The 57,671-nt window shown below is 44.2% G+C and carries 52 protein-coding genes (2 of these 52 only partly in view); 22 read left to right on the top strand and 30 right to left on the bottom strand.

The genetic code is table 11. The features are described 5' to 3' along the window. The 14 genes from glmU to mnmG form a co-directional block, all read right to left on the bottom strand. Nucleotides 1-1,028, bottom strand: partial view of a bifunctional UDP-N-acetylglucosamine diphosphorylase/glucosamine-1-phosphate N-acetyltransferase GlmU gene (gene glmU / locus GOC95_RS12610; protein ID WP_275357508.1) — the 5' portion only. Its footprint begins 343 nt before the window's first position; 1,028 of the gene's 1,371 nt are visible here — the first part of the coding sequence; its start codon is at nt 1,026-1,028; the stop codon falls past the left edge of the window. Nucleotides 1,029-1,124: 96 nt separating this feature from the next. Next, nucleotides 1,125-1,550 (bottom strand): F0F1 ATP synthase subunit epsilon, encoded by a 426-nt coding sequence (locus GOC95_RS12605; RefSeq protein ID WP_275357506.1) that lies wholly within the window; start codon nt 1,548-1,550, stop codon nt 1,125-1,127. Nucleotides 1,551-1,618: 68 nt separating this feature from the next. Beyond that, nucleotides 1,619-3,055 carry a F0F1 ATP synthase subunit beta gene (atpD, locus tag GOC95_RS12600; RefSeq protein ID WP_194749671.1) on the bottom strand — a complete coding sequence of 479 codons (1,437 nt, stop codon included), beginning with the start codon at nt 3,053-3,055 and terminating at the stop codon, nt 1,619-1,621. 67 nt (nt 3,056-3,122) lie between these two features. After that, a complete protein-coding gene (gene atpG / locus GOC95_RS12595) occupies nt 3,123-3,992 on the bottom strand; it encodes a F0F1 ATP synthase subunit gamma (protein ID WP_275357504.1) in 870 nt (289 codons plus the stop codon). A 29-nt stretch (nt 3,993-4,021) separates the two neighbouring features. Then, on the bottom strand, nt 4,022-5,563 hold the full coding sequence (gene atpA, locus GOC95_RS12590; RefSeq protein ID WP_194749669.1) for a F0F1 ATP synthase subunit alpha: 1,542 nt from the start codon (nt 5,561-5,563) through the stop codon (nt 4,022-4,024). A gap of 16 nt (nt 5,564-5,579) precedes the next feature. After that, entirely contained in the window at nt 5,580-6,116 is a 537-nt protein-coding gene (locus GOC95_RS12585; protein ID WP_194749668.1) for a F0F1 ATP synthase subunit delta, read from the bottom strand. A gap of 17 nt (nt 6,117-6,133) precedes the next feature. After that, a complete protein-coding gene (locus tag GOC95_RS12580) occupies nt 6,134-6,604 on the bottom strand; it encodes a F0F1 ATP synthase subunit B (protein WP_194749667.1) in 471 nt (156 codons plus the stop codon). Nucleotides 6,605-6,683: 79 nt separating this feature from the next. Then, nucleotides 6,684-6,950 (bottom strand): F0F1 ATP synthase subunit C, encoded by a 267-nt coding sequence (atpE, locus tag GOC95_RS12575; RefSeq protein ID WP_018987204.1) that lies wholly within the window; start codon nt 6,948-6,950, stop codon nt 6,684-6,686. A 47-nt stretch (nt 6,951-6,997) separates the two neighbouring features. Continuing rightward, nucleotides 6,998-7,834 (bottom strand): F0F1 ATP synthase subunit A, encoded by an 837-nt coding sequence (atpB, locus tag GOC95_RS12570; protein WP_124552423.1) that lies wholly within the window; start codon nt 7,832-7,834, stop codon nt 6,998-7,000. Nucleotides 7,835-7,863: 29 nt separating this feature from the next. Beyond that, nucleotides 7,864-8,256, bottom strand: a complete 393-nt coding sequence (locus GOC95_RS12565; RefSeq protein ID WP_194749665.1) for an ATP synthase subunit I — start codon at nt 8,254-8,256, stop codon at nt 7,864-7,866. 148 nt (nt 8,257-8,404) lie between these two features. After that, on the bottom strand, nt 8,405-9,265 hold the full coding sequence (locus GOC95_RS12560; protein WP_194749664.1) for a ParB/RepB/Spo0J family partition protein: 861 nt from the start codon (nt 9,263-9,265) through the stop codon (nt 8,405-8,407). A 48-nt stretch (nt 9,266-9,313) separates the two neighbouring features. After that, a complete protein-coding gene (locus GOC95_RS12555; RefSeq protein ID WP_228518953.1) occupies nt 9,314-10,075 on the bottom strand; it encodes an AAA family ATPase in 762 nt (253 codons plus the stop codon). Further along, nucleotides 10,075-10,698, bottom strand: coding sequence for a 16S rRNA (guanine(527)-N(7))-methyltransferase RsmG (rsmG, locus tag GOC95_RS12550; RefSeq protein ID WP_275357624.1), 624 nt, complete (start codon nt 10,696-10,698; stop codon nt 10,075-10,077). The genes GOC95_RS12555 and rsmG overlap by 1 nt, the downstream gene beginning before the upstream one ends. Continuing rightward, complete coding sequence (mnmG, locus tag GOC95_RS12545) at nt 10,698-12,635, bottom strand: tRNA uridine-5-carboxymethylaminomethyl(34) synthesis enzyme MnmG (RefSeq protein WP_275357622.1); 1,938 nt, start codon at nt 12,633-12,635, stop codon at nt 10,698-10,700. Before mnmG ends, rsmG begins: the two co-directional genes overlap by 1 nt. A 210-nt stretch (nt 12,636-12,845) precedes the next feature. On the opposite strand from mnmG, the gene cycA reads away from it, so the two are divergent. Continuing rightward, the gene (cycA, locus tag GOC95_RS12540) at nt 12,846-13,280 is read left to right on the top strand and encodes a cytochrome c'' (protein WP_194749662.1); all 435 of its coding nucleotides are present in this window, start codon (nt 12,846-12,848) and stop codon (nt 13,278-13,280) included. Nucleotides 13,281-13,284: 4 nt separating this feature from the next. Beyond that, nucleotides 13,285-13,869 carry a cytochrome b/b6 domain-containing protein gene (locus tag GOC95_RS12535; protein WP_275357498.1) on the top strand — a complete coding sequence of 195 codons (585 nt, stop codon included), beginning with the start codon at nt 13,285-13,287 and terminating at the stop codon, nt 13,867-13,869. A 9-nt stretch (nt 13,870-13,878) separates the two neighbouring features. On the opposite strand, the gene mnmE is transcribed toward GOC95_RS12535, so the two are convergent. The 5 genes from mnmE to rpmH are packed head-to-tail and all read right to left on the bottom strand — an operon-like array spanning nt 13,879 to nt 17,582. Beyond that, entirely contained in the window at nt 13,879-15,234 is a 1,356-nt protein-coding gene (gene mnmE, locus GOC95_RS12530) for a tRNA uridine-5-carboxymethylaminomethyl(34) synthesis GTPase MnmE (RefSeq protein ID WP_275357496.1), read from the bottom strand. Further along, nucleotides 15,224-16,825: a membrane protein insertase YidC gene (yidC, locus tag GOC95_RS12525; RefSeq protein WP_275357494.1), complete on the bottom strand. Its 1,602-nt coding sequence runs from the start codon at nt 16,823-16,825 to the stop codon at nt 15,224-15,226. Before yidC ends, mnmE begins: the two co-directional genes overlap by 11 nt. A gap of 17 nt (nt 16,826-16,842) precedes the next feature. Then, nucleotides 16,843-17,052 (bottom strand): membrane protein insertion efficiency factor YidD, encoded by a 210-nt coding sequence (gene yidD / locus GOC95_RS12520; protein ID WP_194749703.1) that lies wholly within the window; start codon nt 17,050-17,052, stop codon nt 16,843-16,845. A 13-nt stretch (nt 17,053-17,065) separates the two neighbouring features. Then, nucleotides 17,066-17,416, bottom strand: a complete 351-nt coding sequence (rnpA, locus tag GOC95_RS12515) for a ribonuclease P protein component (protein WP_275357492.1) — start codon at nt 17,414-17,416, stop codon at nt 17,066-17,068. Nucleotides 17,417-17,447: 31 nt separating this feature from the next. Next, complete coding sequence (gene rpmH, locus GOC95_RS12510) at nt 17,448-17,582, bottom strand: 50S ribosomal protein L34 (protein ID WP_018987191.1); 135 nt, start codon at nt 17,580-17,582, stop codon at nt 17,448-17,450. 327 nt (nt 17,583-17,909) lie between these two features. Here rpmH and dnaA point away from each other — a divergent pair, with 327 nt between their 5' ends. The 3 genes from dnaA to gyrB all read left to right on the top strand — a co-directional run bounded on the left by dnaA (nt 17,910) and on the right by gyrB (nt 23,164). Further along, nucleotides 17,910-19,325, top strand: a complete 1,416-nt coding sequence (gene dnaA / locus GOC95_RS12505) for a chromosomal replication initiator protein DnaA (RefSeq protein ID WP_275357486.1) — start codon at nt 17,910-17,912, stop codon at nt 19,323-19,325. 248 nt (nt 19,326-19,573) lie between these two features. Next, the gene (gene dnaN / locus GOC95_RS12500) at nt 19,574-20,677 is read left to right on the top strand and encodes a DNA polymerase III subunit beta (RefSeq protein ID WP_194749656.1); all 1,104 of its coding nucleotides are present in this window, start codon (nt 19,574-19,576) and stop codon (nt 20,675-20,677) included. An 81-nt stretch (nt 20,678-20,758) separates the two neighbouring features. Then, on the top strand, nt 20,759-23,164 hold the full coding sequence (gyrB, locus tag GOC95_RS12495; RefSeq protein ID WP_194749655.1) for a DNA topoisomerase (ATP-hydrolyzing) subunit B: 2,406 nt from the start codon (nt 20,759-20,761) through the stop codon (nt 23,162-23,164). A 145-nt stretch (nt 23,165-23,309) separates the two neighbouring features. Here the strand turns inward: gyrB and GOC95_RS12490 are convergent, their stop codons facing one another. Beyond that, nucleotides 23,310-24,260: a hypothetical protein gene (locus tag GOC95_RS12490; protein WP_275357484.1), complete on the bottom strand. Its 951-nt coding sequence runs from the start codon at nt 24,258-24,260 to the stop codon at nt 23,310-23,312. A 134-nt stretch (nt 24,261-24,394) separates the two neighbouring features. Here GOC95_RS12490 and GOC95_RS12485 point away from each other — a divergent pair, with 134 nt between their 5' ends. From GOC95_RS12485 to GOC95_RS12460, 6 genes are all read left to right on the top strand, one after another. Continuing rightward, nucleotides 24,395-24,748: a helix-turn-helix transcriptional regulator gene (locus GOC95_RS12485; RefSeq protein WP_275357482.1), complete on the top strand. Its 354-nt coding sequence runs from the start codon at nt 24,395-24,397 to the stop codon at nt 24,746-24,748. 278 nt (nt 24,749-25,026) lie between these two features. Further along, a complete protein-coding gene (locus tag GOC95_RS12480) occupies nt 25,027-25,488 on the top strand; it encodes a hypothetical protein (protein ID WP_275357481.1) in 462 nt (153 codons plus the stop codon). Continuing rightward, nucleotides 25,469-27,451, top strand: a complete 1,983-nt coding sequence (locus GOC95_RS12475) for a DDE-type integrase/transposase/recombinase (RefSeq protein WP_275357479.1) — start codon at nt 25,469-25,471, stop codon at nt 27,449-27,451. Before GOC95_RS12480 ends, GOC95_RS12475 begins: the two co-directional genes overlap by 20 nt. Further along, nucleotides 27,448-28,497: a TniB family NTP-binding protein gene (locus tag GOC95_RS12470; RefSeq protein WP_275357477.1), complete on the top strand. Its 1,050-nt coding sequence runs from the start codon at nt 27,448-27,450 to the stop codon at nt 28,495-28,497. Before GOC95_RS12475 ends, GOC95_RS12470 begins: the two co-directional genes overlap by 4 nt. Then, complete coding sequence (locus GOC95_RS12465; protein ID WP_275357476.1) at nt 28,497-29,399, top strand: TniQ family protein; 903 nt, start codon at nt 28,497-28,499, stop codon at nt 29,397-29,399. The genes GOC95_RS12470 and GOC95_RS12465 overlap by 1 nt, the downstream gene beginning before the upstream one ends. 176 nt (nt 29,400-29,575) lie before the next feature. Beyond that, on the top strand, nt 29,576-30,328 hold the full coding sequence (locus GOC95_RS12460) for an HNH endonuclease signature motif containing protein (RefSeq protein WP_275357475.1): 753 nt from the start codon (nt 29,576-29,578) through the stop codon (nt 30,326-30,328). Between the two features lie 29 nt (nt 30,329-30,357). Here GOC95_RS12460 and istB read toward each other — a convergent pair whose 3' ends face one another. The 3 genes from istB to GOC95_RS12445 all read right to left on the bottom strand — a co-directional run bounded on the left by istB (nt 30,358) and on the right by GOC95_RS12445 (nt 33,278). Then, a complete protein-coding gene (gene istB, locus GOC95_RS12455; RefSeq protein ID WP_275357474.1) occupies nt 30,358-31,104 on the bottom strand; it encodes an IS21-like element helper ATPase IstB in 747 nt (248 codons plus the stop codon). A 60-nt stretch (nt 31,105-31,164) separates the two neighbouring features. Further along, nucleotides 31,165-32,697, bottom strand: a complete 1,533-nt coding sequence (istA, locus tag GOC95_RS12450) for an IS21 family transposase (protein WP_275357473.1) — start codon at nt 32,695-32,697, stop codon at nt 31,165-31,167. Between the two features lie 311 nt (nt 32,698-33,008). Beyond that, nucleotides 33,009-33,278: a helix-turn-helix domain-containing protein gene (locus GOC95_RS12445; RefSeq protein ID WP_275357472.1), complete on the bottom strand. Its 270-nt coding sequence runs from the start codon at nt 33,276-33,278 to the stop codon at nt 33,009-33,011. A 126-nt stretch (nt 33,279-33,404) separates the two neighbouring features. Here GOC95_RS12445 and GOC95_RS12440 point away from each other — a divergent pair, with 126 nt between their 5' ends. The 3 genes from GOC95_RS12440 to GOC95_RS12430 all read left to right on the top strand — a co-directional run bounded on the left by GOC95_RS12440 (nt 33,405) and on the right by GOC95_RS12430 (nt 35,806). After that, nucleotides 33,405-34,061 (top strand): helix-turn-helix transcriptional regulator, encoded by a 657-nt coding sequence (locus GOC95_RS12440; protein ID WP_275357471.1) that lies wholly within the window; start codon nt 33,405-33,407, stop codon nt 34,059-34,061. A 47-nt stretch (nt 34,062-34,108) separates the two neighbouring features. Further along, complete coding sequence (locus GOC95_RS12435) at nt 34,109-34,666, top strand: hypothetical protein (RefSeq protein ID WP_275357470.1); 558 nt, start codon at nt 34,109-34,111, stop codon at nt 34,664-34,666. Between the two features lie 501 nt (nt 34,667-35,167). After that, nucleotides 35,168-35,806 carry a hypothetical protein gene (locus tag GOC95_RS12430; RefSeq protein WP_275357469.1) on the top strand — a complete coding sequence of 213 codons (639 nt, stop codon included), beginning with the start codon at nt 35,168-35,170 and terminating at the stop codon, nt 35,804-35,806. A gap of 322 nt (nt 35,807-36,128) precedes the next feature. Here the strand turns inward: GOC95_RS12430 and GOC95_RS12425 are convergent, their stop codons facing one another. After that, nucleotides 36,129-36,686: a TetR/AcrR family transcriptional regulator gene (locus GOC95_RS12425; protein ID WP_275357621.1), complete on the bottom strand. Its 558-nt coding sequence runs from the start codon at nt 36,684-36,686 to the stop codon at nt 36,129-36,131. A gap of 204 nt (nt 36,687-36,890) precedes the next feature. Between GOC95_RS12425 and GOC95_RS12420 the strand changes: the two genes are divergently transcribed. Next, on the top strand, nt 36,891-37,199 hold the full coding sequence (locus tag GOC95_RS12420) for a hypothetical protein (RefSeq protein WP_275357468.1): 309 nt from the start codon (nt 36,891-36,893) through the stop codon (nt 37,197-37,199). A gap of 172 nt (nt 37,200-37,371) precedes the next feature. Here GOC95_RS12420 and GOC95_RS12415 read toward each other — a convergent pair whose 3' ends face one another. Beyond that, nucleotides 37,372-38,268 (bottom strand): LysR family transcriptional regulator, encoded by an 897-nt coding sequence (locus GOC95_RS12415; protein WP_275357467.1) that lies wholly within the window; start codon nt 38,266-38,268, stop codon nt 37,372-37,374. A 264-nt stretch (nt 38,269-38,532) separates the two neighbouring features. Here GOC95_RS12415 and GOC95_RS12410 point away from each other — a divergent pair, with 264 nt between their 5' ends. The 3 genes from GOC95_RS12410 to GOC95_RS12400 all read left to right on the top strand — a co-directional run bounded on the left by GOC95_RS12410 (nt 38,533) and on the right by GOC95_RS12400 (nt 41,368). Then, nucleotides 38,533-39,024 (top strand): cyclophilin-like fold protein, encoded by a 492-nt coding sequence (locus GOC95_RS12410; RefSeq protein ID WP_275357466.1) that lies wholly within the window; start codon nt 38,533-38,535, stop codon nt 39,022-39,024. Between the two features lie 87 nt (nt 39,025-39,111). Beyond that, on the top strand, nt 39,112-40,137 hold the full coding sequence (locus GOC95_RS12405) for an alpha/beta hydrolase (RefSeq protein ID WP_275357465.1): 1,026 nt from the start codon (nt 39,112-39,114) through the stop codon (nt 40,135-40,137). 31 nt (nt 40,138-40,168) lie between these two features. Further along, a complete protein-coding gene (locus tag GOC95_RS12400) occupies nt 40,169-41,368 on the top strand; it encodes an MFS transporter (RefSeq protein WP_275357463.1) in 1,200 nt (399 codons plus the stop codon). A 125-nt stretch (nt 41,369-41,493) separates the two neighbouring features. Here GOC95_RS12400 and GOC95_RS12395 read toward each other — a convergent pair whose 3' ends face one another. Further along, a complete protein-coding gene (locus tag GOC95_RS12395) occupies nt 41,494-42,999 on the bottom strand; it encodes a TolC family protein (protein WP_275357461.1) in 1,506 nt (501 codons plus the stop codon). A 93-nt stretch (nt 43,000-43,092) separates the two neighbouring features. Here GOC95_RS12395 and GOC95_RS12390 point away from each other — a divergent pair, with 93 nt between their 5' ends. From GOC95_RS12390 to GOC95_RS12375, 4 genes are all read left to right on the top strand, one after another. Further along, the gene (locus GOC95_RS12390) at nt 43,093-43,704 is read left to right on the top strand and encodes a TetR/AcrR family transcriptional regulator (RefSeq protein WP_275357460.1); all 612 of its coding nucleotides are present in this window, start codon (nt 43,093-43,095) and stop codon (nt 43,702-43,704) included. An 83-nt stretch (nt 43,705-43,787) separates the two neighbouring features. After that, the gene (locus tag GOC95_RS12385; protein ID WP_275357458.1) at nt 43,788-44,954 is read left to right on the top strand and encodes an efflux RND transporter periplasmic adaptor subunit; all 1,167 of its coding nucleotides are present in this window, start codon (nt 43,788-43,790) and stop codon (nt 44,952-44,954) included. Further along, nucleotides 44,951-48,046 (top strand): efflux RND transporter permease subunit, encoded by a 3,096-nt coding sequence (locus GOC95_RS12380; RefSeq protein ID WP_275357457.1) that lies wholly within the window; start codon nt 44,951-44,953, stop codon nt 48,044-48,046. The genes GOC95_RS12385 and GOC95_RS12380 overlap by 4 nt, the downstream gene beginning before the upstream one ends. A gap of 329 nt (nt 48,047-48,375) precedes the next feature. After that, nucleotides 48,376-49,437 carry a helix-turn-helix domain-containing protein gene (locus GOC95_RS12375; protein ID WP_275357455.1) on the top strand — a complete coding sequence of 354 codons (1,062 nt, stop codon included), beginning with the start codon at nt 48,376-48,378 and terminating at the stop codon, nt 49,435-49,437. A 548-nt stretch (nt 49,438-49,985) separates the two neighbouring features. Here the strand turns inward: GOC95_RS12375 and GOC95_RS12370 are convergent. The 4 genes in view from GOC95_RS12370 to GOC95_RS12355 are tightly spaced (at most 52 nt apart) and all read right to left on the bottom strand, a layout consistent with a single transcriptional unit that may run on beyond the window. Beyond that, nucleotides 49,986-51,884: a hypothetical protein gene (locus GOC95_RS12370; protein WP_275357453.1), complete on the bottom strand. Its 1,899-nt coding sequence runs from the start codon at nt 51,882-51,884 to the stop codon at nt 49,986-49,988. Beyond that, nucleotides 51,881-54,283: a sensor histidine kinase gene (locus tag GOC95_RS12365; protein ID WP_275357452.1), complete on the bottom strand. Its 2,403-nt coding sequence runs from the start codon at nt 54,281-54,283 to the stop codon at nt 51,881-51,883. Before GOC95_RS12365 ends, GOC95_RS12370 begins: the two co-directional genes overlap by 4 nt. A gap of 52 nt (nt 54,284-54,335) precedes the next feature. Then, on the bottom strand, nt 54,336-55,172 hold the full coding sequence (locus tag GOC95_RS12360) for a phosphoadenosine phosphosulfate reductase family protein (protein ID WP_275357450.1): 837 nt from the start codon (nt 55,170-55,172) through the stop codon (nt 54,336-54,338). Then, nucleotides 55,169-57,671, bottom strand: the 3' portion of a protein-coding gene (locus tag GOC95_RS12355) for an ATP-binding protein (RefSeq protein ID WP_275357449.1). 803 nt of this gene lie beyond the right edge of the window; the window shows 2,503 of its 3,306 coding nt (coding positions 804-3,306); the start codon falls outside the window, past its right edge; the stop codon is at nt 55,169-55,171. Before GOC95_RS12355 ends, GOC95_RS12360 begins: the two co-directional genes overlap by 4 nt.

Raw genomic sequence — 57,671 nt, 5'->3', positions numbered from 1 at the left:
CCCACATGCGTCTCGGCAGCCAGGTGTGTGCCCGGACGCAAGCGCGCGAAGGGGCCGACTTTACTATCCTGACCGACCCTGGCCTCTTCTATATGAGTAAATGCAGCTAATGTGGTATTGCGTGCAATCACGGCATTTTTGATCACACAATTTGGACCGACATCAACACCATCTTCCAAGGTGACTTCCCCTTCAAAGACACAGTTCACATCAATACGCACATCACGGCCGCAGTTCAGGTGACCTCGAATATCAATTCGCTGTGCATCCATGAGGGTGACGCCTTGCGTCATCAAGTTGAGCGCCTGTCTGTGTTGATATTCACGCTCCATCTGTTGTAAATCCAGCTTGGAATTGATGCCGGTAACAGACCAGGCATCGGCGACCACATGTGGTAGTACCGCCCGTCCTTCGTTCACAGACATTGCAATGATATCTGTCAGATAATACTCTTGCTGCGCATTGTTGTTTTGCAGTTGAGCCAGCCAATGCTTCAGCGCTGCATTAGGCATGGCCATAATGCCGGTATTCACTTCCTGAAGGGCTCGTTGTGCTTCACTGGCATCCTTATGCTCAACAATGGCCACAACCTGATTTTGTGCATTGCGCACGATACGGCCATAACCGGTCGGATCATCCTTGATAAACGTTTGCACAACCAGATGTGCATCTGCCTGTGACAGCATGTCGCGACAGGCCTCAACATCGACCAGCGGCACATCGCCAAGCAGAATCAGTGTTTTTCCTTGCGCAGGCAGATGGGGGAGGGCTTGCTGAACGGCATGTCCGGTCCCCAGTTGCTCGGCTTGTAAAACCCACACCAAATCCTCGCCCGGGGTTTGTTGCTGGACCTGTTCACCCCCAAAACCATAGACCACAATGATTTTTTGAGGATTGAGTTTGCGTGCGGCGTTGATCACATGATGCAGTATCGGTGTGCCGCCAATGGCATGCAGTACCTTAGGCAGATCTGAGCGCATACGGGTGCCTTTGCCTGCCGCCAGAATTACAATATTCAAATCAGTCATGCGATTATTTTATCTCAGAAACAAAAAAGGCGGCTTGAAAGCCGCCTCATTTGTCATTGTCTGCATTAAATTTAATGTTAAACGCTAATGCAACAACTAGTGGACTGATTTACGCAATTTCTGAATTGCCTGGATTTGTGCAACAGCCTCTGCCAACTCAGCTTGCGCTGCGGCATAGTCAATCTCCGAAGAACGGTTTTTCAATGCTTCTTCGGCCGCTTCCTTAGCTGCAATAGCCTTGGCTTCGTCCAGATCCTGCCCACGAATGGCTGTATCCGCCAGTACGGTAATCATGCCTGGTTGCACTTCCAGCATGCCGCCAGAAATAAAGATCAGGGTTTCTTCCTGTTCTGCAGATTGCTTGATACGCAATGCACCGGGCTTGATCGTGGTAATCATTGGTGCGTGATTTGGGTAAATACCCACTTCACCTGCACCTGCCGGGGCCACGACAAATTCGGCTTCGCCGGAGAAGATAGATTCTTCGGCACTCACCACATCGATATGCACTGTATTTGCCATAATGTTCTCTTTTCTATATCACTGAAATAAACAGGCAGATGGCACCCATCTGCCTGTAGTCATATCTATTAGTTCAGTGTTTTAGCCTTTTCAACAGCCTCTTCAATGCCACCTACCATGTAGAAGGCTTGTTCTGGCAAGTGGTCATACTCACCATTTACAATCGCTTTAAAGCCTTTAATGGTTTCTTTCAGTGGTACATATTTACCAGGCGCACCGGTAAACACTTCTGCCACGTGGAAAGGCTGTGACAAGAAACGTTGGATCTTACGTGCACGGCCAACCACCAGTTTATCTTCAGGTGACAGCTCGTCCATGCCCAGAATCGCAATAATGTCGCGCAGCTCTTTATAACGTTGCAGTGTAGACTGCACCGCACGTGCAACGGAGTAGTGCTCTTCACCCACAATTTGTGGATCCAGCTGACGTGAAGTTGAATCCAGTGGGTCAACCGCTGGGTAAATACCCAATGAAGCAATGTCACGTGACAGAACCACGGTCGAGTCCAAATGCTGGAATGTGGTTGCTGGGGATGGGTCAGTCAAGTCATCCGCAGGTACGTAAACGGCCTGGATAGATGTAATAGAACCGACTTTGGTTGAAGTAATACGCTCTTGCAGACGGCCCATTTCATCAGCAAGGGTAGGTTGGTAACCTACGGCAGATGGCATACGGCCCAGCAACGCAGATACTTCAGTACCGGCCAGTGTGTAACGGTAAATGTTGTCTACGAAGAACAACACGTCACGGCCTTCGTCACGGAATTTTTCAGCCATGGTCAAACCGGACAACGCGACGCGCAAACGGTTACCAGGAGGTTCGTTCATCTGACCGAACACCATCGCCACTTTGGACTCTTTCATATTGTCCAGCTTGATCACGCCAGCTTCTGCCATCTCGTGGTAGAAGTCGTTACCTTCACGGGTACGCTCACCTACACCGGCAAATACGGACAAACCGGAGTGCTGTTTAGCAATGTTGTTGATCAGTTCCAGCATGTTCACGGTTTTACCTACACCCGCACCGCCGAACAGACCCACTTTACCGCCTTTAGCAAACGGGCAAACCAGGTCAATCACCTTGATGCCTGTTTCAAGCAGGTCAACAGAAGGAGACAGCTCTTCAAACGCTGGCGCTTTCTGGTGGATAGAACGGAATTCTTGTGAGTCGATAGGACCGACTTCGTCGATTGGGCGGCCCAATACGTCCATGATACGGCCCAATGTGCCTTCACCGACTGGGACAGAGATCGCTGCACCTGTGTTTTTGAACGCAGTGCCACGTGCCAGACCATCGGAGGAACCCATGGCGATGGTACGGACAATACCGTCGCCCAATTGCTGTTGCACTTCCAAAGTCAAGCCAGTCTCAGCTTTGGAATCTTTGTCATCAATAATCAATGCATCGAATACTTTAGGCATCTGATCGCGTGGAAACTCCACGTCAACCACAGCGCCGATACACTGCACTACTTTACCTGTTACTGCTTGATTTGCCTTTGCCATTTTCTTTTCCTAACTGTATGAGTCAGATCTAATTGAATTCTTAAACTTGCTGCCTTAAAACGCACCCTTAGGACGAAACCGCAGCTGCACCGCCGACGATTTCAGAAATCTCTTTGGTAATGGCAGCCTGACGCGCCTTGTTGTAGACCAGTTTCAGTTCACCAATCACGCTCTTAGCGTTATCTGAGGCTGATTTCATCGCTACCATACGGGCAGATTGCTCAGAGGCCATGTTTTCAGCCACTGCGTTATAAATCAATGACTCAATGTAACGCATCATCAATTCATCTACGACCGGTTTTGCTTCTGGCTCATAGATGTAATCCCAATGACCATTAGGACTGCCCAGTTGCTCGCCAGTCAAAGGCAACAATTGTTGCATGGTTGGCACTTGCTTCATGGTATTGATGAATTTGGTATAGCAGATGTAAAGCTGATCAATTTCACCGGCAATGTACGCATCGAGCATCACCTTGATGGTGCCGATGAGTTTTTCCAGATGCGGAGTATCGCCCAAACCGGTGATATGGGATTTCACTTGTGCGCCCACCCGGTTCATGAAGCCATAGCCTTTGTTACCAATGGCGCTGACGCTGATGCCTTTGCCTTCGCTTTCCCAGGTTTTCATCTGGTTCACCGACATGCGCAGTACGTTGGTATTCAAGCCACCGCACAATCCTTTGTCCGAGCTGACGACAATCAGACCCACGTTTTTCACCACGTCACGTTTAATCAAAAACGGATGACGATACTCTGATTGTGCAAATGAAAGGTGAGCCGCCACGTTGCGGATTTTTTCCGCATAAGGGCGGGAGGCACGCATTCTATCCTGCGCCTTGCGCATTTTAGAGGCGGCCACCATCTCCATCGCCTTGGTGATCTTGCGTGTATTTTCTACACTCTTGATCTTGGTTCTAATCTCTTTACTTCCTGCCATATGCGTTTCCTAAGTCGAAGTGTCAGAGATTAATAAGCGTTGGTCGCTTTGAAGTCCTGAATTGCTGCTTCCAGTGCTTTTTCGTTATCACCGCTCAAATCCTTACTGGATTCGATTGTATCAACGATATTTTTGTACTTGGAGCTCAGGAAACCGTGCAATGCGTTTTCAAAGGCCAAGACTTTGTTGGTTGGCACATCATCAAAGTAACCTTTGTTAGCAGCAAACAGGCTGATACCCATATTCGCCACACTCAAAGGTGCGTATTGGGCTTGCTTCATCAACTCGGTAAACATACGACCGCGGTCCAGCTGTTTGCGGGTTGCTTCGTCCAAGTCGGAAGCAAACTGCGCAAACGCAGCCAATTCACGATACTGCGCCAAAGCCAGACGGACACCACCGCCCAGTTTTTTGATCACTTTAGTTTGCGCTGCACCACCCACGCGAGACACGGAAATACCGGCGTTGATCGCAGGACGGACACCAGCGTTAAACAGGTCACTTTCCAGGAAGATCTGACCATCGGTAATCGAAATCACGTTGGTTGGAACGAATGCAGACACGTCGCCAGCTTGTGTTTCAATCACTGGCAAGGCAGTCAATGAACCTGTTTTGCCTTTAACTTCACCGTTGGTGAATTTTTCAACATATTCTTCATTGACGCGCGCAGCACGCTCCAGCAGACGGGAGTGAATGTAGAACACGTCACCTGGGTAAGCTTCACGGCCTGGTGGACGACGCAGCAACAGGGAAATCTGACGGTAAGCCACGGCTTGTTTGGACAAGTCATCGTAGACAATCAATGCATCTTCACCACGGTCACGGAAGTATTCACCCATGGTACAACCGGCATAGGGTGCCAGGAATTGCAGGGCAGCCGAGTCAGAAGCGGTTGCCGCCACCACGATGGTATAGGCCATCGCGCCGTGCTCTTCAAGTTTGCGTACCACGTTAGCAATGGTAGAAGCTTTCTGGCCAATCGCAACGTAGATACAGGTCATGTTCTGACCTTTTTGGTTAATGATCGCATCCACAGCAACCGCTGTTTTACCTGTCTGACGGTCACCAATGATCAATTCACGCTGACCACGACCCACTGGCACCATGGAGTCAATAGACTTCAAACCAGTTTGTACAGGCTGTGACACGGATTTACGTGCAATCACACCTGGGGCGATTTTTTCAATTTTGTCTGTCAGCTTGGTGTTGACTGGACCCTTGCCATCAATCGGCTGACCCAACGCGTTCACCACACGGCCAATCAGCTCGGGGCCCACTGGCACTTCCAGAATACGGCCTGTACATTTACAGACGTCGCCTTCAGTGATGTGTTCATACTCACCCAGCACCACGGCACCCACGGAGTCACGCTCCAGGTTCAATGCCAGACCGAATGTGTTGCCTGGAAACTCGATCATCTCACCAGCCATGACGTTAGACAGGCCGTGAATGCGCACAATGCCGTCTGTCACAGAAATCACAGTACCTTGGGTACGTGCTTCTGCGGCGGTAGAGAAGTTTTCCAAACGGCTCTTAATAAGCTCGCTAATCTCTGATGTAGATAACTGCATTTAATTCTCCTATGCCTTATGCTGTGAGCGTATAGGCTAAATTTTGTAACTGACCTTGGACAGACGCGTCGATAACGGTGTCGCCAACAATAATTTTGATGCCGCCGATAATTTCCGGATCAACGGAAACGCTTGCTTCAATTTTCTTGCCGAACTTGGCTTCCAGACGCTTGACCAAATCTTTGGTTTGCGTTGCCGTGATTTTGGCAGCGGCAATGATTTGTGCGTCCAAGGTGCCTTCATCTTGCGCTTTTAAAGCCTCAAAGGCTTCAGCAATGGCAGGCAATAAGGATAAACGGCCATATTCAACCAAAGTCTTGATCAAATTTTGACCATGCTCGTTAAGATTGTCGCCACAGACTTTGAGGAATGCGCCTTCAACATCTGCAGCATTCAGTTTGGGGTTATCAATCAGGGTTTTCATTTGGTCATTAGAAGCCACTCCGGCTGCCAATGCCAACATATCAGACCATGTTGCCAATGCATTTTTCTCTTTGCCCAACTTGTAGGCAGCGACAGCATAAGGCCTTGCAATGGTTGAGAGTTCAGCCATGTTTTATCCCTTTAACCTTATAGTTCCGCAGCGAGTTTAGACAACATTTCGCTATGTGCTTTGGCATCAATCTCTTTGCGCAGGATTTTTTCTGCACCAGCCACAGCCAGTGTTGAAACCTGTGCACGCAGACCCTCTTTGGCACGGTTCACTTCCTGATCGATTTCAGCTTTGGCACCGGCAATAATGCGATCACCTTCAGCCTTGGCGTTTGCTTTGGCTTCATCAATGATTTGAGCGGCGCGTTTTTCGGCTTGCCCAATGATCTCACTTGCTTTTTGTTTGGCCTCGTTCAATGTTGCTTCAGATTTTTTGGCAGCCACTTCCAGGGCGCTCTTGCCCTCTTGGGCAGCAGCCAAACCATCTGCGATTTCCTTTTGGCGTGTTTCGATCGCTTTTAACAGCGGCGGCCAAACGAATTTCACTGTGAACCAGATCAACACTGCAAATGCGATAGCTTGCGCGATGAGTGTGAAATTAATATTCATGTTGGATCCATCATACTGATTGGTTGAAAGGTTTAAGTCACTACTTAAACCCTACCGGGCGGTGATCACCGAGTAAAAATTACTTGGCAACAACGCTCAACAATGGGTTTGCGAATGCAAACATCATTGCCAGACCAACACCGATAATGAAAGAAGCGTCGATCAAACCCAACAGCAGGAATACTTTACCTTGCAGGGCAGGGATCATTTCTGGTTGACGAGCAGCGCCTTCCAGGAAACTTGCACACATGATACCAATACCGATACAAGCGCCAGCGGCACCCAAACCAATGATCAAACCAATACCAACGCCTGTGTAGGCTTGAATCAATGCTAATGCTTCCATTTAATACCCTCTCTTATAAAGAATTAAAAACAACTACAAAGTTAAAACTAGTGTGATTCATGCGCCATGGCCAGGTAGACCACAGTCAACATCATGAAAATAAACGCTTGCAAGGCCACAATCAGGATGTGGAAGATAGACCATCCAGCACCCAGTACAGCACCGGCAACAGTACCAGTCAGGCCAGTGGCAGCCCACATACCCAACAGCAAGAAGATGATTTCACCAGCGTACATGTTACCGAACAGACGCAATGAGTGAGAAAGTGGTTTTGAAACGTATTCAATCAGGTTAAACAAGAAGTTGGCAGGCCATACCAAAGGATTGCTACCAAATGGCGCACAGAACAATTCGTGAATCCAGCCACCCAGGCCTTTGGCTTTGATAGAGAAGAAAATCATCAGGAACCACACCGCCAATGCCAAAGCAAACGTGGTGTTAATGTCAGAAGTCGGGACGATACGCCATTTGGTATGCTCGCCACCAATTGCTGATGCCACATTTGCTACGTGGTCTACCGGCAGGAAGTCCATCGCGTTCATGACCAGCACCCAAACAAACACGGTCAGTGCAGCCGGCGCAATAAAGGAATGACGGTTACCGTGGAAAATGTTTTTAACCTGGTCATCGACAAAACCGAATAACAACTCAACAAACGCCTGACGCTTAGTCGGTACGCCAGCGGTCGCTCCGCGTGCCACCCACCAGATCAGCCCCATTACCAGCAAACCCAGCACGACTGAAGTCAGCAGGGTGTCATAGTGCAATACCCAAAAGCCTTCAGAGGTGGCATTGCCATTCACACCTTGTGCATTAAAGCTCAGGTGGTGCGCGATATATTCAGAAGGAGTCAGTTCTGCGTGTTGTGCGTGTTCGGTTGTCATATGTTCAAACTATTTTTAAGTTAACTGGTCTACACATTTGCTTGTGATTTTGCGAGCGCAGCGCCAGAAAAAAGCGCAGCGGCTGCCAAGCCTGCAATCAATGCAAAAGGCACCAATGCATGAAACAGCTTGAAAACCACAAACAGGATAATCGCGATGATTAATATTTTTACTGCTTCTGCCTTGAGTAAATTGAGTAATACCGCCGTGGGATCTGTTTTCAGCTGACCTTTGGCTGCAATTCTTGCAGCAAACCAGGCACCGATCACAACGGAAATGCCGCCCATCAAGGCTGATAATGCTGCATTGATCCCTGCCAATGCAAATGCTGCTATGGTCACTGCCGCTGTCGCCATGAGTTGCCAGCGCAGCATGTTACGGTAAAGCGACATGCCAGCCGCTTGGGTTTCGAGACCACTCATGGGGTTAGCCCGCAAAAATTCAAGACAAAATACTACAAAGACGCGAGATTTTGAATTATTCACCCGACGAAGTCAAGCACCAAACTAGCCATAACTGCCTGAATGAGCTGGAAAAATCGAGGCCTGCAGGTTGGCTACGTCATTTTGCTTACGATTTTAGGTGATTGTCGGTCAGTTTCGCTATCCAATCATCAAGCTGATCCAGATTTGCAAAACTCAGTTTCAAGACACCCGCGCCGTTCGCCTTACTGCTAATACTGACCTCAGCCCCCAACTGCTCACTGAGTTGGTTTTGCAGAGTCGCCACATCTGGATGCACGGCAGGCTTGGCTTTTTTGCCACTCGCCGGCTCCGATTGAATCATGCGCTCCACTTCACGCACAGATAAGCCATCCTGAACCACCTTGTTTGCCAACAAGATTTGCTGGGCCGGCTCTATCCCCACCAACGCACGCGCATGGCCCATGTCAATCTGGTTATCCAGCAACATATCCTGCACCATAGGGGTCAGTGTCAGCAGGCGCAACAAGTTGGACACCGCCACTCTCGAGCGACCCACGGCTTGTGCCGCTTTTTCGTGCGTCATCTCAAATTCGTCAATCAGGCGCTTAATGCCCATGGCTTCTTCGAGTGGATTCAGGTTTTCACGCTGAATGTTTTCAATCAGCGCCATCGCCAGCGCCGCTTCGTCGGCAATTTCCCGCACTAGCACGGGCACTTCGGTCAGGCCCGCCTTTTGCGAAGCACGCCAGCGACGTTCACCGGCGATAATCTCAAATTTTTCCGGGGCAATTTCACGTACCAGAATCGGCTGCATAATGCCTTGTGCCGCGATCGAGTCAGCCAATGTTTGCAGGGCTTCCTCGTTCATATAGGAACGCGGCTGATATTTGCCTGGCTGCAACTGCCCTACAGGCAATGTGCGCAACATGTCTGACTGGGCAATTGTTTCCGCATCCCCTGATAACAATGCGTCGAGTCCGCGACCGAGTCCCTTGGGCTTCACCATGCTGCTACTTCCTTATAAATGTATGTCTGAAATGAAATGGATAAATAATTAATTTTTTTGAATGATTTCTTGCGCCAATTCAAGATAAGCCTGCGCACCCTTGGAAGAACGGTCATACAGCAAAACAGGCATGCCGTAACTAGGCGCCTCAGCCAGTCTGACATTGCGCGGAATAATGGTTTGATACACCTTTTTGCCAAAGTGATTGACCAGCTGGGCTGACACTTGCTGTGCCAGCATATTGCGGTTATCAAACATGGTACGCAGCAAACCCTCTATCTCCAGAACAGGATTTAAGTGAGCGCGCACTTTCTTGACAGTATTGACCAGATCAGACAAGCCTTCCAAGGCATAATACTCACATTGCATCGGGATCATGACTGAGTGTGCTGCAGTTAATGCGTTAACGGTCACCAGATTTAATGAAGGCGGACAGTCCAGCAAGACAAAATCGTAGCGATCGTCACCCAACTTGAGAATTGCATTTTTCAACCGCGTTTCACGTGCCATTTCATTGACCAATTCCACCTCAGCCCCAGCAAGGTCGCGATTAGAAGCCGCCACATCATACTTAGCAGCTTCAGCATGAATCACCACCTCCTGCAGTGTCTTGTTACCAATCAGCACCTGATAAATACTGTCTTTTAAATGTGATTTATCAATGCCACTGCCAGTACTGGCATTACCCTGTGGATCCAGATCGACTAACAAGACTTTTTTTCCGTGCTCGGCCAAACTGGCAGCCAGATTGACGCAAGTGGTGGTTTTACCGACGCCCCCTTTTTGGTTGGTGATGGCAATTATTTTCATTATGTATTCTCAAACACGATTAAATGTCTTTCGGCCTGCAAGTAGGGCACATGAAGACGGATCACTTCTTTAGGGATGACCTTTGCCTGCGCCAACTCATCGCTTGGCACCACTCCCTTCATGGCTAACCATCGCCCCTGTGGCGCAATTAGATGTGCAGTCAACTGCTTGAACAAAGCAATATCGGAAAAGGCTCTCGAAATCACTTGTGAAAAGCGAGTAGGGGGCGCATACGCTTCAACCCGGCCATGCACCACTTGCGCGTTCGACAATCCAAGCTCAGCCTTGACCTGCCGCATAAAGATAGCTTTTTTTTGTACAGTATCAATCGTGGTGACTTCGACCTCGGGACGCGTAATTGCGATTATCAACCCCGGCAAGCCTCCACCACTGCCTACGTCCAGCACATTACCGGCCTCTACAAAAGGCAGAACGCTCAAACTATCCAGCACATGTAGCACCAGCATCTCTTCTGAATCACGGACCGCAGTCAGGTTATAGACCTTGTTCCACTTTTGCATAAGCGCCATATAAGCGAGACACTTCTCCTGCATTTCAGGCGTAACCATCGCCTGCAAACCGAGCACCTCGACACCGGCCGCTAACTTTGAAGCCAAGTCCATCATGCTGCTGCAATATCGCCAGACTGGCTCTGCTTTTTCTGTTTACGCTTGAGATAAACCATCAACAAAGAAATTGTGGCAGGGGTAATCCCCTGGATGCGACTGGCTTGGCCAATTGTTTCCGGTTTCTGTGCCAGCAGTTTTTGCCGCGCTTCAATACTCAAGCCATGCACATCATTATAATCGATAGTATCGCCCAACTTGACGTGCTCACTATTTTTTTGGCGTGAAATTTCCTCATTTTGGCGATCAATATAGCCTTGATACTTGGCAGCAATTTCTACTTGCTCCATCACATCTTCGGCCAACACTTCAGAGGAGGGAACAATCTCCAGCAATGATTGATAACTCACTTCTGGACGCCGTAATAATTCAAACAACGAATACTCATGCTCCAAAGCTTTACCAAAAACCAACGTTTGTGTTTCACGTGAAACAATTTTATTTTGGCTATTGCCCAGGGGTTGACCTTGGTCAGGCTGTAAAAACGTGCGCTTCAATCTTGCTTGCTCACGCGTGATCGCTTCCTGTTTTTTACAGAAGGCCGCCCAGCGCACATCATCAACCAACCCCAGTTGACGACCGACTTCGGTCAAGCGCATATCTGCATTATCTTCACGCAACTGCAATCGGTACTCTGCACGGCTAGTAAACATCCGGTATGGCTCACTCACACCCGTTGTAATCAAATCATCCACCAACACACCCAAATAGGCTTGCTCACGGGAGGGGCACCAACCATCTTTATCCTGCGCATAAAGTGCGGCATTTGCACCTGCTAACAACCCTTGTGCTGCCGCCTCTTCATAACCGGTTGTCCCATTGATCTGTCCGGCAAAAAACAAGCCTTGCACAGCCTTGGTTTCGAGAGTCGACTTTAATCCTCTTGGATCGTAATAGTCGTATTCAATGGCGTATCCGGGGCGCAAGATATGCGCCTGCTCCAGCCCGCGAATCGAACGCACCAACGATAACTGAATGTCAAATGGCAAACTGGTGGAAATGCCGTTCGGATAGATCTCATGGGTGGTCAACCCCTCAGGCTCAAGAAATACCTGATGAGACTCTTTGTCGGCAAAGCGATGAATTTTGTCTTCAACAGAGGGGCAATAACGCGGGCCCACACCTTCAATCACACCCGTGTACATCGGCGAACGATCCAATCCACTGCGGATAATGTCATGCGTCTGCTGATTGGTATGCGTAATCCAGCAAGGTAACTGTTGCGGATGCTGGGCTATATTACCCAAAAAGGAGAACACCGGCACTGGTGTATCACCAGGCTGCTCAGTCATCACACTGTAATCAATGGTTCTACCATCAATACGTGGTGGTGTTCCAGTTTTTAGCCGGCCAGCCGGGAGACCAATTTCTCTTAGCCTAGCCGCCAGGGAGATTGCGGGCGGGTCTCCGGCGCGCCCGGCGCTATAACTTTGCAAACCCACATGCACCAAGCCACCCAAAAATGTCCCTGCAGTGAGCACCACCGACTTTGCATAGAAACGCAAACCAATCTGCGTTACCACTCCCGCAGCGCGATGATTCTCAAGAATGATATCGTCTACCGCCTGCTGAAACAGCCACAAATTTTGCTGGTTCTCCAGACGGCGTCGAATGGCCGCCTTGTACAAAATGCGATCGGCTTGCGCACGCGTGGCACGCACAGCCGGGCCTTTACTAGAATTCAAGATACGAAACTGGATACCTCCCTCATCAGTGGCGGCCGCCATGGCGCCACCGAGGGCATCAACCTCTTTGACCAGGTGACCCTTGCCTATGCCACCAATAGAAGGGTTACAGGACATTTGCCCCAGAGTTTCAATGTTGTGGCTCAACAAGAGGGTTTTTTGACCCATACGGGCAGCCGCCAGCGCAGCCTCGGTGCCGGCGTGCCCACCACCCACCACAATGACATCGAATCGATCAGGAAAGTCCATCATAAAGAATCTTGAACTGTTTGATTTAAAAAGATTTATGATTTTAGCTTAAACTTACTAAATGGTCATTTAAATCACTGCATTGTTACACCTAAACTATGATTTAATACAATGTATTTACGGTTTAATACAAATCAATAACAAGCAGGCCATATTTGCTTAACATAACAAGAATAGAATTTTTCCTAAAACAACCAAGGAGCTATTACCATGAAAATCAAAACAATCATTGCTGTATTCGGGGTTCTTTTTTCTGCGCACGCATTGGCTGATGTCACCAATGCAGAAAAACTGGTATACAAATATACCAACATTGCACACTCTGCAAACTCTATGTACGAAGCCCCCTCCATTACTGATGGTAAAATTTTCTTTAACCGGAAATTCAAAACACCTAGTGGTAAAGAAGCGGCATGTGCCTCTTGCCACACTAACAACCCTGCTAACGTTGGCAAGAACATTGTCACTGGCAAGGAAATCCCTCCACTGGCACCACGCGTGAATACCAAGCGCTTTACCGATATTGATAAAGTAGAAGAAGAGTTCACCAAACACTGCAATGATATTTTAGGTGCAGACTGCTCACCTTCAGAAAAGGCAAACTTTATCGCTTATCTGTTAACCGAAACAAAACCTAGCAAATAATTCAATGCTACGTTACGTATGGGATCCGTTTATACGGATCTTCCATTGGTCACTGGTCGCGGCGTTTGCTTATGCCTTTTATACGCACAACTCGATGTGGGATCGGCTACATCATGCTTATGCGGGTTATGTGGCCGGCAGTCTGATCGTGGCGCGCATTATTTGGGGCATTATTTCCACAGGTTATGCAAACTTTCATAGCTTCCCGCTGAACCCTGTGTGGGCGCTGAAACATCTCTACAAGCTTATCCATGGAACAGCCAAGCACTATATCGGCCACAACCCCACAGGTGCGATAGCAATTTATGCGATGCTGGGCCTAGGCATCCTGACGGTAGGTTCCGGCTGTATTGTTTATAACAATGGCTGGGACTTTATTGATGATGAAATGGCCAAAACCTTACATCACTATGTGACTTGGACATGGCTGGGTGTGGTGGTGGTCCATGTCTTCGGTGTGATTTTTGAAAGCATCATCAATCGTGATAACCTGATCTGGGCGATGATTACAGGGTGTAAACGGGTATGTAGTATTGAAGAACGGTTTGATCAAAAAAATACACCGTTCCCCCGAAAAAAAACCCGCTGATGCGGGTTTTTATTTACCTATACAAAAACGACTGAATATTTCCCCAAGCAAATCATCCGGCGTAAACTCGCCAGTGATACTACCCAACGCCTCTTGTGCGCAACGCAACTCTTCAGCAATGAGCTCCGCAGCATGCATTTGGCTCACCGCATGACTTAAGTGCTCTGATACGGCTTGCAAAGCCTGCAAGTGTCTAGCCCTTGCCATAAACAGACCTTCTCCGCCAGGTTGATAACCAATCATCTCCAGCAAGGTTTTTTGCAACAAGGGAATACCTAGACCTGTCTTGGCTGATAAAAACACGTGCTGCTCATGATCAATAACATCAGTGCGCGATGTTTCACGTGAAACATCTATCTTGTTATGCACCCAAACTTTTTTGACCTGACTCGGTAACTTTTCAAGAATGGATTTTTCAAATGCACCAATGCCATGCTGACTATCCACAAGTAACAAGGCCACATGCGCACTTGCAATCGCTTTCCAGGTCCGGGCTATGCCAAATTGCTCAACGGTATCTTCGGTCTCACGCAAACCTGCCGTATCAATGATATGCAAAGGCACACCCTCGATTTGAATGACGTTTTTGATGGTATCACGTGTCGTACCAGCTATCGGTGTCACAATCGCCACCTCTTCACCAGATAAGGCATTTAATAAACTGGATTTGCCAACATTAGGCTGTCCAATCAACACCACGTTCATGCCTTCGCGCAACAAAGCACCCTGTTTTGCCTGGTGGAAAATTCTTTGCAAGGTGACCTGATTTTGTTGAAGCTTTTCCAACACTCGCCCTTGCGTGATGAAATCAATCTCTTCCTCAGGAAAGTCCAGGCAAGCCTCGACATACATGCGCAAATCAATCAATTGATGCAATAAGTCCTGGACCGCATTGGAAAACTCGCCAGACAACGATCGAACTGCACTTCGGGCTGCTTCCTCGGTCGAGGCATTGATCAGATCAGCCACTGCTTCAGCTTGGGCGAGATCCAGTTTGTCATTCAAATATGCGCGTTGTGTGAACTCGCCGGCCATTGCATGGCGTGCACCGCATTCGATGCAACGCGCAAGCAAGATTTGCATCAACGCAGTCCCGCCATGCGCCTGCAGCTCAAGCACATCTTCACCGGTATACGAATGAGGATTGGGGAAAAAAATCGCAACGCCACGATCTATCAATACACCGTCAGCTTGTAGAAAAGAAAGATACGCTGCGTGACGCGGGGGAGGGCAGCGGCCAAGAATTTGAGCAGCAATACTGGCTGCTAGCGGGCCGGAGACCCGGACGACGCCAATGCCGCCTGCACCGGGGGCGGTTGCAATCGCGGCAATGGTATCGTTGGCAATCGGAAGATTATTTGCCATGACCTTTTTTCGCCAGCGTTTCGGCGTGGATCATGCGGTTAATCGCCCATTGTTGCCAGATAGACAGGATGTTGTTGACCAGCCAGTACAACACCAAGCCAGCAGGAAAGAAGAAGAAGAATACGCTGAACAACACAGGCATAATCTTCATCACTTTGGCTTGAATCGGATCAGTAGGTGGTGGATTCAAGAACGTTTGAATAATCATGGTGGCGCCCATCAATATGGGCAACACAAAATAGGGATCGGTGGCGGACAGATCCTGTATCCAGCCAAAAAATGGGGCATGCCGTAATTCTACAGAGCCCAACAATACCCAATACAAGGAAATAAACACCGGGATTTGCACCAGTATGGGCAAGCAACCACCCATCGGGTTAATTTTTTCAGTGCGATACATTTCCATCATGGCTTGCTGCAGCTTTTGCTTGTCGTCGCCAAACTTGTCTTTCAGTGCTTGCATGCGTGGGGCAATTTCGCGCAAATGCGCCATATTGCGGTAGCCAGAAGCTGACAGCTTAAAGAAAGCTGCCTTGATGAGGATGGTCAACACAATAATCGACACACCCCAGTTTTTCACCAGATCGTGGATATGACTCAACAACCACATTAACGGTTTGGCAATCACGGTCAAAATGCCGTAATCGACCACATATTCCAAGCCAGGCGCCGTCGCTTCCAAAGCTTGCTGAACTTGCGGTCCACTGAATAATTTTGCGTCTACTGTTTTACTTGTCCCTGGTGCAATTTCGCCTACAGGCAAAATGGTACCAATAGAGAAGTCATGCTCACTGAGTTTTGTCGTGTAAAACTTGCGTTCAGCTTTTGATTGCGGAATCCAGGCGCTGACAAAGTAATGTTGTACCAACCCAATCCAACCATCTTTAGCATTGATAGAAACATCCTTTTTGGCCATTTCATCAAATTTCACCTTGTTGTATTTGTCTGCTTCGGTGAAATAAGCACCGCCAGTAAAGGTTGGCATCATTTTAGAACCCTGATTGGATTCATTATCGTGAATGATTTGGTAATACACCGAAGGCGAAATGGCTTTTTCGCTGTTATTCTTAATTTCATACAACACATCAATGACATATTCACCACGATGAAAGCGGTAAATCTTGTCTACTGCAATACCATTCTTCTCCGGGGCAGTTAAACGGATATCCAATGTCTGTTGATCCGCTTGCATTTGGTAGCTGCTAGCCTCAGCGGTAAAGTTTTCATAATGCGTAGGCAAGCCTTCACCCTTGAGGCCGGTTTGCGCAACATATAATTTGTCTTTACTGCTATCACTCATCAACTCATAAGGACCAGCGCCATTATCTGCTTTATGTTCCAACAAGGATAATTGACGTAAATCACCGCCGGCAGTGTCAATCACCGCCGCATAACGATCGGTTGTGACGGCGATACGTGTACCTTTGTTTAAATGAAAGCCATCTACCTGCGGTTTATCAGCAGTTGCAGGCAGCGCTTGTGCCACTTGCTCGGCAGTTGGTTGTGGTGAATGGTCTTGTTGCCAGGCATCCCACAGCAACATGATGGAAAAAGAAAAAATCACGAACAGAATTAGACGGCGAGTATCCATAAGATTTCGTTTAAAAGTCAGGGTAGGGGGTCTACACCACCTGGATGCCAGGGATGACAACGACCAATGCGGCGTAAGGCTAACACACTCCCACGCCACGCACCATAGCGTTGCAAGGCCTCAATGGCATAGTGTGAACAGGTAGGGTGAAAACGACATTGTCTTCCCAACCAGGGACTGAGTCCCCATTGGTAACACTTGATCAAGAATATCAACAACGTCTTCATCGGCAAGGATTCATCAGGAAGCATGCACATGCACGGATTTGCTTAAACGGCGTAGCAAAGTCTCTACATCTTGACGCACTTGAGCAAATTCTCCTTGTTTGAACGGCTTACGCACTTGCACCACCACATCAAAACAAACAGGCGCCATTGCTGGGTGAGCACGCAGGACTTCACGCAACACCCGTTTCATGTAATTGCGTCTGACCGCCAGTTTGGACACTTTTTTTGAAACAACCAAACCGTACCGGTGATGTGAAAGCTCATTTGGTTTGATATTGGCAAATAACCATTCACCGTAAAACCGCTTCCTGAAACTAAAAACGGATGAAAATTCATCCGTTTTTTTTAGCTTATACAATGTCATGCATTGAGTATCTGCAATGCATCGTCAGGGATTACAGACCCAAACGTTTACGACCTTTAGCGCGACGAGCAGCAATCACTGCGCGGCCACCTTTGGTTTTCATACGTACCAGAAAGCCATGGGTACGTGCACGACGGGTTTTAGATGGTTGATAGGTACGTTTCATTATTAAACTCCAGCCAAAAATGGCAATTAAACTCTAATCCGGCAAGCTTGATTATTGCGCTCAATATTTGCCGATTTCAAAAACCCTTAATTAAACATCAAATTCAGAGTTTATGTCAATGATTTTTTTTAATTTTTTATGATGGCGGGCTGTGGATAACTCGCCTTAAAACGTTTAGAATACTCAACAGATGGTCATGACAACAACCAAGACAAGACCACTTCTTCTGCCACTCTTTCCTGGCAATTATAACGAATAAATATTCAACACGCTGATCCGTCTTCGCGATCAATGTGTTGCAATTACTTTTAAAAAAGCACTGGAGCAATGGAAAATTTTTGGGCCTATTGTTTGTTAAAGTTCGAGCAAGAGCTGTCAGCACAACAATACAACACCTGGATCAAACCCCTGAAAGCACGCATCAATGGGGAATCCGTGCAAATTGTTGCGCCCAACAAATTTGTCATGCAATGGGTCAAAAGCAAGTTTTTTTCACGCATAGAGACGATCGCGACCGAACTCTCTCCAACAGCCATTCTTGAACTGATTGTCGACAGTAGTGAATCCTTGGCACCAGCAGCACCCGCCGTGGTTAACAAGGCAGCCAGTGTGAGCGAAAACCCGGTTGAAGCCGCCATTGCAACAGCACCAGCAAAAACCGTTAGCAAACCAAATCGGCCCCCCATTCAACGAGCAAGCGCAAAACCGGTTAAAAACGAGAAGAGTAGTGGGCTCAATGACAGCTTCTTGTTTGATAACTATGTCACTGGCCGTGCAAACCAGCTGGCACGCGCTGCGGCAATACAGGTGGCAGGCAATCCTGGTCAGGCATATAACCCACTGTTTATTTATGGCGGCGTCGGCTTGGGAAAAACACATTTGCTGCAAGCCATCGGCAACGAATTAAAGAAGATTAAGCCAGAAGCGAATATCCGTTACCTGCACGCAGAACGTTATGTCTCCGATGTAGTAAAGGCTTATGAAAACAAGGCGTTTGATGAATTCAAACAACTTTATCATTCGCTGGATCTATTGCTGATTGATGATATTCAGTTTTTCGCCAAAAAAACACGCACCCAGGAAGAGTTTTTCTACGCGTTTAACACGCTGATCGAAGAAAAAAAACAAATCGTCATCACTTGCGATACCTATCCTAAAGAAATCGCCGACATGGATGAACGGCTACGTACTCGCTTCAGCTGGGGGCTTACCGTCGCGGTGGAGCCACCAGAGCTGGAAATGCGGGTAGCCATTCTGCGCAAAAAGGCTGAAAACCTGAATATAGATCTGCATGAAGATGTGGCCTTTTTTGTCGCCAAACAGATACGCTCTAGCGTGCGAGAACTTGAAGGCGCCTTGAATCGTATTATTGCCATGGCTAACTTTACCGGTCATGCCATTGATGTGCATCTGGCCAAAGACGCACTACGAGACCTGATTGCCGTGCGCGGCCGCCAGATCACCATCGAAAACATTCAAAAGACAGTCGCTGACTATTACAAAATCAAAGTCAGCGATATGTTTAGCAAAAAACGCTCACGCAATGTCGCCAGACCGCGCCAGGTGGCCATGTCTTTGGCGCGTGAGCTTACCAATCATAGCTTTCCAGAGATTGGGGAAGCTTTTGGCGGACGTCACCACACAACCGTGATGCACGCCTGCGAAGAAATTGAACAATTACGCTTGAATGACCAGACGCTGGCACGTGATATTGGTTTACTCACACAAGTGATCAGGGATTAAAACAAGCAAGTCATGCTGTGGATAAATTGAGAATGACGTGTGCTTAAATATTGCGTATAGACTGAATAAAATCAGTTTACAATATCAGCCACAAACGATGCAGGTTTAAACCGCAATTTATGCACAAAGCAATATTCGGATAAGTCTTTGAATTATTTATATTTTTAGACTTACCCACAAAAAAACGTAACATTACTATTATTCTTATCTTTTATATATTGAAATAAAGTTATTAATTAGGTCAGGCCATGCAAATCAAAATTAACCGTGAGGTTTTGCTTAAACCACTCAATAGTGTGACTGGCATCGTAGAGCGTCGGCATACATTACCTATCCTTTCTAACCTGTTGGTTAATATCAAACAGGATGAAATGCATTTGACCGCCACCGACCTCGAAATGCAGATTTCTCTGAAAGTACATGGCGGCATTGAAGGTGAATTGAGTACAACGATTTCAGCAAAAAAACTGCTGGATATCTGCCGTTCATTGCCTGACAGCACCACGATAGAAATGAATAATCAGGATAATCGCATTACACTGAAAGCAGGCAAGAGCCGCTTTAACCTGCAAACACTGCCTGCAGCAGATTATCCTTTGATGAGTAAAGCCAGTGGCCAAAACATCAGTTTCAGCCTGGCACAATCCGAGTTCAAACGCTTGCTCAAGCAAGTCGAATTCGCCATGGCGCAACAAGATATCCGCTATTACTTGAATGGCTTATTGCTGGAAGTAAACGGCAACCAGTTGCACGTGGTGGGCACGGATGGACACCGTTTAAGCTATACCAATACCACCCTGGCGCAAAGCTTTGAAAAAACAGAAGTGATCTTGCCGCGTAAAACAGTACTTGAATTGACGAAGTTACTGGATGAGCAGTCAGATTCGCCTGTCGTGATTGAAGTCTTGAACGGACAGGTCAGCTTTGAATTTGGTGATATCCAACTGATCAGCAAAGTGATTGATGGCAAGTTTCCGGATTACAACCGTGTCATTCCCAATGGTCATCAAAATACTTTTCTGGTCAATCGCACACAAATCCTGAGCGCCTTGCAACGTGCGTCTATTCTGTCGAATGAAAAATATCGCAGTATCCGCATGGTCATCACCAATAATCAGCTCAAACTGATTAGCACCAACACCGAGCAAGAAGAAGCAGAAGAAGAACTCGATATCGACTACAGCAATGCCGCACTGGATATTGGCTTTAATGTTACCTACCTGATTGATGTGCTCAACAATCTGAGTGATGAACAAATTCAATTTGCGTTCGCAGACGCCAACAGCAGTTGCCTGATCACCGCAAGCAGCGATGCCAACTATAAATATGTTGTGATGCCAATGCGCATATAATGCTGGTAGCCGTGTTTCACGTGAAACACGGCCAATGTTAGGGTGATGGTCTTTTAACTCTCAATTAAAGAAACTTTTGTTATGGCACAGCCACAAGAATATAACTCAGACAGTATCAAGATTTTGGAAGGTTTGGACGCTGTACGTAAGCGTCCTGGCATGTACATCGGTGACACGTCAGACGGTTCTGGTTTGCACCACATGGTATTCGAAGTGCTGGATAACGCCATTGACGAAGCACTAGCCGGGCATTGTGACGATATTAAAGTGATTATCCACCCGGATAACTCCATCAGTATTTCTGATAACGGTCGCGGCATTCCGACCGATGTCAAAGATGACGATAAACATGAGCCCAAACGCTCCGCAGCTGAAATCGTGATGACCGAGTTGCATGCCGGCGGCAAGTTTGACCAGAACTCTTACAAGGTGTCTGGCGGTCTGCACGGTGTGGGTGTGTCTGTCGTTAATGCGCTGTCAGACTGGTTAAAACTCAAGATTTACCGCAAAGGTAAGGTACATCAGATGGAATTCCATCGTGGCGTACCGCAAGCGCCATTGGCCGTGACTGGTACCACAGATAAAACCGGGACAGAAGTACATTTTCTGGCTTCTGTAGACACGTTTGTGCTGGTTGAATACCACTTTGAAATCCTCGCCAAGCGTATTCGCGAATTGTCCTTCTTGAACAACGGCGTCAAGATTGAATTAATTGATCAACGTACCGGCAAGTCAGAAAACTTTGCCTTCAGTGGTGGTGTAAAAGGGTTTGTTGAGTACATGAACCGCAGCAAAACGGTTTTGCACCCTAAAGTGTTTTATGCCATTGGTGAGAAAGACAACATCACGATAGAAGTAGCCATGCAGTGGAATGACAGCTACTCAGAAACCGTGCAATGTTTCACCAACAATATTCCGCAACGTGATGGTGGCACCCATTTAACCGGTTTGCGCACCGCCATGACACGGACGCTAAACCAGTATATCGAGCAAAACGAGTTCGCTAAAAAAGCCAAGGTCGAAACCACCGGTGACGATATGCGTGAAGGCATTACATGTGTGCTTTCGGTCAAAGTGCCAGATCCAAAGTTCAGTTCACAAACCAAAGACAAACTGGTGTCCAGTGAAGTGCAACCAGTAGTCTCCGAAATTGTGTCCGCTAAACTGGCTGAGTTTCTAGAAGAAAACCCGATTGATGCCAAAATCGTATGTGGCAAGATTGTCGAAGCAGCGCGCGCACGTGAAGCTGCCCGTAAAGCCCGTGAAATCACCCGCCGTAAAGGCGTAATGGACACCATGGGCCTGCCAGGCAAACTGGCTGATTGCCAGGAAAAAAATCCGGCGCTCTGCGAACTCTATCTGGTCGAGGGGGACTCTGCGGGTGGTTCTGCCAAACAAGGCCGTGACCGTAAATTCCAAGCCATTTTGCCACTCAAGGGTAAGATTTTAAACGTGGAAAAAGCACGTTTTGACAAGCTGCTGGGCTCTGCCGAAATTGCCACACTAATTACGGCCATGGGCACCGGCATTGGTAAAGACGACTTTAACCTGGAAAAATTGCGCTATCACCGCATCATCATCATGACCGATGCGGACGTCGATGGTGCGCACATCCGTACCTTGTTACTGACATTCTTCTATCGCCAGATGCCAGAGTTGGTTGAAAATGGTCATATCTACATCGCACAGCCACCGCTATACAAAGTCAAACAAGGCCGTGACGAGCGTTACCTCAAAGATGAGCATGAGCTCGATGAATATCTGCTTAATTCAGCCTTGCGCGATGCCATACTGGTGACCAAAGAGGGCGGCGAGATTCTGAAAGATGAAGCCTTGACCAGCATCGCCAAACAAATGGTGCTGACCGAAGCCGTAATCCGCCGCATTGCTAATCTATATGACGAAAGCGTTTTACGCGCCATTCAGGATGTGGGCGAGGTTGACCTGAGCACAGAGGCCGCCGCTAACAATGTGGCAGAAAAACTGCGTCCTATCCTCGGTGCAGTCGGCTCAGAAGTGATTGTGTCACAAGATACAGAGACCAGCGCCTATCGTCTGGAAGTGAACAAATACGTGCACGGTAACCTGCAAAGTTGCGTCATTGATGCCGAGTTTGTAGGCAGCGGCGATTACCGCCAGATCAACCGCACTTCACAAATGGTGAATAACCTGCTGGGTGAAGGCGCCATGATCAAGCGCGGTGAAAAAGAGCAAAAAGTCAGCACCTTTAAACAGGCGCTGGATTGGTTGCTAGGCGAAGCCAAACATAACCTGAATATTCAGCGGTATAAAGGTCTGGGCGAAATGAACCCGGAACAACTGTGGGAAACAACCATGGATCCGACCGTACGTCGCTTGCTCAAAGTACAGATTGAAGATGCTATCGGTGCCGATGAAATCTTCACTACCTTGATGGGTGATAACGTGGAACCGCGCCGCGCCTTTATCGAAAGCAACGCCTTAAGCGTCAGTTCACTGGATATTTAAGCGCTGTAGGTTCCACGAGATTTCTTTCAAATTCCAGAATTTTTTTTAAAATGATGAAATAGTTAGAAAATCGCATTAAAGATTAAAGGGACTCAAACTGAGTCCTTTTTTTTGCAAAATCATAATTAGTAAGTTTTGCAGGCAGTTACGTAATCCATTTTTCAGCAAGATTAACAGGCGGAAGAACATAGTTTGTTTGGGTTTGCTTACCGCGGGTTTTGTTACCACCCCAGTTGTGATGAATTTGATTGCGCAGTTCAAACCAAGTTTCTGCCCTTAGTAACATGGGCCAAATTAGTTCAGGATACCTTAATATCCAATTGTTAATAGCCCTAGAAGCCTCTAATGCGCTCCAATGATACTCATGGGTTGGTTGTAGCATTTTTAGCAAGCTATTAACAATATTTTTGTCATTTAGTGGTAAGGCAGTAGATCTCAATTGATCTGCCACGTTAGGCCTTCTATTTAAGAGCCAATTGTAGATATGCTTAGTGGGTAAAAAATAAGAAAAATGATAATCAGCTTCGAGAAACTCAAAGGTTTCTAATGAGCTTTTTTCAAACGTGTAGCAATCAAACAGTTGTTTTATTCGATAGCTTGCCAAGTAATCGCTTGAGTGAGCTGAGTGATGCGCGCAAATATACCTACCAGGTACGGGATGCCGCCAGCAATACTTACAAAATTTGAATACATCTAATCCATTTTCGGTGTAACGAATTTGATTTATGTTTTTACCTCGATCTTCACAGGTGATGAGATAGTAGGTCGTATCTAAAGATTGCCTAGGCGAAACTTTTCGGGGTGGAAGTTTCGAAAAAGTAACAATCAATTCAATAATCTCAGCCATTTCACGTGTTTCATCAGAAGTAGTTGAATAATCAATTTTCAAATACATTTCATATAAGTCCAGCCAACCTGGTTGAGATAGTTGCTCAATTAAGTCTTTAGCAAGTTGGTCGCAGTGTGGCAAAACCCATTTCTTGATAGCCGAAAACGCAATAGTCGGTGTAACTAATTTGTCTGCTAGTTCTTTTTGGATTGAATATAGAACCTCTAACCCGTACCGGGAAAAAGATTCGATCAGATGGTCATCCAAAAAAAGAGGCATTCCTCAAGTGTAAGAAAAAGGGGGGTGTTTTTAAAGTATAAAAATAAAATAAGATGGTGGAGTGCGAACTACTTTTTTGAAGGTAGTCTTGGGGTGAGAAACACAGAAGCTTTATAAACTGTATGAGTCCATTTTCTATTGAGTTGAAAAAATTGCGCATGAGCCGAAACCTTACTCAAAAGGAGGCCGCAGAAGCCTTGGGTTATGAGCAAAGTTATTTATGCGCACTAGAGAATGGAAAAAAGAATGCGCCGCAGGTGGCATTCATCCACCAGATGGAAAAGAAACTACAACTGAACGAGCAAGAAAAAAATTTACTGCTTGATTCACTGCACAGATCGTGTCGAAAATTTCTTTTGCCAGTAGGTGTTTCTGAACAGGAATATGAGCTTTTTAATGAGCTAAAAAGTCACTGGGGAAACTTGAGTGAGTCCCAAGTCAACCTCATCAAACTGGTGCTGCAGAAAAGCAGCTGAATTCGAATTTGTTCAGGAGGAATAAGCAATGCCCATAAATTAAAAAAGGCGAACCACGAGTGGCCCGCCCTTTTGAGATAGCTATCGCTGATCCCGACAATTTCAGTATCGCTCTTAATCTCTTTTCGGTCAAGCCACTCCCTACTCAGTAAAGCTTACAACAGCAGATTTATAACCTGCTGATGGTTAAGTTTTGCCTAAACATTCACACAGCTTCAATTTTAAAAATGATGCAGCGAGTTTGCAGGGATGTGGCTTGCCGCAAGGAAAGGCTTGATATGTTGAGTCGTAAAGTTGTCACACGAAGTGGCCGCGGGTTCCGCGGCTACTATCCATCCAAAAAGTTAAACCGCTTAGTGGAGTTTGAATCTCTGCTGGAGCGAGATGCAATCAAAATATTTGAGCACTCAGATCTCGTAGTGAGTTATCAAGAACAGCCCAAAAAAGTGTACTACTACGATGAGATCGAAGAGAAAAAGTATTTTCCAGATTTCCAGCTGGTGATGATTAATGAAGATGTCATTTATGTTGAGGTTAAACCGTTTTATCTGCTGCAATCAAAAATCGATAAATACAAAGCAATCCAAGCGCACTATCGAAAGCAAAAAGAGCTTTTCGTAATATTGACGGACAAAGAAATTCGCAACGAAAACTTCCACTTAAAAAATTTGCATAAGATTTATAGAAAGAAGTTTTTGAGCCGCGAACAAGGAGATGCACATGATGCGGTTCTCATTTAAAAAAGGTCTTGTTTTCATTGAAGTGAATACTCGCTGGCAGCTATTACGGCGCCTAGTCACAAACAAGCTTCAATTTGAATCGGATCAAGGTGAAATCCGTAATCTTACAGATAAGGAGGTTTTAGGATTCTGGCGATCTGGGGAATGGTCAGTTGATATCTCAACACTTGGAGTCAGTGGTGATTCGATATATTTGGTCACACCACCCGATTTATCGACTTTTCCATTGAAATGGCAGGAGTTGGCCAAGAGGAGACTACATTACATTAATTTTGTGTTGCCAGAAGGTAAAAGATTTAGGGCTGATTCGTGGCAACCGTTAGTAGATGCTGCGGCTAAATTGATCAATGATCCAAATCCTCCTTGCCCTGCTTCGGTGTTGGGTTGGTGGAAAAAATATCGCATTACAAAATCCATTAGTTCACTGCTCCCTAAAACCAACTTTGGTTATTCAAAAAAAGAGGATCCGAGGTTCAAGATATTCGAGGATGTCATCAATCAAACGTATCTAAATGCCCAAAAAGTGCCTGGTAAAGAAATAGTCGACAGGGTGAACAGGCGTATTCAATTGCATAACTCAACTCAATCCCCAGAAAGCCGGATCAAGATTGTTGCTAAATCTACAATCTACACATGGATCAGGCAGCTTCGACAAGACATTTCAGATTCGTCGCGTTTAGGGGCTGAGGTAACGCGGAAGAAATATAGGACCGTGATGGGTGGTCTGAAAGTTCATGGAGTACTGGAAAGAGTCGAAATTGACCATACGCCACTGGACTTAATTGTTATAGATAAAACGACAATGCTACCTTTGGGAAGGGCATGGTTAACGTTAGCTTTGGATAAATTCAGCAGAATTGTGGTTGGGTTTTACATAAGTTTTAACGCGCCATCTAGTTACTCGGTACTTCAGTGTTTGAAGCAAATGATCCTCACAAAAGATGATTTGCTAAAGCGTTATCCAGATATCCAAAATGAGTGGCCGGTTTTTGGTGTGCCGGATTTACTCGCTCTGGACAATGGTATGGATTTACATGCTGATGCGCTAAAAAAGGCTTGTTTGGAACTGGGAATTCAAATTCTTTATTGCCCAGCGGCTACCCCTGAAATGAAAGGGAGTGTTGAGCGCTTTTTCAGAACCATTAATCAGGGACTAATACACAAACTCCCTGGCACTACGTTTTCAAACATTGATGAGCGAGGCGACTATCCAGCAGAAGATTTGGCCGCCATTGATATGGAAACTTTAGTTCATTTGGTGACCAAGTGGACCGTCGATGTTTACAACGTAAGTCCTCATCGAGGGATCAATGATACGCCACTCAATAAATGGCGTTCATCAGCGAAATACCGAGACATCGAATTACCCGTGTATCCCACTCAGTTGGAAGTCATTGTTGGCGTGCCCGCTCGTAGAACCGTTTTTCACTATGGTATCGAGTTAGAAGGACTTCACTATAACAATCGGCAGCTTCAGGAAGTCCGAAAAATATCAGGACAAAATCTACAGGTTGAACTGAAGTTTTATGAAGATCAGGTTCAGTTCATCGATGTGTTTGATCCATTCACCAAAGAGTATTTACGTGTCGATGCAGTTCACGAAGATTACACCAAAGACTTACATCGTGAGGCGCATCGTTTAGCTCGTGTTCAAGCAAGAAAGCGCTTTGGGGAACAGTACTCAATGCCAGACCTAATGGATGCGCGTGAAGAAATCGAGGGCATCATAAAAGATGCACTCAAAGCTAAGAAAATGGGTAGTCGTAAATTAGCTGCAAATCTATTGATGCAGGATTCAGTATCTGTGTTCGAATCCAGAAATCCAATCGAGGACATACATAAACCGCCTAAACGAAATACATCTAGCTCTCCTGAGCCTCTGGAAAGCGGCTTGGATGATGATTTACCCAGTGTTTCTTCAAGGTATGCAGGGATTAGTGACAGCCATGAGGAATCGCGATGATGCGTCCAATTGATCTTGTCAAAATCCATGCCCGAGAGTCTGAGGCAAATCCCCTGCGTGCGGAGGAGGATCGATTTTTGAGTTTCCATCTTGGAGATGTCATCCTTAACCATCGGCGCTTTGATCATGCGATGGCTGCCATTGCCAAATTACATCACGCTCAAGTCACGCATAAGTGCGGTGGCGGTCTTCTGATCCATGGTCCGAGTGGAATGGGTAAAACCACTATCACTCGGGAATATGTAAAACACTTCCCGATATACATGGATGGTCACCAGACGGTGGTGCCAGTTTTGGTTGTTACTTGCCCAAGCTCAGCCACTGCTAGTGGCCTGATGTCTGCTATTTTTTCTGCGCTCAATTATCCGATTCCATCCCGTAGCGATATTGCTGATAAAACGCTCAAGGTCATTAAGCTATTAAAAATGTTTAAGGTTGAGTTGCTGGTTCTGGATGAGTTTAATCATGCTTATTACTCGCGATCGCTGGCCGATTTTCGGCAACTGATTGATACCTTAAAAGTGGTGATCTCTGAGACAAGAGTCGCGTCTGTCCTTGTTGGTTTGTCAGAGGGTGAGCAGGTCATAGCCACCAACGAACAACTGGCCAGAAGGCATAGCGAATCAATTGAAATTTCGTTGTTTGATCTAAACGATGAAGAGGATTTTAAAGAGTTTCGGGCGATATTGAGGACTTACCAAGAAGCCCTGATCATTCCCGTCGAGACACCACTTTTCGAGGCTAATCTCGCAAGACGGTTTTTAATTGCTTCTGACGGAAATTTGGATTACTTACGCCGTGTGATTGAAAAGTCAGTGCAACTGGCTGGTCTTGCCGGCATGACTTTACTCAACAACAAAGTCTATGCTGCTGCATTCAGAGAGTATGTTTGGAGAGAAGTCCCTGACAAGCTGAACCCGTTTCATGAAAACTCCCCACTACGACGGTTGAATAAACCAGGTGAGCCCTATTATCCATGGAGCCAGAAGCATGCGATCGGTAGCCCCCTTGCTCGTAGAAATATCATCAGTGTAGGGAGTAAATAATGCGTCAACAAACTAAGGGAATTCAATTCCGGTTGCCAGTACGCTCTCAGATGTTCAGGAACGAAGGCCCGCAAGGCTTTCTCTTGAGATTGGCAGAGAGTAACTTACTAAGTCCGAGAGAGCTTAAGTTAGGTGGAATCAGTCTCGATTTTGAAACTCTCCATCAACATGGTCTGATTCCTGATAAAAGTTTGGATCCTGGACTGTACGACCATATACAGGAAATGTGTCGTTTGTGGACAAATGAGCCTCGTGTCTGGAATATGCAGCACGCACGTTTCTGTCCACATTGTTTAAAAGTTGATGGCCATTGGCGAGTGGAGTGGGAGCTTAATTTCTATGATGTCTGCCATCATCACGGAGTCTGGTTGATTGATCAATGCACATCTTGTGGAGAAAAGCTGAGTTGGCATAGAACTGAGGTTATGCGCTGCCAATGTGGCTCGATATTAACCGCTGAGTTTACAACTGGAGCCCCCGAGAGCATAGTGAAAATGGCTAATGTTATGAGTAGCAAAATTCGACATCAGCAAGCTCCTGAGACATTGGTTGCGCTCAAAGATACCAATATTGAGCAAACCCAACGGTTGATCAGATATCTGGGCAATTACATGAGCCAGGCTTCTGGCAAAAACCCGCTCAAGATGCGCAATGCTGGTGATTTGAAACAATCTTGGCCGGTGACATCTCTTGCTGCAGAGGTTCTGAATGATTGGCCGCGAGCGTTTCACGACTCTCTCAATAAAATTGAAAAGTCCCAAAGATCTGATGGGAGACCCAGTTTTAATCAGGTCTTTGGCCATGCCTACCATTATGTTTTCAAAGCACTAAAAGAGGCTCCATTCAATGAACTGAGGCGACAGTTTGAGTTATGTGCATATTCCAATGAAATGCACCATTGATGCTAGATGAATCCTACCAGTCACTCCAACGAAACCCCACCACCCATTGCAGCGCAAACCCTGCCAGTGATTCCAGATAGTTCTGCCACAAAATAAACAAATTTTTTGATATTCTTAAACAACTCGCCTAAATAATTCATGATTGCGATAACCTATTGGCCAGCGTTAGAATTTATATGTCAAAACCTACTATCGCTACAGTTAAACGACTGTTTGCATTATCAGGCAATCAATGTGCTTTCCCTGAGTGCAATTCTCAACTTGTAGAATCCACGGATACAATCACTGGTGAAATTTGTCACATTAAGGCAACGAGTCCTGGAGGAGCCCGATTTGATAAAACACAGAGTGATATTGAACGACACGCGGCATCAAACTTAGTTTTACTCTGTGGGCGGCACCATAAAATTATTGATTCTGAACCAGAAAAGTATACCGTGGAGTTTCTAGTAAGACTTAAACGCAATCATGAACAAAAGGGAATTGTCGAGATTTCACCCATAACTGCCAAACTTGCTCAATCGCTGTTAAGTAACCATATGTCTATAATTATTAAGTCAAATTCTGGTGGAGTTGAAATTAATGCCAATACGGTTAATTTTAAAATCACAAAAAAACCGAAAATTGCAATTAATCCTCCACTAGGGAGTATCGCTGAAAACAGGCACATGCTTTCTTATGCGAAATATCTTATTGATCGCTATCAGGAGTATCAAAAGATACATGCCTCAAAGACTGACAGTTACAAATATATGGCGATTTATGGTGCATTAAAGCGCGAGTTTAGAGGTGATTGGAAGCTTTTACCTACTGACTCCTTTAATCAGTTGGTCACATTTCTTCAGAAGCGTATAGACAACACCATGCATGGCCGTATTCAACGGTCTCGGAATACTAAGAACTATCATTCATTTGAAGAGCATGTCTAAAAAACATTTAGCCATGCATGGTGTAAACACTATGGCTTTTTATTGCTACGGTGTTTCCTCATCGACTCACCTTGTAAATTAATGCGCTGAGATCCACTGAGCAGCCTATCCAAAATAGCATCCGCTACAGTTAAATTGCCACCACTTAAATATTCATGCCAACGCTCCATTGGTAACTGACTCGTCATTAGTGTGGATTTGCGGCCACTCCGTTGGTCAAGTACTTCTAGCAAGTCGTTCCGACTCGATGCACTCATCGCAGCAATACCAAAGTCATCTAAAATCAATAAATCTACCTTGGCAAGCTGCGTCAATCGTTTATGGAAACTACCATCAGCATGTGATAACGCTAAATCTTCAAGTAGTAACGGTAATCGCTGAAAAATAACAGACAATCCTTTCCGACAGGCCTGATTACCAAATGCGCAAGCCAGCCAGGTTTTACCAACCCCAGCAGGTCCTCCAAGCACCAAGTTCAGCCCTTGATTAATCCACTGACAAAGGGCTAGCGAGGCCATCTCCGATCGATCTATACCTCGGCCACTACGATAATCAATGTCTTCCATGCATGCACTTTCTCTAAGTTTTGCAGCTTTTAATAAGCGCTTGAGCCGATTGTTTTCACGGTAAGTTAATTCTTGATCAACAAGCATGCCAAAGCGCTCTTCGAAACTCAGATGTAGCGAGTTGCTACTCATCATTTGTTCATTGAAGCCAGTTGCCATACCTGCTAATTTCATTTGCTGTAGCTTATTAAGTGTATCTTGTGTCATCATCGTATCGTTTCCTTTTTACTGGATATTCTTGAAGAATGTATATTTAGTGAGCTGTATTTGTTAATGGTAATAATCAGAGCCCCGAATATTGCTGTGATCAAATTTTGCTTCTATTAACTCATTGTTCGATAGCGGTTGTTGATCAAGGCGATTGGATAAAATAGATCGCAACCTTGTAGTTGATGAGGTATTTATTTGATTAGATGCTATTGCTAATAATCTTTGGCATGCTAGGTTCAATCTATCCTCGCCAAACTCTTTTGCAAGCTTCTTAAGACTCAGGCTTGCTCGATAACCTTGAATTTGTATCTGGGTGGAAGCAATTAATTGCTTGGTAAAGTTGTATATATACTCTCCAGCTTGCTCAGCCCAGAGTAACAAGTCATCAGCCTGCCAGTGCCCAATTTCCCTATGAGATGCAGTCATGTGTTCGGGATTTGTTGAAGTGATTCTATTGGGGTCACGAGAATGACTGGCAATTCTTCTACCACCATGCAACACCTCAATAGTATTAGCGGTAATTCTTAGCTCAACCTCCTTACGAACAAATGCATGAGGTACGCTGTAGAAATGCCCTTCGTATGAAAAGTGATAATCCAAGCCAATGCGTACCTTCCGAAACTCTGCGTAAACAAAAGGCACTGAAGGCAAGGGTTGCATGGCAGGCAAATCAATGGACTCAAAGCAAGCTTGTCTTGAACCTGGGATTTTCTTGAATGGGCGTTCATTCAGATCAACGAGCAACTCTGAAATAGCATTATTGAGGGCTTTTAAGCTTGTAAAGATGCGCTTGCGTAAACGAAACATAATCCATCGCTCGACTATCAGTACGCCATTTTCAACTTTGGCTTTATCTTTAGGCTCTCTAGCACGTGTTGGAAAAACAATGACACCATAATGATCACCCAAATTCTGGTAAACACTATTCAGCACTGGATCAGTGCGACTGGCGACTTTAACGCCTGATTTTAGGTTGTCGCATATCACCATCGTGGGTACTGCCCCAAAAAACTCAAACATTCTGGTATGCGCGGCGATCCAATTGGGCAGTTGCTGCGACCAATGAGCCTCTGCGTATGTATAGTTAGATGCGCCCATTACCCCCACAAAAATTTGTGCCGTTTGGATATATCCTGTTTGTGGATCAACGATATTCATTGTTGGGCCTGCATAATCGACAAACACCTTTTCACCGGCAATATGGATTTGACGCATAACTGGTGATAACGCCTCTTTGAAAATGCGGTAGCGGTCACAATATGAGCTATAGCCCATCCCTATCCCGTTATTAGCGGCTAAATACTCATCGTGTAGTACTTTTAGCGTTGCACCTTTTTGTTTCATTTCCTGATGAATGACTGTGCAATCGGGTTCGGGGAATTTGAGTATCTTTTTGTCAATATGGGGAAATAACTGTTGCTCGAGGGAGGCATCATCCATATTTTCTGGTAACGGCCATGTGATATTAGCTAATACTGCTCTTGTGATGTAATCACAGACAGAGTCTCGGGAAATGCCCACATACTCTGAAATCTTTCGCTGACTATATTTATGTTCATAATGCAGCCTTAATACATGCCGTATTTTCTTCATATTAACTCTCCTATTGGCCATATTGATTACCTAAATCATCAATCCGTCAAATCCTGTTATTTCAATGCTTGGTTTCGACTATGCATCTAGTTAAAAGGCGTGACACATCCTCGCTCAGCGATCAGCATCATAAAAATCGGATAAAAATAGACATGCCGCCTTGACAGGGGCACATTAGAAACGCACAATTGAGACTTAGTTAGGTTTCAAGAATGCATAGAAAGCTCAGGGTCGCCGTCCTGAGCTTTTTTGTTTCTGTCTATTCGCTTTTGATTCAGCTCAATAAGCGAAAAGCATTCATCGAAGTTAAATCATTCACATTCTCCTTCGGATATGTCATCGCTTGATGAACTGCGCCGTTTTTTTGATGGGCCACGGGGCTTAAAGGTATATTGATTCGGCCAAAGGGCTTCTATTTGCAAGTCAAGAAGTGTTGCAATGTGGGTAGCTACTGGATGAGCCGTTACTCGACCATGGATGACGTTGTTCACAACCCCCGTAGAAATGCCTAATTCGCGGGCTATCTGTGCCTGAGATTTTCCTATGCGTTGTAATCGATAAATGATGTCGATGGCTTCCATTAACCTTGCTTTCTAATGTCATTGTCAATCTTTATCTATTGACAATGGGTTAAGCTAAAGAGCAATATATCAGTTAAATTTAAAATTAAATTTAAATTTTATTAAACTATACACTTTGGATAATTAATGAAGCAAGTCTCATTACCAGAAAATGGCATTGATTCAGATGCATTTGCAGCGCGTTTTTCGTTGGTCATTCAACATACAAAGTTGAATCAGTCAGAATTTGCACGTCGTTTGGACACTTCCGCGACATTTGTAGGGGATGTGCTACGCGGACTTAAAAAACCAGGAGCGGAGTTCTTATACCAATTGAATCGAGTATTTAGCGTCTCAGTTGACTGGCTATTGACCGGAAAAGGCACTATCCATAATGCCTGCAAAGTGGATGTTGAGTTAATGCAAGCCATCAGTTTACAGGTATTAGTTGCGCGGCTTGCTATCATTGAGAATGATGCCACAGCGCAAGCGCTTCTCACCTTAATACGCGAAGGGCTGCTGGATTTAAAGTGTAGTAATCCGCAAATGGATGCATATCTGCATCGGATTCGGCCCGATGATAGTGACTGGCGTATCGCTATTGGCATTTATAACGGACATTTATGGACAGACAACCCTGACTTTCAAAGGCGTAATACGCTGGAAGCCGCAATCAGTTACTTTGAAGTCAATCAACCCGTCAGCAAACTCGCAAGTTTGGTGAGTAAGCAAGCCGGGTTTACTCAAATCAATATTGGCACTTCGCAGCGCATCGCGGGACGAGACTTTCATGAGGGGAAGTAATTTTTATCTATTCCTATGCGATGCAGTATTTTTAATGGAGCTACATCATGATTGATAACGAAAACCTTAGCCAGCAAAAGAATCTTGGAGAGCATCAACGTATAGCTGGCCGAGATTTTAATGATCATTCAGTGACGCATTATGCGGATTTAAAAGGTTTTTTACTCATGATAAATGAATCAGAACTGGATAAGTTGTCGATCAACAACAGTGATTTTTTTAAAAGTCGCTTTGGCAAAAATCTGGAAAAACACTGGTGTGAGCAGATTATTGATCTTAAGTGGGAATATGGCTTAACTAGATTTCAAACAAAAGTTTTGTTATTGGTAGGAGCTATCCGCATTGACCATAAAACAAATTCTGTAGTGTTTAACCATGACAAGATATTATATTGGTATGCATTGTTACATATCGTAATGATAAGTCTCTACTCTCTGGCAGGCAGTATTGTGGTGCTGTCTTCTTCAGCGTCACTAAGCAAGCAATTTTTTGCACAACTTGCTATTGCCGCTACTTGGTGCATAACCGTATGGGTATTTCACATAGTGTTTATTTACCCATACAAATTATTAAAAAGAATGCGTCCAATCATAAGAAATGACTAAATTTAAAATGAGACCAAACAAGCGCAGTAATATCAATAGATGTGGATCTCGCCGCATCATGAGGCTGCGTTCATTTGCCACCATACGAATACTCTGCATTTATAACCTGCCCGCCCCATGCCAGAATTGACCACTCAGCAACATTTACATAATGGTTTTATACAACGTTGAAGCTTTTGAAATGGCGAGTGTATCTCCATTGCTTAATTAAAGAGGATTTGGATACTCGACTCTCTAAAAAGGGCAATAGTGCCTCGATCAGACCCCCAGTAGTATCTTAGAGTCTCTTAACTCAAAACTGGATGACTCACGCGATATTGAAGAGGGAGGCGGTCGCATTATAATTGAGCCGGTGAGGTCAAATGATTTGTGTAAACTGGCAATCGAAAACAGTTGCTTTTAAAGGTAAAGCAGCAAACACACTAGACTTAGTGAGATTAAAGGTAAAAAGTATTGATATGAAAATGTATGGGTAAATATTATGGCCTGGAATGATCTATTATGAAAAATCTGTATCAAGCAAAACTAAAAAAATCCGCCAAAGACTTCCATAAAAATAATCGCGGCGAAAGATTCACTAATGGCCTGATTGTTCGGCACCTATACGATGAAGTGAATACATCCAAACTTTCATGGTGGGATGATGTTGGTTTTATAATAAACGATTATTTAGTACAGGTTTCATGGGTACACCCTAGATTGGCGTTCAAGGATCAGGTTGAGGTTGACGCTCACAAAAAGATTGAGCATCTAGATATAGGTGTTGATGACTTTTTGAGTCACTGTGAACCCAATTACGCCAAAATTGGTAAGTCCAGAAAGAAAATCATCAGCCATACATTAACTGGCCCTTTGATTTCCAGTGACTGGAAACAAGCTTATAACCGTGCATACGAGGAAACGCTTGCGGAGGCTAATTATAAGATTAGGCCTTCTATCAAAATTGAATGGACACCTCATAGTCGCTTTGTCGAGTTATGTGCCCCAATTGAAGTAAAAAATGAACAAGAGTTGACTATGTTAGCTAATCTCGTTAGAGCATTGCTCAAACACGAAACCGCTCTGGAGCTTGAATTTCCTCGTTACGCTTACACTAGGGACCATTGGATTGAAGAAAGTGTAATAAGAATCGAAAAGTAGCCATTTATTTGATAGTGGCTTGGACCCACTTTAATTAACTTTGTGTTCGATGCTTCGCTTTTCTTAACCTCAATCTTGCTAGCGGTATGGTGTCGTTTGCAATTTAACTTGAGGTCCAGCACCAATATAAATCAACAACTTAAAAAATCTTGCAAAGCCTAATTCCAAGCCATTTTTAACATAAATTGAGATTTAGTAGGCTCTTAGCAAACTAACTTGAGATTCAACCCAAACCTTAATTTTTCTTGATTTATTGACCACTTTTCAGGCCCAATCTTTAGGTTGAAGTGCAAATTCGAAGTGAATCGTTACGATCATTCACCTAACTGTGGGGCACTTTGAGACACTCTCTCAGCCCTAACAAAGACATTTCTGCAGCCTTGGAGAGTTGTTTAAAGTTCGATCCATCTTTCGCTCTTAAAGCCATCCCATGAATAACCATTAAGTAATACTCAGCCAAGTCAACTGAATTGAACTCTTCTCTAATTTGCTTTTGATCTATTGCAAGTTGGAACCGCTTGATCAACAGTTCTTTATATTCTTCTCTATAAGAGCGAACCAAATCTACTAGCTCGGAATGTTCGGGAGTTGCATTAATTGCAGAAGTCATGATTAGACATCCCCGAGGATTGGCTGAATTCATAAAAAAACTCAAATTGGACTCTAAAAGTTTTTTGATTGAAATATAAATATCAGGCTCTTCAGTCAGGGAACTGAGCGGTCCGTTAAGTATCATCTCAGAATAAGCTTTCACAGCTTCAACGAAGATTGAGTCTTTATTCCCAAATGCCGCATAAACACTTGGGCCCTTGACTCCAATCGCCTCAACAAGATCAGACATTGTAGTTCCCTCGTAACCCTTAGCCCAAAAAACATACATAGCGCTTCTCAGTGCTAAAGACTTGTCGAATGATCGCGGCCTTCCTGCAGGTGCCATAAATATTTCCCCAATTGTAGTAAAAAAATAATTATATAACTCAGATTACATAATTTTGTTGACAAAAGCAAGTCTTCAACCAATAATGTAATCCAGGTTACATTATTAATGTGAATCTAACTTTTTTGCAACGTGGAAGGAAACAAAATGTTTTATTCAAAAGTATTGATCGCAACTATCACCGGCTTTGCAATTGCAAACGCTGCTTTAGCCCACGCAGACAGCTTGAAGTCTGAGTCTGAATTTATCAATAAAACCTTACTGGGTAACTGGAAAGCACAAACCGTATCAAAGAATGATGAGGTACGGAATGTAGATGTATCCAAGGACCGTTTTATGGATAACATTCTTGGGAAATTTAAAATCGTAACGAAGGAAAATAATACTGCTGAAAAAAGTGTTGATAACTCCTTAAAGCGATATACAGAGCAATTCGAACATGCTAGAAAGTACTAAACATAATTAGCCAATTAATAAAGTCCATTGCCTGAGCAATGGACTTTATTAATTTTATTATCGAAAAAGTGTATCAAGAATTACAGGCTCGGTCATTCGACACGCAATATAAGCACTTCTATAGTATTCAGAAATCTGGATGTTTAAAGAAAAAAACTGTGCTATGGTCTAGCTATCCGCTCACTCTTAATGACTCGATAACCAATTTTAATGCGGGAGTTTGCTGCCTACGATGCGGATAATACAGGTGAAAGCCTGGGTATTCTATGCTGTAATCCTTAAGCACTTGAATTAAATGGCCCTGTGCTATGTCTGTTGCAACCACATCCTCAGGAATATAGGCAATGCCCAAATTGGCATGAACGGCATCCAAAATATGATAGGTTTCATTAAACACCCATTGTCCATCAACCTTAATTTTAACTTCCAGCCCATCTTTTTCCATTTCCCAAGCATAGATACCACCTTGCGTTGATAGCCTATAAGTAATGCAGTTATGTTGTGATAACTCTTGTGGGCTTTGCGGCATACGATATTGATTAAAATACGTAGGTGTTGCCACCACCACCATTTTCATTGGTTCACTAATCCGCACGGCAACCATACCATCAGCCACCTTATTACCTAATCGTACCCCAGCATCAAAGCGCTCAGCCACAATATCAACAAAACCATTGTTGGCCGTTAACTCAATGCCTATGCCGGGGAAGTGTTGTGCCAATGGTGCCAATTTGGGGAGTAAAATTTCGCGAATAGCATGATTGCTGGCATTAATCCTTACCAAACCTGCTGGCGTATCTCTCAACTTTGTCAGCAAAGAAAGCTCATTATCGATGTGATCAAAACTGGCACCTATGGTCTCACGCAATTTCTCTCCCGCCAGAGTGGGTGAAACACTTCGTGTGGTGCGGGTTAGCAATAACACCCCCAGTCGTTCTTCCAGACCGCGTATGGTATGACTAAGCGCGGACTGTGACACACCAAGCTTGCCTGCGGCTTTGGTAAAACTACCCTCTCTGACGACCATTAGAAAAGCATATAAATTGTTATAGTTTTCTTTAGCAATCATCGCTGGTCCCTTCTTGTTCAAAACACCCAAGTATATTACCGCAATCCCTTGATCATCCACTTATTAATGAATTTAACTAATAAGTCTATGATGATTTTAGTGACTAATCATTCGCTAAACAAATCATTAGAATACATTTTTATAATTTTATGCATTCCGTCAGGCTGTAATGCATTTATACGCCGACAAGATTATTACAAAAAATTAATGAATATTACCGTGACATTTGTATTTATTGTTCATGAATAAAAAGGAGTCATCAGCATGAGTAATCTCTACAGGACTTTTAAATATTTAGGCAGCCGTGTACTGCCCATACTGTTTTTTTGTTCCAGTGCCTACAGTGAAGTAACACCCAAAACATCGGTACAGCCATCTTTTAGGAGTGATACAACCATGCAGATTCGTTTAGATATTGAAGGACAAAATCCTGTTACAGCGACTTTAGATAGCTCGCCAGCCACGCTCGATTTGATGAAGCAATTGCCCCTGACGTTGAAGCTAAAAGATTATGCTGGCACCGAAAAAATAGCCTATCCACCGCACAAACTCTCTACCGAGAATTCGGCTAAAGCCTATGCGGGCAAAGCCGGGGATATTACCTATTATGCACCTTGGGGCAACCTCGCTATTTTTTACAAAGACTCTGATGCTGGGCTTGCCAATGGCCTGATTTATTTAGGCAAGTTAGCGTCTATTCCCGCAGCATTTTCTAAATCACAAAAAATTACTGTAAGGATTACAGAAGTTAAGTAATCAATTTATCTCAGCACACAACCGTTTAGGAGTAGAGACACGATGAATTTTTTTAAGCCCGATATATGGATAAGGATATTAACAACCATGACTATTATTAGCACAAGCATAGGCATGTTGCCTGCTAGCACTGCGTTTGCTGCCGACATGTCAAACGGTGCAGCCAATTTCTACAAAAGCGATAAAGTCACTGTGCAGAAAGTCACGTTCAAGAATCAGTACAACATGAAGATCGTTGGCAATCTTTTCATGCCTAAGGGTCTGGATCAAAAAACCAAAAGCCCAGCCATTATTGTTGGTCATCCGATGGGAGCAGTAAAAGAACAAAGCTCAAACCTCTATGCCCAGAAGCTTGCAGAACAGGGCTTTGTCACCTTAGCTATTGATAACACATTTTGGGGCGAGAGCGAGGGTCAACCACGCAATGCTGTGCTACCGGATGTTTACTCAGAGGCATTTAGTGCCGCTGTTGATTACTTAGGTACCAGTGCATTTATTGACAGGGAACGCATAGGGGTACTTGGTATATGCGGTAGTGGTAGCTTCGTCATTAGTGCAGCAAAGATTGATCCTCGCATGAAAGCCATCGCGACTGTCAGCATGTACGATATGGGCGCAGCCAACCGTAATGCACTCAACCATTCGCAAACTCTTGAACAACGCAAACAAATCATTGCGGAAGCCGCTCAGCAACGTTATGTGGAGTTTACGGGCGGTGCAATCAAATACACGGGCGGGACAGACCATAAGATTGACGCAAATACGCACCCTATTCAGCGTGAATTTTATGACTTTTACCGTACGCCACGTGGAGAGTTTACGCCAGCGGGCTCTTCACCTGAGCATACAACCCATCCCACACTTTCCAGCAACACCAAATTCATGAACTTTTATCCTTTCAATGACATTGAGACGATTTCACCTCGCCCTATGTTATTTATTACAGGTTCAGAGGCGCATTCTAAAGAATTCAGTGAAGAAGCTTACCGCCTTGCAGGGCAACCAAAAGAGCTCGTCATTGTTCCCGGTGCAGGTCACGTGGATTTGTACGACCGAGTTAACCTGATTCCCTTTGATAAATTGACAGCATTCTTCAAAGCTAACCTTAAGTAATTGCTTTATTTAGGAATGAATTAAAATCTCTATGACAACTACGGCTTTAAATACCACCCCTGAAAATGGACAAGGCTGGAGCGGTGTGTTTGCGATGTCACTTGGGGCTTTTGCCCTAGTGGCATCGGAGTTCATGCCGGTTAGCCTATTAACCCCGATAGCAAGTGACCTTCACAGTACCGAAGGTCAGGCTGGTCAAGCGATTGCGATTTCAGGCGCATTCGCTTTGGTGACGAGCCTCTTAATCTCATCGCTAGCAGGAAAATTGGATCGCAAAATCCTGCTTTTACTACTTACGTTGTTAGTCATCATTTCAGGAACTATCGTAGCGATTGCGCATAATTATGGTGTGTTTATGGTGGGGCGGGCGCTGATTGGGATTGCTATTGGAGGCTTCTGGTCTATGTCGGCCGCAACGGCCATGCGACTCGTTTCGGAAGACAAAATCCCTAAGGCGCTTGCAATCGTTAATGGTGGGAATGCCTTGGCTACTGTCATTGCCGCGCCTTTAGGAAGCTATTTGGGCGGTATCATTGGTTGGCGAGGTGCTTTTTTCTGTGTGGTTCCAGTTGCAGTCATTACATTCTGCTGGTTGTTGATTAGCTTACCTGGCATGAAGCCTATGAATAAAGCAGCCACAGGAAACATCTTTAAATTAATGATGAGGCCTCAGGTAGCGATAGGCATGGTAGCGGTGAGCATCTTTTTCATGGGCCAGTTCGCTCTGTTCACCTACTTGCGCCCTTTCTTAGAAAGCGTGACGCACGTGGGGGTCACTACACTTTCGTTAATGCTTCTTGCTATGGGGGTTGCAGGCTTCGTCGGCACGCTTTTGATTGGTGCTTTCTTGAAAGATTCATTGTATAAAACCCTGATGATCATTCCATTACTGATGGCAATCATCGCAATAGCGCTAACTATCTTTGGTTATTCAGTATTAATAACAGCACTGTTACTAGGAGTTTGGGGATTGGTAGGAACAGCGGCACCCGTGGCTTGGTGGACATGGCTTGCTAAAACACTACCCAATGATGCAGAAGCAGGTGGTGGATTATTTGTGGCTATCATCCAACTCGCGATTACCACTGGTGCAACGTTTGGTGGCATCTTGTTCGATCTGAGTGGATATCGTGCCACTTTTTGGATGAGCGCATCGTTATTAATCACTGCAGCGGTACTTGCATACTGGACATCACGCATCGAGCTTAGACATTCAGCAATCAAGTATTAGCAACATGCTCTCCCCATCAATTTGCTTTTGCTACTTATTTACTACTCTTCAATCAAGGTTTATATTTTTTGAAAATGACTTAAGGGTTGTCGCCACATAATTTCAATCCTGCTAGAAATATTTATTTAATCTTTAGCAATATTAGCTATGTTCAAAGTGTTTGAAGAGTGCGAAGTCACGTTGCTCTCTTCCCAGCCACCGCCCAGTGCTTTAAAGGCCGCAACCGCTGAACGGGCAGATTCTGTTTGCGCTTGTACTTTTGCATCAGAGGTTCTCAATAAATTTTCATCTGCGTGCAACACTTCAATCAAGCTGACAACGCCTTTTTGATATGCCACGAATGAAGATTTCCGCGCTTGGCTAAGCGATTGCTCACCTTCTAACAAGGTTTCTATTTGCTCTTCACGTTTAACCAAAGCAGAGATAGCATTTTCTACATCTTCTGTCGCACGCAGTGCTGATTGTCGATAGGCCGCCAAAGCTTCTGCTTCCTGGCCTTTTGCCTGATCAATTTGCGCATTAATGCGTGAAAAATCAAACAAGCGCCAACGCAAGCCCACAACGCCAGCAGCCTGATTAGCTGCGCTGCTAAATAGATTTCCTCCCGATATAGCGGTCGCACTACCAATCAACGCACTCAGCGCAAGCTTTGGATAATATTCGGAAATTGCTACACCAATTTTTGCATTAGCTGCCGCTAGTCGTCTTTCAGCCACAATCAGGTCTGGTCTGCGGCGCAGTAAATCTGCTGGGGAGCCGATTGAGGATATTTGCGGTGCAACAGGTATTGGACCGATTTTTTCCAGTTCAGCTCTGTAAGTACCAGGCGCAACTCCCAGCATCACATCAAGGGCATTCATGGACGCATCGAGCGCAGTTTCCAGCACTGGGATAACAGCCTTAACCTGAGCTAAGGCGCCTTCTATTTGTTGCACTTGAAGTCGGGGCGCTAAGCCTCTGGAATAGAGTATATTTACTTTTGAAAGTAGTTGCTGTTGTGTCTCAAGCTGTTTTTTCGAAATATTAAGCCGTGACTGTAAACCACGAATGGTGATGTAAATGTCTGACGTTTGTGCCGCCACAGCCAACAGGGTTGCGATCGCACCGGCTTTGGCCGCTTGGTATTCTGCCAACGCTGCATCTTGCTCGCGACGCAATCCACCAAATATATCCAGCTCCCAGCCTGCGTTCAGGTTGGCATCATAAAGATTTTTATTCCTGTCATAACCAGGAGTCGAGTTAAGTAACTGTCCTAAAGGTGTTTCAAGCGACTGGTGATTTCTTATCGCTTGCGCACTTACATTAGCGGATGGCAATAATGCAGCATGCGCAGCACCAAGCCCAGACTTGGCTTGTGAGATTCGTGCGGTAGCTTGCGCTATATCCAGATTTTGTTCTAACGCTAATCGCACGTACCTACTTAATAGTGGATCACTGAACCCATCCCACCAAGTTGCAAGATCAGCATTTGCAAGCTCACCATTAGATGGTGCTTTACGCTTTTCAAGTTGAGTTTGGCCAATATATTGATTCGAGAGAGCTATATCCGGCTTCTTATACTCTGGGCCAACTGCGCAGCTTGTGATCAAACCAGCACTTAGCAATACAGCAATAGGACGAGAAATTAACATGGCGACCCTCAAACTTATTTGAACATAATAAGTGACTATATTACAATACGGTCACTATTTGTCAATCATCTTAAGTCAGGGTATGCTATCAACATGACTAAAAAACCGCAATCCGTCACAAGAGGTCCATCTGAACACAATGTTCGTGATCAAATAGTAGAGGCTGCTGCTGAATATTTCAGCCGCTATGGCTACGAGAAAACGACTGTTTCCGACCTGGCCAAAGAAATTGGCTTTTCTAAAGCCTACATTTATAAATTTTTTGCTACGAAACAAGCTATTGGAGAGGTAATCTGCACCAATTGCTTAGGTGCGATACTGAATGCGATCCGTGAAGGAATGGTGGACTCACCCACCGCTTCAGAACGCTTCAGGCGTATGTTTAAAGCCGCGGTAGCTGCAAGTGCAGAACTTTTTTTCGAAGATCGCAAGCTTTATGATATTGCTGCATCTGCTGCAAGTGAAGAATGGCAATCGACGGTTAGCTATCAAATTGAAATCAAAAAAATAATCTTGCAGATTATTCTCGAAGGTCGCGATACGGGGGAGTTTGAGCGCAAAACGCCAATAGATGAAACGGTCAATGCCATCTATTTGGTAATGCAACCATATACCAACCCATTGCTACTTCAATACAATCTTAACGTTGCAGAACAGGCTCCCATGATTCTTTCGAGTCTGATACTGAGAAGTTTAGCTCCGTAAAAAAACTAAAAATATTACAGTGACTATTGACTTAATTGGTCACTGTATACAAAATGCAGGTTACTATTTAAAAGGTGACCTCCATGTTTAGTCATAAACTTAGTTTAGCGATTGTGATTAGCTTATTCCCGCTGGCATTTGTTGCATGCAGTGAGAAAATGCCAATTGACCCCCGCACCCAAACGCCGCTGGTAAAAACAGTAGCCGTTCAACGGGCGTCTGATTCGTCGCGCTCGTTCACAGGAATAGTGGCCGCCAGGGTTCAAAGCGACTTGGGATTTCGTGTTGCAGGAAAAGTGCTTGAGCGCTATGTAGATGCTGGCCAGATCGTTAAGCGTGGTCAACCACTCATGCGTATTGATCCTATCGATTTGCAATTGACAGCAAATGCACAGCGTGAAGCCGTATTAGTGGCAAAGGCCCGTGCCGATCAAACAGCAGACGATGAAATCAGACATCGTGGCCTGGTGGAAGAAGGCGCAATCTCTGCTTCTACATATAATCAAATTAAAGCAGCGGCAGACTCTGCCCATGCCCAGCTCAAAGCATTCGAAGCTCAAGCAGATGTAGCAAAGAATGCATCCAGTTATGCAGTTTTGCTCGCGGGCGCTGACGGCGTGATAGTTGATACACTGGTAGAACCGGGACAAGTGGTTAACGCTGGTCAGACTGTGGTGCGCATAGCACACTCTGGCAAGCGAGAAGCGATCGTTAATCTACCGGAAACGTTGCGCCCAGCGCTAGGTTCGATTGCGCAGGCAAAACTCTATGGCAAGGACAACCAGACCATTCCAGCCAAGCTGAGAGAGCTTTCAGAATCAGCTGATGGTGTATCCCGTACGTTTGAAGCGCGATATGTACTAGATGAAACATTAGCCAATGCACCACTCGGTGCGACCATCACTATCCAGATCAAGGAAAGGGATTCTTCTACACAAACTAGCTTAGCAGTGCCTATTGGCGCGATTTTTGATGCTGGAAAAGGCTCGGGAGTTTGGGTGCTTGAGGGCAGCCCAAGCCATGTCACTTGGCGCCCCGTCAAAATCCTAAGCATCACTGAAGACACCGCGCGTATAGATGGCAATCTGAATGTAAATGATCAAATTATCGGGCTTGGTGCTCATCTCTTGCACGAAGGCGAAAAAGTCAGAGTGGCGACTAATGATGCTGGCAATTCCGATTTAAATCCCGCAGTTTTGGATTCTAAAGATTCGAAATCCGCAGATTTAAACCGTGGAGAGACAAAATGAGCGGCTTTAATCTCTCAGCGCTTGCTGTTCGTGAGCGCTCCATCACCTTTTTCCTGATTATCCTGATCACTATTGCTGGCACCATCGCTTTTTTTAAGATGGGCAGGGCTGAAGATCCTCCATTTACGATCAAGATAATGACCGTCATTACCGCCTGGCCTGGTGCAACAGCACAGGAAATGCAGGATCAGGTCGCAGAGAAGATAGAAAAACGCATGCAAGAACTGCGTTATTACGATCGTACCGAAACCTTTACCCGACCTGGCCTGGCATTTACAACCGTAACACTGCTTGACAGCACGCCACCCTCCGAAGTGAAAGAAGAGTTTTACCAAGCACGAAAAAAAATAAGTGATGAGTCAAAAAATTTACCAGCTGGCGTCATCGGCCCTATGGTCAATGATGAATATGCCGACGTCACCTTTGCTCTCTTTGCACTAAAAGCAAAAGGAGAACCACAACGGTTATTAGCGCGCGATGCAGAAAACATGCGCCAGCGTCTGTTGCATGTAGCAGGTGTGAAAAAAGTCAATATTATCGGTGAACAACCCGAGCGTATTTACGTCGCGTTTTCCCATGACCGCTTGGCGACTTTGGGAATATCACCGCAAGAAATTTTTTCCGCACTGAATAATCAGAATGCCTTAACCCCGGCGGGTTCGATTGATACAAAGGGTACAAAAGTATTTATCCGCATTGAAGGTGCTTTTGACCAACTGCAGAAAATTCGCGATACACCTATATCTGCAAAAGGCCGGATATTAAAACTATCCGACGTAGCAACGGTAGAACGCGGTTATGAAGACCCTTCTACATTCTTCATACGCAATAATGGTGAACCGACATTATTGCTAGGTGTTGTCATGCGTGATGGCTGGAATGGCCTTGATCTTGGAAAAGCGTTGGATATAGAAGTCGCTTCAATGAGCGCTGATTTGCCGCTGGGCATGAGCTTGACCAAGGTCACTGACCAGGCTGTCAACATCGAAACATCTGTCGATGAGTTCATGGTCAAGTTCTTCGTCGCACTTCTGGTCGTCATGCTGGTGAGTTTCTTAAGCATGGGCTGGCGTGTAGGTCTTGTGGTAGCGGCTGCCGTGCCTTTGACACTAGCGCTCGTATTTGTGGTGATGGCGGCCACTGGTAAAAATTTCGACCGTATCACATTGGGGTCACTGATCCTGGCACTTGGTCTGCTGGTTGATGACGCGATTATTGCCATTGAGACCATGGTCGTAAAAATGGAAGAAGGTTACAGCAGGATTGCTGCGTCAGCCTATGCCTGGAGTCATACTGCAGCGCCTATGCTGTCCGGAACGCTAGTCACTGCCATTGGTTTTATGCCAAATGGTTTCGCTCAGTCAACAGCTGGCGAATACACCAGCAATATGTTCTGGGTGGTCGGTACTGCGCTAATAGCATCCTGGATAGTCGCGGTGGTATTTACCCCTTATTTAGGCGTGAAGATGCTTCCCGAACTAAAGAAAGCAGAGGGTGGGCATGAAGCGATTTACAGTACACTTAATTACAACCGCTTTCGCTCACTGCTGGGGCGAGTCATCCAACACAAGTGGATTGTGACTGCCATTGTCATAGGTGCTTTTGTCGTATCCATTCTTGGCATGGCTATTGTGAAAAAACAGTTTTTCCCAACTTCTGACCGTCCTGAGGTGTTGGTCGAGGTTCAAATGCCTGATGGCACATCGATTGCGCAGACTAGCTCTGCCACGGCCAAAGTTGAAGCCTGGCTGTCAAAACAGAAGGAGGCGAAAATCGTCACGGCGTATATCGGACAAGGTGCTCCACGCTTCTACCTCGCCATGTCGCCTGAACTGCCAGATCCGTCTTTTGCAAAGCTTGTAGTACGAACAGATAACCAAGAGGAAAGGGATGTTCTGAAACTAAGATTACGTCAGGCCATCGCGGATGGATTGGCTCCCGAAGCGCGCGTTAGAGTGACACAGCTAGTATTTGGCCCCTATTCTCCATATCCTGTCGCTTTTCGTATTGCCGGACAAGACCCCGAAAAATTGCGCGAAATTGCAGCTGATGTACGTCATGTGATGGATGCCAGTCCGATGACGCGAACTGTAAATGCCGATTGGGGCGAACGGGTTCCAGCCATACACTTTATGCTCAATCAAGACAGGCTACAGGCTGTTGGACTCTCTTCTAATAGCGTTGCACAGCAACTTCAGTTTCTGCTGAGTGGCGTACCAGTCACCGTAGTTCGTGAGGATATACGCTCAGTACAAGTGGTTGGTCGTGCAGCAGACAACATGCGCTTGGATCCTGAAAAGATATCCGGCTTTACACTCATTGGTTCAACTGGGCAACGAATCCCGTTATCCCAAATTGGGTCTGTCGACATACAATTTGAAGAACCGACTCTCCGTAGACGGGATCGCACCCCGACGATTACTGTACGTGGAGATATTGCTGAAAACTTGCAGCCCCCAGAAGTTTCAGCTGCTATCTTGAAAGAATTACAGCCCATCATCACCAAACTTCCACCTAGTTACAGGATTGATGAAGCTGGTGCTACCGAAGAATCGGGCAAGGCAACCAAAGCGTTGTTGCCTTTATTCCCGATTATGATTGCGCTTACCTTACTGATTATCATTCTACAGGTGCGTTCAATTTCATCCATGGTCATGGTATTCGCAACCAGTCCGTTGGGATTGATCGGGGTGGTTCCAACACTGCTGCTGTTCCAGCAACCATTTGGTATCAATGCACTGGTCGGCTTGATCTCACTGTCGGGTATATTAATGCGCAATACGCTGATTCTCATTGGGCAGATTGAGCATAACCTAAAGGAAGGATTAAGCCCATTTGACGCAGTCGTGGAAGCAACGGTACAACGTGCCAGACCAGTGATTCTTACTGCTTTGGCAGCGATTCTGGCGTTTATTCCACTCACTCATTCAGTGTTTTGGGGAACGTTGGCATATACCCTGATTGGTGGCACTTTTGCTGGCACCATATTGACACTTGTATTCCTTCCAGCGATGTATGCTATCTGGTTCAAAATTAGACATCCAGAAAATAGAAACGTGAAAATCGCAACTGTTCCTGTCAGGACCGCTTGACTTGGACTTCACTCGATTCAATTCATTATTAATTCTCAAATTTTGGAAATTAAACTTTATTTTTACCAATGTTGAAATATATAAAGCTCTCTACAGTTAAATTGCGATCTACAATTGGGGTGATAGATGATGATAAAAGGCTTCAGATTCAGATGTTCAAGAAAGTTTACTGCTCAGCAGTACTAGAATAACTGCTCCACTTGCATTGGAATTTATGCTAATTTCATAATAGTGAACACAATGGCGTTTTTTTGTGTAATCACTGGCAGGGCTTGTGCTGAAATGGGTGGCAGGTTTGCGCAGTAATTGTGGGTCCGGTTTCATCTGTAATGAGTGGCGCTTTTGATTGGAATACGCAGTTATGGATTAACGGAGCCTGGAGGGGTGGAATAGCCAAACGAAATAAGCGACTGACCAGCACCTTAATGGAAAATGCGTCTTGGATACCAGCGATTGTTGCATGTGATTATTTAGGTATTTCACATCAGCGGTTGGACATGCTAATTCGGGAAGGAATCGTTGAGGGGGAGACCCATATCAGTGAAAAGGGCCGAAAGTTTGTGATGGTACGTCGAGACAATTTGTCAGATGTTAAACAGCAACTATTTGGCTTAATTGATATGACCACAGCTGGCCGGTTGTTAGGCTTGCAAAAGCGGCGGATGCGTCAGGTGTTGAATCTGATTTTTGTGAATGTAAAAAAGATGGGACCTTCAAATAACGCTCCATGGTCAATCAGTCGCATGGAGATTAACCAATTACTTGAGTTATCAGTGCATTTAGAGATGGTTGCGATCCCGGATGAAGATTGCATTTCATTCGGACACATTTTGCGATACTGGACATGGACTAACCGAGATATTGCAGCGTTTATTGCCTCGGTTAAAAGTGAGGAAATTAAGCCGGTTAATTTGCTTGATTCAGTAGCTGGTATTGCTGCGTGGAATTTCAGGGAGACTGAGCTTAAAAACTGGAAGATTAAAACGCAAAATGGTCTGGGAGAGTGGTTAACCATTGCCCAGGCCGCAAGAGTATTAGGCACCAAAGAACAAGTGGCCTATGAGCTAGTTAGACTGGGGTTGTTGAAAGCTGAGGTGATGCCATATCAGATGAAACGCGGCACTAGAGTTCGCCGAACCGAAATAGACAATTTCAATGAGCACTATATTTTTGCGACTAAGTTAGCTGAAGAGTATGGATGCTCCCCAAGAAAGCTAATTAATAACCTTTCGGATTTAGGTCTATTGCCCATTAGTGGACCAATGGTAGATGGGGCTAGGCAGGTGGTATATAAATACGAACAAGCGCGGGAAGCACTGGATAAGCTTTCCGGTCCACTTCAATCGGAGCGCTTGCTAATGAATGGCGCTTTGTTACTACCTCAGACTTGATTGGGCAATCGAGTGGTTAGGAATACGAGTTATGGTTTTTGGTTAACAAGTCCATCAAAGGGATCTTTATCTTGTGTGGGGAGCTCTCTTTCGTTCCGGGTTAGGAAGTCATGAGTGCTATGCAGATGAGCAACCGCCTCAAAAAATCCATCCCAGTCTTGAGGTCGTGAGATCGGGTCCTTACTGAGGATGGTTTTTAGTTTTGAATATGATGGGTATTCTTTCATGGTACTCGACTCGAACCTTATAAATTTTGGGTTTCAGGTATCAGTTGCGCATCTTCTAACCCAAGAAGCGTTGCAACCTGAGCCATATTAAACTGGAGCTCCTGCTCAGTTGCAGCTTGGCTATGCAAGCCCTGAATGTTTTGGCTTGAATAGCCAACGTATAGACCTGTAGTCTCGCATTTTTCGATTTGGTACGGGAGTATTGTCATTTGAAAGCCTCCCTATCTTAATTTAATATCAATGTTTACGAATGGTTTCAATTTCTCTAGTTCATGCTCTATATAAAAACCTAGTGCAGAAATATCTTTAAGCTTTGGATCATTAAGGGACATGTATCACAATACCCGCATAAAATAATTCATTTCTTGAAAGTTTTGTTGATTCATCCACAGTTCGTACAATCACTCCGATGCTTTTGGTCGGGTCAATATTAGATTGAATTTTTTGATTGTTCTTTTTATTTACATTTAACTTGATACCATTCCCAATCATTCTCAACTCTGGGGTAGTTAGTAAATAACTGACAGCAGCTCTAGAATTAGCGTGAATAGTGTTTATATCTAATATGGTTAAAGCTCTAAGAATTGCTTCGCACGAAGTTTCACAAATTACAAGGTGTATATTTGAGCTTTCCTTTTTACCTTTATCTATATAACAAGTCCCTCCCGCGTCAGCGAGTTCAGGTACGCTCAGGTGAAAGAGTTTTCCATCAAGGTCAGGTAGATATATTTTAATTTTTGTTGGAAAAGTTGCTGGTAATGGTGCTAGCAGGCCGACCCTGCCTAAGTTGGATAGCAGTTTTTGCTGCAGCTCGAGGGCATGAGATTCTCTAGCCCGTGCTATAAATTTAATTTTGGTTTTTGCGATTAACCTATTAAAAATAGACCAAGAAATAGTTCTAATATTTTTTTGAGACCATCTAATCCAGTATTTAGTATTCTCTATTTCAATTACAGTAGTACGTATCTCCGCATCACTCCAAGTCATCCAATCATCTTGAGTAAATGGCAGCAGCTCACCAACCATAAATAAAATATTCTCAGTACCCTTGCCTGGTCTTGCCAAATCACATGCAGGATTTAAGGCCACAAGTACATTACGTTCGTTTAATTCAAAAAGGCTCGGATGCTGACGACCTCCACTTGCTACTTTAAAAAAATCGCCCAAACCGAGTTTATGTTCAGCACCAACATGGATAGTTGATCTTTTTAGATTCTGGAAATGAGTTTGATAAACCAATGCATGTAAATCTGGTGAAACTGGCAGATAAGGTGGAGGATAATTATCTGAGCTAAAATCATTGAGGGCTCTTGCTGCAGTGATTAATTGATCCTGACCCTCGATGGAATATTGTAAAGCCTTATCAAAAATATCTACTAGATACGCGCCAGTAGACTCCCCTTCCTTATCAAGCAAGAGTTTTTTAATATAAGCAATATCTACTAAATCTAATTTTTTAATTAATGCAGTGACTTCTTTAGTCGAGTTGTTTAATGAAAACTCCCAATTATTCACAAATCCAATCAAGAGCAGGGAGGTTCTATAATGCCTCGCTAATCTCATTAAAAGTATTTGGAAATCTGTAACTAAATCAGCTTTCTTAATAAATCTGAACGCAAACTCAAATAATCCTGTTTTAGTTTTGAATTCAATTTGCTTTACTAAAAGTTGATTGTTGTTAGACATCAACATTACTAATGGAGGTGCTGATGCTCTATTACTAATTATGGTCTTAAGTCCATTTATTGAAATATTTGCATCTGTTTGACTTTGAGAACGACCTAAGAATAGATCAATCACAATTAAATGAGCAGTACTACCTTGTTCAACAAAATCTCGCCCAGACTTGGATACTGTTAATCCATAGCTGACAAGTAGTGCTTCAAGTTCACCTAATCGTGAAAGCTCTGCCTGGCGCTCAAGATGATAGGTTTCAAAAATAGGATTAATGATGTCCGCTGAAATGTTACCTCTTATCCTCCAAAGTACCCTAATAAAATCATCTCTAGAAATCAGCTCTTGCGAATCTACTGAATCATAATCGGGATATGCATCACGGATTAAATTTTCATCTTCGTCATTTATATCTTGGAAAAACGGTGTCCATGCATCTAGCTCCAGTGTCAAATCTGTCGCTAAAGGTGCATCATCATAAGAGTCATCAACAATTAATGCTGTTTCAATTCCTGCATCAACTAGTATTTGATTGATGTCCATCATCCAACCACCACACTCTCTGGAAGCTCTAATATGAAGCGGTGCAGTCTTTTTGTTTCAGGATTTGCCTGATCATCTAGGTAAAGAACGCCCTTGTGATATTCGGCGCACTCTCTTGCAATAAATAAACCAAGTCCTCTACGCTTTGCTTTTTCTTTTAGGGAGAAAAATAACCTGAAGATAGCCTCTCGGTTATCTGGTGAAATTCCATAACCATTATCTTCGTAGATAATAGTTGGAGGTGAGCTTTCAATTTTGAATGTGATGGTCTGTGTTAAGAATGGATTCTCATTTTTCTTCATTCCTAACCAATAAATTGAATTCGTAATTAGGTTTTCAGTTATTTGTAAAATCATGCCTTTAACGGCTTTTATCTCTACGTCTTCTGAATCACTGGTGATCTTACATGTGATTCCATGCCTTAAAAATTGTGCTTCATGAGCATCGATAGACTCTTTCACAACTTCTTTTAATGTGAAGACCTCAGATCTTTGCCTTGCGGTGATGCTCATAGGATCTAAAATTCTCAGTCGTTTATGCAACGACTTCATTTGCGAACGCAAACCCTCAAGCAGTTTTTGAATATCATCTGGAACTTCTTTTTTCTTAATTGTATTTATATTATCAAGAGCATTTTCAGAAACCCTAGCAAGTTCATGAGCTACAACTTCAATCATTAAGCCAATACCAGCCATTTCAATCATCTGTCTATTTTCACCCTCAACTTGCTCAATCTTTAGCTGGGTTTCTGCAGTCAGATCTTGATAATTCTGAACAATCTCTTCCAGTTCATCAATATTATTTCGATACTCAACCGGCAATGCTTTTCTAATTTTTGTTACAGCTTGATTGATTCTTTTTTGTAACTCCTGAGACTCAGTCTTAATATCAGTTGATTTTAAACTTTGCCCTTTGTATTGTTTTTCGACCACCCCCATAAAACCATACAATCTTTCTTGAATTGCATATTTCATAAGCTCCAAGAACACTTGTTGCTGTGGTGTTTCTCGTAGGCCCTCTCGGTTTGTTTGATCGACTAAATGTAAATTCTTTAATCTTGATATATTTACCTTACCAACAAATTGATCTTTGTTGAGTAAATAACCCCTATTTCTTAATGCCTTTCTATCTAATGAAAGCCAATCGTCTTCATCTTCACCATAAGGGAAAACTCGAAAGCCATCTCTGTAAACCATAATGCCTGACCACTTTTCTTGTTGTTTTTTTACTTCTTTAAGGTCACCAATGCCATCTAGTTCAGTCAACCGCCGTCTGTTGTACCAATAAGCTTCAAATTCAAACTCACCTACAGTTTTAATTGCATCTTTTGTTATATTTTCAGATTTCCCGGCTAGTAGTGGGACTAAATCCACAAAGCTAATATTCGCCACATCTTGAACAATTGGATGTTCGAACTTACCAATATCAATAACATCAACATTGCATTCAAATTGCGGTAGCCCGTCTATATAATGCAATCTTCCAGTTACCCTTGCATGCGCGCTTTCTAGCAACTTCTGAGGTAAGAAACTAGCGGCCACACGTTCCCCATCTCCCCAATAAACTGCAATTTTTGGTCTCTTGCGTAAGTCTACAAATGGATCAGTCAGCTTGTTGAAATCATATTCAACCATCTTTTGAACACGATCTAGATTCCAGTTGGCAGTCAATTTACCTATAATAATTGTTGTTCCTGACCATTCTGGAGATTGTTTTGCATCCCCGACCTCTGGATCAACTTTTATATCAGCAAGCATTGCATTTACGTCGGCAAATGCGTTCCAATCGATACGGAGTAAATTTAAAGTGTTATCTTCTTGTCTAGCAGTTTGGACTTCGAGAGAATCGCCCAAGCGCATTGCAGACAATCGCCCAATACCTTTTTCACCTAAGTAAGGTGTTTTATCTGCATTCTTAGAAATAGCTAAGTCAACTTCACGTTTTCGTGAAGGGGTGCCAATAACTAGGAATTTTGATTGAAGGTCTGCAAGGGACATGCCTGTCCCAGTATCAGAAATTGAAATTGTGCTTAAACTATTCAAGTTCTCTAAGCACTGTTTTATATCATTGATAGTTTGGATATCAGAAATTGCAGATAATGCTAAATCTAACGTAGAGGATCTACATGTTTTATCTAATAACGAGTCGATATGCTCTTTGAATTGATCGATTTTTTCTGAGTAATCATCAAATGATAAATTTTCCCAACCGCTTTCATCTTCCAACAGTTCTTTGAGATGTAGATAATTATGTCGATTTAATACAATATCAAATCGAACTTCGACACCACTTGTAGTACCAGCATCAAATCCATTTTTGATAAGTTCATAAAATGCAATGACATCCGAGCTGATTAACTCAGAACCAAGCTCAAGGACAGAACGAGCGGTGATTTGGAACACAGAACCTCGCCTTTTCTAATTTATTTTTATATTATTAATGTAATTATATTTACTACTTATGGCAAATTGCACATGCTCCGCCACCCTCATCAACTCCGTAAAGCTCATCAATATCTTCGGGTGGGTTGGGTCTAAGTGGATTTATTGACCTATTAGCTTTGTTTCGAGCTTTACGAACTTCAAAATCATTAATTATTTGAATAACCCGTTTAGGCTTTTCTAATTCTGTTAATGATTCATTCTGACTCCAGGTAAAAGGGGAGCCATGTTCCAAGGCTACCTTTTCATATTTTTTTGCCTCTTCAAATAATTCCGGATGATTTTCCTTTAACCTCACCCATTCTATCTTTTGTTGAAAAAAGCAAAACGTACATCCACTGCGACTACGCCAGTCGTAATATGTTGGCCAACCAACACCCGATCCTGAAAGAATGTCAGACACTCCAGCTTTATCTATACCATTCTTTCTGAAGGGAAGCTCTACTTTCAAATTTGGATGTTTAGCGCTGTAACCTTCACGATAATCCTCATCAGATCTGATGGCAACATAACTAGTCACTTGCTCACCCGCCTCTAACATAGGCTTTACCCATTGTTCGAAGGGAAGTAACTTGAGCTGACGTGTGCACCATCGCGCTCTAGGGGATGGAAGAAAATGGTTAAACTGTTTCAGCCAAAAATCAAATCCTCGTGTGGGGTTCAATCTAAGAATAGGCTGCCCCAAGAAGCCTTCTAGCTTAGAGAGGAATTCGTATACTTCGGGAAGTTCTTTACCGGTGTCCGTAAAGAAATATTCGATATTTAATTCAGGATGATGCATTCGCATGTAGATTGCTAGAGCAGCACTATCTTTACCTCCTGAAATGCCTAATACATGCCGTTCTGTCATTTGTGATCTTCAATCTTATTTGCAATTTGAATTCCGGCCTCAGCTAAAGCTGCAAGCACCACTTCAGAGGATAAGTAATGACTATCTAATGTCTCAAGTATTTTATTGGTAAGTTTTGACACTGCTTCTTTATCGCGATCAGCCACATCAAAAATTTTAGCTACTGTTCTAGCGTCCGATCCTGATCCCATCACTACAGCAAAGGCCTCTCGTGTTGGTTTTCTATTTTTCACAGAAGCCAATGCTTCAGCTTGCCTGAATTGAGTTGCCCAGTTTGCTAATTTGAACCTTGCTTCATCTATGTCAGAATCACTCCAGGTTTTTGAGGCCTTATTCAAAGTTATACCTAATATAACTTCAATACTCTGTATTGAATAATCATGCTTTTGAAGGTTGACGGCGAGGCTATCAAGACGCATATCTCCAGTAATACCATGCACTAATTTTGCCCTAGCTCTCAATTCCTCAGGGTCACCCAAATTTGCATCAATTGACTCAAGGAATTGTTTCTCAACACTTTGAATCATTGTTGGGTAAGCTTGCGCCAACTCTTTTAGAGGAGCAGTTAACTCTTTTAAGTATTGCTCAGAATCTTTTGTTTGCAATACAGTAGGCAAATCAACAAACAGGAGTTTATGTGGATCTCTAGCTTTGATAAGAATATCGCGAACCAAAGAGGTTTTCTCAGTTAGGGTTTTTGTGCGCCTAGTCCACTCTGGCAACTTATCGAAAAAGGACACTAAACCTCTAGCAGTTTCTAACGGCTCGTTTGAAAGGATTGGGAATCCTGCTTCAGCTAAAATTGACGCTACGCCATTAAGTATCTCTTGCTTAGCCGCATTTAAACTCACTTTTCTTAAAGTAAATTGGAAAGGATCGAGCAATAACTCATCAACTGTCTCGTCGTCAAAGTTAGTTTGAAATATATCTTCTTTATAAACCGCTAGTTGTTCGTGCCTTGACCTCAAATATGCAATCAAAATTATAGGCACTATCCCTTGCTTTAGTCCAAATGGAGGTTTTGACCAAAGACTGTAAATTGAGGAGACTGATACAATCTGATTATCCTCACTAAATAACTTGTCGGTTTCATCCCATAACCGATAAAAACTATTGTCAGCAGACTGAGGCACTAGGACTTTGAACTCCCCATCAGAGCTCAGACCATGCAAGTTGGATTGATTTAGTATAGTTTGATATAACCCACGCTCTGCAGGCCATCCCTTTAATCCCAAATTTTCTTTATCTTCTTGAAGTACTAGTCTATGCACGAGGTCTTTTCTTGCCTTCACTGCATTGGCAGATAAAGCATCTCGATTAACCAACTCACTCTTAATGATTGGAGCTTGATTGAATATTTGATCTGCTAGCTCTGATGTATATTGAGCTAAAGAAGCTTGCTTGCGCCAGGTACCGTCAATCAACCATAAGGAAGAGGTAATTGCTATTTGCAATTCACTTTCCAATGCCGATCTCGTATCAGATATCCTTCCAGCTAACTCTCGCCTAGCAACGGAATCAGTAGCTAACATATGGTTAGTTTCTTCAACTAATCTTAGCGCTTCAATATCTGAAGCTAAATCAAGAATTTTTAAATAGTTGTGAGTGATACCAAGTATTGTATTGTGCTTTATCGTTTTACTCGCTTTTGCTAGTTGAGCTTTAAGTATATTTTCGTCAATCCTAGCAAATGGTATTACAAGAACAAATTGTCCGAAACTGCCTTCTCCTGCAACATCTTCAGCGAGCGATTCAATCTCATCAAAATCCATGAACTTTACATTCATCCACCTCATCGTACCTGTTGAGTGGTAATGACGTTTTGCTACAACAGGGTATAGTCCTGCAGTTTTCTCTAGTAATTTGATCGAAAAACTACCAATTTCCGATTTTGCTTTAAGTAGCGCAGCTTCTATATCGAAATCGCTTCCGTCATAAATTACCCACGCATCTAAGTACTTTCTATAAACCGCGGCTCGGGAAACTGAAATTTCATCTAAAGCCTGTTCAATTTGCAATGGTTCGATATCGGCATGTAAAGCACACAAAACTTCTGTGCTTGCGGCAAGTGATGAACCACTTCGGAACATATCTAGAATAGCTATGTTTTTTATTAATGAAATTTTTAATAAGTTTCCTTGAGCTTCAATTGCCTCAACGGATATTGAAGCTTGAGTCCAACGATGACTGTCTGAAGATCTATGAATTGCGGCTTCTAAATTGGCTTTTAAAAAATCCCAATAATCAGCAGGTCTGTACCACGCTTTGGTTGTGGCATCGGTTTTATCTAAGAATGCCTGAAATGCATAAGGCTCTGATGAGGTAAGAAATCCAAATGTGCTTCTTTCATTTTGACCAAATTGCCTTTTAGAAATTGGACCCAAGAGTGCTGCCATTGCAGGATGCAATGGCCAACAAGCATCTAACTTTGCAGGAAAGTCATTTCCAAAGCTTGGCCGTTTTTTCTGAATAGCTTTCCCAATTATTTGAGAAGGCACT

The organism is Methylophilus sp. YYY-1 (assembly GCF_029132825.1).
GTDB lineage: Bacteria > Pseudomonadota > Gammaproteobacteria > Burkholderiales > Methylophilaceae > Methylophilus > Methylophilus glucosoxydans.
This window is presented reverse-complemented; position numbering and strand designations above follow the sequence as displayed.

Excerpts from the sequence above, each read along its gene's own strand:
- GOC95_RS12390 (WP_275357460.1), top strand. The coding sequence starts at position 43,093 with ATGACTAAAAAACCGCAATCCGTCACAAGAGGTCCATCTGAACACAAT.
- GOC95_RS12480 (WP_275357481.1), top strand. The coding sequence starts at position 25,027 with ATGTTGAGTCGTAAAGTTGTCACACGAAGTGGCCGCGGGTTCCGCGGC.
- GOC95_RS12410 (WP_275357466.1), top strand. The coding sequence starts at position 38,533 with ATGAGTAATCTCTACAGGACTTTTAAATATTTAGGCAGCCGTGTACTG.
- GOC95_RS12560 (WP_194749664.1), bottom strand. The coding sequence starts at position 9,265 with ATGGTGAAGCCCAAGGGACTCGGTCGCGGACTCGACGCATTGTTATCA.
- rpmH (WP_018987191.1), bottom strand. The coding sequence starts at position 17,582 with ATGAAACGTACCTATCAACCATCTAAAACCCGTCGTGCACGTACCCAT.
- rsmG (WP_275357624.1), bottom strand. The coding sequence starts at position 10,698 with ATGGACTTGGCTTCAAAGTTAGCGGCCGGTGTCGAGGTGCTCGGTTTG.
- GOC95_RS12420 (WP_275357468.1), top strand. The coding sequence starts at position 36,891 with ATGTTTTATTCAAAAGTATTGATCGCAACTATCACCGGCTTTGCAATT.
- yidC (WP_275357494.1), bottom strand. The coding sequence starts at position 16,825 with ATGGATACTCGCCGTCTAATTCTGTTCGTGATTTTTTCTTTTTCCATC.
- rnpA (WP_275357492.1), bottom strand. The coding sequence starts at position 17,416 with ATGACATTGTATAAGCTAAAAAAAACGGATGAATTTTCATCCGTTTTT.
- GOC95_RS12535 (WP_275357498.1), top strand. The coding sequence starts at position 13,285 with ATGCTACGTTACGTATGGGATCCGTTTATACGGATCTTCCATTGGTCA.
- cycA (WP_194749662.1), top strand. The coding sequence starts at position 12,846 with ATGAAAATCAAAACAATCATTGCTGTATTCGGGGTTCTTTTTTCTGCG.
- GOC95_RS12405 (WP_275357465.1), top strand. The coding sequence starts at position 39,112 with ATGACTATTATTAGCACAAGCATAGGCATGTTGCCTGCTAGCACTGCG.
- GOC95_RS12460 (WP_275357475.1), top strand. The coding sequence starts at position 29,576 with ATGTCAAAACCTACTATCGCTACAGTTAAACGACTGTTTGCATTATCA.
- GOC95_RS12425 (WP_275357621.1), bottom strand. The coding sequence starts at position 36,686 with ATGTATGTTTTTTGGGCTAAGGGTTACGAGGGAACTACAATGTCTGAT.
- yidD (WP_194749703.1), bottom strand. The coding sequence starts at position 17,052 with ATGAAGACGTTGTTGATATTCTTGATCAAGTGTTACCAATGGGGACTC.
- GOC95_RS12605 (WP_275357506.1), bottom strand. The coding sequence starts at position 1,550 with ATGGCAAATACAGTGCATATCGATGTGGTGAGTGCCGAAGAATCTATC.
- GOC95_RS12445 (WP_275357472.1), bottom strand. The coding sequence starts at position 33,278 with ATGGAAGCCATCGACATCATTTATCGATTACAACGCATAGGAAAATCT.
- atpE (WP_018987204.1), bottom strand. The coding sequence starts at position 6,950 with ATGGAAGCATTAGCATTGATTCAAGCCTACACAGGCGTTGGTATTGGT.
- gyrB (WP_194749655.1), top strand. The coding sequence starts at position 20,759 with ATGGCACAGCCACAAGAATATAACTCAGACAGTATCAAGATTTTGGAA.
- GOC95_RS12375 (WP_275357455.1), top strand. The coding sequence starts at position 48,376 with ATGAGTGGCGCTTTTGATTGGAATACGCAGTTATGGATTAACGGAGCC.
- GOC95_RS12370 (WP_275357453.1), bottom strand. The coding sequence starts at position 51,884 with ATGATGGACATCAATCAAATACTAGTTGATGCAGGAATTGAAACAGCA.
- GOC95_RS12440 (WP_275357471.1), top strand. The coding sequence starts at position 33,405 with ATGAAGCAAGTCTCATTACCAGAAAATGGCATTGATTCAGATGCATTT.
- atpD (WP_194749671.1), bottom strand. The coding sequence starts at position 3,055 with ATGGCAAAGGCAAATCAAGCAGTAACAGGTAAAGTAGTGCAGTGTATC.
- GOC95_RS12555 (WP_228518953.1), bottom strand. The coding sequence starts at position 10,075 with ATGAAAATAATTGCCATCACCAACCAAAAAGGGGGCGTCGGTAAAACC.
- GOC95_RS12465 (WP_275357476.1), top strand. The coding sequence starts at position 28,497 with ATGCGTCAACAAACTAAGGGAATTCAATTCCGGTTGCCAGTACGCTCT.
- dnaA (WP_275357486.1), top strand. The coding sequence starts at position 17,910 with ATGGAAAATTTTTGGGCCTATTGTTTGTTAAAGTTCGAGCAAGAGCTG.
- GOC95_RS12415 (WP_275357467.1), bottom strand. The coding sequence starts at position 38,268 with ATGATTGCTAAAGAAAACTATAACAATTTATATGCTTTTCTAATGGTC.
- GOC95_RS12475 (WP_275357479.1), top strand. The coding sequence starts at position 25,469 with ATGATGCGGTTCTCATTTAAAAAAGGTCTTGTTTTCATTGAAGTGAAT.
- mnmG (WP_275357622.1), bottom strand. The coding sequence starts at position 12,635 with ATGGACTTTCCTGATCGATTCGATGTCATTGTGGTGGGTGGTGGGCAC.
- GOC95_RS12470 (WP_275357477.1), top strand. The coding sequence starts at position 27,448 with ATGATGCGTCCAATTGATCTTGTCAAAATCCATGCCCGAGAGTCTGAG.
- GOC95_RS12585 (WP_194749668.1), bottom strand. The coding sequence starts at position 6,116 with ATGGCTGAACTCTCAACCATTGCAAGGCCTTATGCTGTCGCTGCCTAC.
- atpA (WP_194749669.1), bottom strand. The coding sequence starts at position 5,563 with ATGCAGTTATCTACATCAGAGATTAGCGAGCTTATTAAGAGCCGTTTG.
- GOC95_RS12580 (WP_194749667.1), bottom strand. The coding sequence starts at position 6,604 with ATGAATATTAATTTCACACTCATCGCGCAAGCTATCGCATTTGCAGTG.
- GOC95_RS12385 (WP_275357458.1), top strand. The coding sequence starts at position 43,788 with ATGTTTAGTCATAAACTTAGTTTAGCGATTGTGATTAGCTTATTCCCG.
- GOC95_RS12485 (WP_275357482.1), top strand. The coding sequence starts at position 24,395 with ATGAGTCCATTTTCTATTGAGTTGAAAAAATTGCGCATGAGCCGAAAC.
- atpB (WP_124552423.1), bottom strand. The coding sequence starts at position 7,834 with ATGACAACCGAACACGCACAACACGCAGAACTGACTCCTTCTGAATAT.
- istA (WP_275357473.1), bottom strand. The coding sequence starts at position 32,697 with ATGAAGAAAATACGGCATGTATTAAGGCTGCATTATGAACATAAATAT.
- GOC95_RS12400 (WP_275357463.1), top strand. The coding sequence starts at position 40,169 with ATGACAACTACGGCTTTAAATACCACCCCTGAAAATGGACAAGGCTGG.
- GOC95_RS12435 (WP_275357470.1), top strand. The coding sequence starts at position 34,109 with ATGATTGATAACGAAAACCTTAGCCAGCAAAAGAATCTTGGAGAGCAT.
- GOC95_RS12395 (WP_275357461.1), bottom strand. The coding sequence starts at position 42,999 with ATGTTAATTTCTCGTCCTATTGCTGTATTGCTAAGTGCTGGTTTGATC.
- mnmE (WP_275357496.1), bottom strand. The coding sequence starts at position 15,234 with ATGGCAAATAATCTTCCGATTGCCAACGATACCATTGCCGCGATTGCA.
- dnaN (WP_194749656.1), top strand. The coding sequence starts at position 19,574 with ATGCAAATCAAAATTAACCGTGAGGTTTTGCTTAAACCACTCAATAGT.
- GOC95_RS12360 (WP_275357450.1), bottom strand. The coding sequence starts at position 55,172 with ATGACAGAACGGCATGTATTAGGCATTTCAGGAGGTAAAGATAGTGCT.
- istB (WP_275357474.1), bottom strand. The coding sequence starts at position 31,104 with ATGATGACACAAGATACACTTAATAAGCTACAGCAAATGAAATTAGCA.
- GOC95_RS12565 (WP_194749665.1), bottom strand. The coding sequence starts at position 8,256 with ATGAGTGGTCTCGAAACCCAAGCGGCTGGCATGTCGCTTTACCGTAAC.
- atpG (WP_275357504.1), bottom strand. The coding sequence starts at position 3,992 with ATGGCAGGAAGTAAAGAGATTAGAACCAAGATCAAGAGTGTAGAAAAT.
- GOC95_RS12430 (WP_275357469.1), top strand. The coding sequence starts at position 35,168 with ATGAAAAATCTGTATCAAGCAAAACTAAAAAAATCCGCCAAAGACTTC.
- GOC95_RS12380 (WP_275357457.1), top strand. The coding sequence starts at position 44,951 with ATGAGCGGCTTTAATCTCTCAGCGCTTGCTGTTCGTGAGCGCTCCATC.